Annotated in this window: 59 protein-coding genes and 2 tRNA genes (2 of these 61 only partly in view); 22 read left to right on the top strand and 39 right to left on the bottom strand. The window is 69.7% G+C overall.

The features are described from left to right. Positions 1-1,156, bottom strand: partial view of an ATP-dependent protease ATPase subunit HslU gene (hslU, locus tag COA17_RS02535; protein ID WP_066485116.1) — the 5' portion only. The gene continues 146 nt to the left of window position 1, outside the view; 1,156 of the gene's 1,302 nt are visible here — the first part of the coding sequence; its start codon is at positions 1,154-1,156; its stop codon lies beyond the left edge, outside the window. A 137-nt stretch (positions 1,157-1,293) separates the two neighbouring features. After that, the gene (hslV, locus tag COA17_RS02530) at positions 1,294-1,839 is read right to left on the bottom strand and encodes an ATP-dependent protease subunit HslV (protein WP_096609975.1); all 546 of its coding nucleotides are present in this window, start codon (positions 1,837-1,839) and stop codon (positions 1,294-1,296) included. Between the two features lie 154 nt (positions 1,840-1,993). Between hslV and COA17_RS02525 the strand changes: the two genes are divergently transcribed. Then, on the top strand, positions 1,994-2,188 hold the full coding sequence (locus tag COA17_RS02525; RefSeq protein ID WP_425442650.1) for a hypothetical protein: 195 nt from the start codon (positions 1,994-1,996) through the stop codon (positions 2,186-2,188). Between the two features lie 258 nt (positions 2,189-2,446). Here the strand turns inward: COA17_RS02525 and COA17_RS02520 are convergent, their stop codons facing one another. The 5 genes from COA17_RS02520 to folE form a co-directional block, all read right to left on the bottom strand. After that, the gene (locus tag COA17_RS02520) at positions 2,447-2,857 is read right to left on the bottom strand and encodes a holin family protein (protein ID WP_066491767.1); all 411 of its coding nucleotides are present in this window, start codon (positions 2,855-2,857) and stop codon (positions 2,447-2,449) included. Positions 2,858-2,879: 22 nt separating this feature from the next. Beyond that, positions 2,880-3,416: a glycoside hydrolase family 108 protein gene (locus tag COA17_RS02515; RefSeq protein WP_176484772.1), complete on the bottom strand. Its 537-nt coding sequence runs from the start codon at positions 3,414-3,416 to the stop codon at positions 2,880-2,882. Positions 3,417-3,617: 201 nt separating this feature from the next. Continuing rightward, the gene (locus COA17_RS02510; RefSeq protein ID WP_066491758.1) at positions 3,618-3,971 is read right to left on the bottom strand and encodes a dihydroneopterin aldolase; all 354 of its coding nucleotides are present in this window, start codon (positions 3,969-3,971) and stop codon (positions 3,618-3,620) included. Next, positions 3,964-4,713: an SDR family oxidoreductase gene (locus COA17_RS02505; protein WP_176484771.1), complete on the bottom strand. Its 750-nt coding sequence runs from the start codon at positions 4,711-4,713 to the stop codon at positions 3,964-3,966. Before COA17_RS02505 ends, COA17_RS02510 begins: the two co-directional genes overlap by 8 nt. Positions 4,714-4,715: 2 nt before the next feature. Then, positions 4,716-5,354 (bottom strand): GTP cyclohydrolase I FolE, encoded by a 639-nt coding sequence (gene folE / locus COA17_RS02500; protein ID WP_066491750.1) that lies wholly within the window; start codon positions 5,352-5,354, stop codon positions 4,716-4,718. A gap of 210 nt (positions 5,355-5,564) precedes the next feature. On the opposite strand from folE, the gene COA17_RS02495 reads away from it, so the two are divergent. From COA17_RS02495 to COA17_RS02485, 3 genes are all read left to right on the top strand, one after another. Beyond that, complete coding sequence (locus COA17_RS02495) at positions 5,565-8,513, top strand: TonB-dependent receptor (RefSeq protein ID WP_096610727.1); 2,949 nt, start codon at positions 5,565-5,567, stop codon at positions 8,511-8,513. An 89-nt stretch (positions 8,514-8,602) separates the two neighbouring features. After that, entirely contained in the window at positions 8,603-8,809 is a 207-nt protein-coding gene (locus tag COA17_RS02490; protein WP_096610725.1) for a hypervirulence associated TUDOR domain-containing protein, read from the top strand. A 47-nt stretch (positions 8,810-8,856) separates the two neighbouring features. Beyond that, positions 8,857-9,138: an SWIB/MDM2 domain-containing protein gene (locus COA17_RS02485; RefSeq protein WP_066491748.1), complete on the top strand. Its 282-nt coding sequence runs from the start codon at positions 8,857-8,859 to the stop codon at positions 9,136-9,138. Positions 9,139-9,318: 180 nt separating this feature from the next. Here the strand turns inward: COA17_RS02485 and COA17_RS02480 are convergent, their stop codons facing one another. The 3 genes from COA17_RS02480 to COA17_RS02470 all read right to left on the bottom strand — a co-directional run bounded on the left by COA17_RS02480 (position 9,319) and on the right by COA17_RS02470 (position 11,342). Beyond that, positions 9,319-11,130, bottom strand: a complete 1,812-nt coding sequence (locus COA17_RS02480; protein ID WP_141397010.1) for an ArnT family glycosyltransferase — start codon at positions 11,128-11,130, stop codon at positions 9,319-9,321. Further along, a tRNA-Arg gene (locus tag COA17_RS02475) sits at positions 11,103-11,179 on the bottom strand. The genes COA17_RS02480 and COA17_RS02475 overlap by 28 nt, the downstream gene beginning before the upstream one ends. A gap of 86 nt (positions 11,180-11,265) precedes the next feature. After that, positions 11,266-11,342 (bottom strand) — tRNA-Pro (locus COA17_RS02470). Between the two features lie 152 nt (positions 11,343-11,494). On the opposite strand from COA17_RS02470, the gene yajC reads away from it, so the two are divergent. From yajC to COA17_RS02450, 4 genes are all read left to right on the top strand, one after another. Further along, positions 11,495-11,833, top strand: coding sequence for a preprotein translocase subunit YajC (gene yajC, locus COA17_RS02465; RefSeq protein ID WP_096609969.1), 339 nt, complete (start codon positions 11,495-11,497; stop codon positions 11,831-11,833). A 1-nt stretch (position 11,834) separates the two neighbouring features. Then, positions 11,835-13,436, top strand: coding sequence for a protein translocase subunit SecD (gene secD / locus COA17_RS02460; RefSeq protein WP_066489346.1), 1,602 nt, complete (start codon positions 11,835-11,837; stop codon positions 13,434-13,436). 88 nt (positions 13,437-13,524) lie between these two features. Beyond that, the gene (gene secF / locus COA17_RS02455; protein ID WP_066489343.1) at positions 13,525-14,499 is read left to right on the top strand and encodes a protein translocase subunit SecF; all 975 of its coding nucleotides are present in this window, start codon (positions 13,525-13,527) and stop codon (positions 14,497-14,499) included. After that, the gene (locus COA17_RS02450; RefSeq protein WP_096609967.1) at positions 14,499-14,885 is read left to right on the top strand and encodes an Mth938-like domain-containing protein; all 387 of its coding nucleotides are present in this window, start codon (positions 14,499-14,501) and stop codon (positions 14,883-14,885) included. The genes secF and COA17_RS02450 overlap by 1 nt, the downstream gene beginning before the upstream one ends. 55 nt (positions 14,886-14,940) lie before the next feature. Here the strand turns inward: COA17_RS02450 and COA17_RS02445 are convergent, their stop codons facing one another. From COA17_RS02445 to COA17_RS02430, 4 genes are all read right to left on the bottom strand, one after another. Continuing rightward, positions 14,941-15,357: a DUF983 domain-containing protein gene (locus tag COA17_RS02445; RefSeq protein ID WP_096610723.1), complete on the bottom strand. Its 417-nt coding sequence runs from the start codon at positions 15,355-15,357 to the stop codon at positions 14,941-14,943. A gap of 31 nt (positions 15,358-15,388) precedes the next feature. Continuing rightward, positions 15,389-16,576, bottom strand: a complete 1,188-nt coding sequence (locus COA17_RS02440; protein ID WP_096609965.1) for a glycosyltransferase — start codon at positions 16,574-16,576, stop codon at positions 15,389-15,391. Between the two features lie 62 nt (positions 16,577-16,638). Then, entirely contained in the window at positions 16,639-17,319 is a 681-nt protein-coding gene (locus COA17_RS20020; protein ID WP_096609963.1) for a PAS domain-containing protein, read from the bottom strand. An 88-nt stretch (positions 17,320-17,407) separates the two neighbouring features. Further along, on the bottom strand, positions 17,408-18,235 hold the full coding sequence (locus tag COA17_RS02430; protein WP_096609961.1) for a class I mannose-6-phosphate isomerase: 828 nt from the start codon (positions 18,233-18,235) through the stop codon (positions 17,408-17,410). Positions 18,236-18,355: 120 nt separating this feature from the next. Here COA17_RS02430 and bamD point away from each other — a divergent pair, with 120 nt between their 5' ends. Together bamD and recN are read left to right on the top strand one after the other, a co-directional pair. Beyond that, entirely contained in the window at positions 18,356-19,333 is a 978-nt protein-coding gene (gene bamD, locus COA17_RS02425; protein WP_096609959.1) for an outer membrane protein assembly factor BamD, read from the top strand. Positions 19,334-19,397: 64 nt separating this feature from the next. After that, the gene (recN, locus tag COA17_RS02420) at positions 19,398-21,053 is read left to right on the top strand and encodes a DNA repair protein RecN (RefSeq protein WP_096609957.1); all 1,656 of its coding nucleotides are present in this window, start codon (positions 19,398-19,400) and stop codon (positions 21,051-21,053) included. 135 nt (positions 21,054-21,188) lie between these two features. Here the strand turns inward: recN and map are convergent, their stop codons facing one another. Next, positions 21,189-22,013, bottom strand: a complete 825-nt coding sequence (gene map, locus COA17_RS02415; RefSeq protein WP_066492113.1) for a type I methionyl aminopeptidase — start codon at positions 22,011-22,013, stop codon at positions 21,189-21,191. 51 nt (positions 22,014-22,064) lie between these two features. Here map and COA17_RS02410 point away from each other — a divergent pair, with 51 nt between their 5' ends. The 4 genes from COA17_RS02410 to glnA all read left to right on the top strand — a co-directional run bounded on the left by COA17_RS02410 (position 22,065) and on the right by glnA (position 25,348). After that, positions 22,065-22,823, top strand: coding sequence for a competence/damage-inducible protein A (locus COA17_RS02410; RefSeq protein WP_066492111.1), 759 nt, complete (start codon positions 22,065-22,067; stop codon positions 22,821-22,823). Positions 22,824-22,826: 3 nt separating this feature from the next. Next, on the top strand, positions 22,827-23,303 hold the full coding sequence (locus tag COA17_RS02405) for an OsmC family protein (protein ID WP_096609955.1): 477 nt from the start codon (positions 22,827-22,829) through the stop codon (positions 23,301-23,303). Between the two features lie 189 nt (positions 23,304-23,492). Then, entirely contained in the window at positions 23,493-23,831 is a 339-nt protein-coding gene (locus tag COA17_RS02400; protein ID WP_066492102.1) for a P-II family nitrogen regulator, read from the top strand. Positions 23,832-23,935: 104 nt separating this feature from the next. Next, positions 23,936-25,348, top strand: a complete 1,413-nt coding sequence (glnA, locus tag COA17_RS02395; protein WP_096609953.1) for a type I glutamate--ammonia ligase — start codon at positions 23,936-23,938, stop codon at positions 25,346-25,348. Between the two features lie 325 nt (positions 25,349-25,673). Here the strand turns inward: glnA and COA17_RS02390 are convergent, their stop codons facing one another. Then, entirely contained in the window at positions 25,674-26,414 is a 741-nt protein-coding gene (locus COA17_RS02390; RefSeq protein WP_096609951.1) for a GcrA family cell cycle regulator, read from the bottom strand. Positions 26,415-26,474: 60 nt separating this feature from the next. On the opposite strand from COA17_RS02390, the gene COA17_RS02385 reads away from it, so the two are divergent. From COA17_RS02385 to COA17_RS02375, 3 genes are all read left to right on the top strand, one after another. Further along, a complete protein-coding gene (locus COA17_RS02385; RefSeq protein ID WP_066492096.1) occupies positions 26,475-27,329 on the top strand; it encodes an ABC transporter permease in 855 nt (284 codons plus the stop codon). Positions 27,330-27,443: 114 nt separating this feature from the next. Continuing rightward, positions 27,444-27,647, top strand: a complete 204-nt coding sequence (locus COA17_RS02380; protein ID WP_066492094.1) for a hypothetical protein — start codon at positions 27,444-27,446, stop codon at positions 27,645-27,647. Positions 27,648-27,691: 44 nt separating this feature from the next. Further along, a complete protein-coding gene (locus tag COA17_RS02375) occupies positions 27,692-27,874 on the top strand; it encodes a hypothetical protein (protein WP_066492091.1) in 183 nt (60 codons plus the stop codon). A 29-nt stretch (positions 27,875-27,903) separates the two neighbouring features. Here the strand turns inward: COA17_RS02375 and COA17_RS02370 are convergent, their stop codons facing one another. Beyond that, on the bottom strand, positions 27,904-28,251 hold the full coding sequence (locus tag COA17_RS02370; protein WP_141397009.1) for a hypothetical protein: 348 nt from the start codon (positions 28,249-28,251) through the stop codon (positions 27,904-27,906). 24 nt (positions 28,252-28,275) lie between these two features. Beyond that, entirely contained in the window at positions 28,276-28,434 is a 159-nt protein-coding gene (locus COA17_RS18710; RefSeq protein WP_141397008.1) for a helix-turn-helix transcriptional regulator, read from the bottom strand. Between the two features lie 161 nt (positions 28,435-28,595). Between COA17_RS18710 and COA17_RS02365 the strand changes: the two genes are divergently transcribed. Continuing rightward, entirely contained in the window at positions 28,596-28,946 is a 351-nt protein-coding gene (locus COA17_RS02365; RefSeq protein WP_066492083.1) for a VOC family protein, read from the top strand. Positions 28,947-28,961: 15 nt separating this feature from the next. Here the strand turns inward: COA17_RS02365 and COA17_RS02360 are convergent, their stop codons facing one another. From COA17_RS02360 to COA17_RS02350, 3 genes are read right to left on the bottom strand one after another with little or no spacing between them, the layout of a single operon-like run. Then, positions 28,962-29,753, bottom strand: a complete 792-nt coding sequence (locus COA17_RS02360; protein WP_066492081.1) for a LysR family transcriptional regulator — start codon at positions 29,751-29,753, stop codon at positions 28,962-28,964. 11 nt (positions 29,754-29,764) lie between these two features. Further along, positions 29,765-30,163, bottom strand: a complete 399-nt coding sequence (gene apaG / locus COA17_RS02355) for a Co2+/Mg2+ efflux protein ApaG (protein WP_066492117.1) — start codon at positions 30,161-30,163, stop codon at positions 29,765-29,767. 14 nt (positions 30,164-30,177) lie between these two features. Then, positions 30,178-31,383, bottom strand: coding sequence for a trans-sulfuration enzyme family protein (locus tag COA17_RS02350; RefSeq protein WP_096609947.1), 1,206 nt, complete (start codon positions 31,381-31,383; stop codon positions 30,178-30,180). A gap of 71 nt (positions 31,384-31,454) precedes the next feature. Here COA17_RS02350 and COA17_RS02345 point away from each other — a divergent pair, with 71 nt between their 5' ends. Further along, positions 31,455-32,681: a glycosyltransferase family 39 protein gene (locus COA17_RS02345; protein WP_096609945.1), complete on the top strand. Its 1,227-nt coding sequence runs from the start codon at positions 31,455-31,457 to the stop codon at positions 32,679-32,681. On the opposite strand, the gene COA17_RS02340 is transcribed toward COA17_RS02345, so the two are convergent. The 17 genes from COA17_RS02340 to COA17_RS02260 all read right to left on the bottom strand — a co-directional run bounded on the left by COA17_RS02340 (position 32,647) and on the right by COA17_RS02260 (position 51,055). Then, positions 32,647-33,708, bottom strand: coding sequence for an acyltransferase family protein (locus COA17_RS02340; protein ID WP_096609943.1), 1,062 nt, complete (start codon positions 33,706-33,708; stop codon positions 32,647-32,649). The two genes, COA17_RS02345 and COA17_RS02340, sit on opposite strands and share 35 nt — an antisense overlap. 255 nt (positions 33,709-33,963) lie before the next feature. Beyond that, a complete protein-coding gene (locus tag COA17_RS02335) occupies positions 33,964-35,067 on the bottom strand; it encodes a glycosyltransferase (protein ID WP_096609941.1) in 1,104 nt (367 codons plus the stop codon). 11 nt (positions 35,068-35,078) lie between these two features. Continuing rightward, positions 35,079-36,131 carry a 3-isopropylmalate dehydrogenase gene (gene leuB, locus COA17_RS02330; RefSeq protein WP_096609939.1) on the bottom strand — a complete coding sequence of 351 codons (1,053 nt, stop codon included), beginning with the start codon at positions 36,129-36,131 and terminating at the stop codon, positions 35,079-35,081. Positions 36,132-36,159: 28 nt separating this feature from the next. Next, positions 36,160-36,894 (bottom strand): DNA repair protein RecO, encoded by a 735-nt coding sequence (recO, locus tag COA17_RS02325; RefSeq protein ID WP_070321787.1) that lies wholly within the window; start codon positions 36,892-36,894, stop codon positions 36,160-36,162. A 127-nt stretch (positions 36,895-37,021) separates the two neighbouring features. Further along, positions 37,022-37,927 (bottom strand): GNAT family N-acetyltransferase, encoded by a 906-nt coding sequence (locus COA17_RS02320; protein WP_245857361.1) that lies wholly within the window; start codon positions 37,925-37,927, stop codon positions 37,022-37,024. Next, positions 37,924-38,877: a polysaccharide deacetylase family protein gene (locus COA17_RS02315; protein ID WP_096609935.1), complete on the bottom strand. Its 954-nt coding sequence runs from the start codon at positions 38,875-38,877 to the stop codon at positions 37,924-37,926. Before COA17_RS02315 ends, COA17_RS02320 begins: the two co-directional genes overlap by 4 nt. 46 nt (positions 38,878-38,923) lie before the next feature. Beyond that, positions 38,924-41,707, bottom strand: coding sequence for a DUF3857 domain-containing protein (locus COA17_RS02310; RefSeq protein ID WP_245857452.1), 2,784 nt, complete (start codon positions 41,705-41,707; stop codon positions 38,924-38,926). 303 nt (positions 41,708-42,010) lie between these two features. Next, positions 42,011-43,930, bottom strand: coding sequence for an excinuclease ABC subunit UvrC (uvrC, locus tag COA17_RS02305; RefSeq protein ID WP_066491501.1), 1,920 nt, complete (start codon positions 43,928-43,930; stop codon positions 42,011-42,013). A 72-nt stretch (positions 43,931-44,002) separates the two neighbouring features. Then, positions 44,003-44,383 (bottom strand): hypothetical protein, encoded by a 381-nt coding sequence (locus tag COA17_RS02300; protein ID WP_141397007.1) that lies wholly within the window; start codon positions 44,381-44,383, stop codon positions 44,003-44,005. A 106-nt stretch (positions 44,384-44,489) separates the two neighbouring features. Continuing rightward, positions 44,490-45,104, bottom strand: a complete 615-nt coding sequence (locus COA17_RS02295) for a F0F1 ATP synthase subunit B family protein (RefSeq protein ID WP_096609931.1) — start codon at positions 45,102-45,104, stop codon at positions 44,490-44,492. Further along, entirely contained in the window at positions 45,097-45,591 is a 495-nt protein-coding gene (locus COA17_RS02290) for a F0F1 ATP synthase subunit B family protein (RefSeq protein WP_066491507.1), read from the bottom strand. The genes COA17_RS02295 and COA17_RS02290 overlap by 8 nt, the downstream gene beginning before the upstream one ends. 65 nt (positions 45,592-45,656) lie before the next feature. Further along, entirely contained in the window at positions 45,657-45,884 is a 228-nt protein-coding gene (locus COA17_RS02285; protein WP_066491509.1) for a F0F1 ATP synthase subunit C, read from the bottom strand. A 46-nt stretch (positions 45,885-45,930) separates the two neighbouring features. After that, positions 45,931-46,719: a F0F1 ATP synthase subunit A gene (locus COA17_RS02280; protein ID WP_066491514.1), complete on the bottom strand. Its 789-nt coding sequence runs from the start codon at positions 46,717-46,719 to the stop codon at positions 45,931-45,933. Between the two features lie 28 nt (positions 46,720-46,747). Then, complete coding sequence (locus COA17_RS02275) at positions 46,748-47,080, bottom strand: AtpZ/AtpI family protein (protein WP_096609929.1); 333 nt, start codon at positions 47,078-47,080, stop codon at positions 46,748-46,750. A gap of 246 nt (positions 47,081-47,326) precedes the next feature. Then, positions 47,327-47,707, bottom strand: a complete 381-nt coding sequence (locus COA17_RS02270; protein ID WP_096609927.1) for a YdbL family probable chaperone protein — start codon at positions 47,705-47,707, stop codon at positions 47,327-47,329. 4 nt (positions 47,708-47,711) lie between these two features. Further along, positions 47,712-47,930 (bottom strand): YnbE family lipoprotein, encoded by a 219-nt coding sequence (locus COA17_RS02265; protein ID WP_066491525.1) that lies wholly within the window; start codon positions 47,928-47,930, stop codon positions 47,712-47,714. Then, positions 47,927-51,055 (bottom strand): intermembrane phospholipid transport YdbH family protein, encoded by a 3,129-nt coding sequence (locus COA17_RS02260; protein ID WP_096609925.1) that lies wholly within the window; start codon positions 51,053-51,055, stop codon positions 47,927-47,929. Before COA17_RS02260 ends, COA17_RS02265 begins: the two co-directional genes overlap by 4 nt. A 98-nt stretch (positions 51,056-51,153) precedes the next feature. On the opposite strand from COA17_RS02260, the gene radC reads away from it, so the two are divergent. Further along, a complete protein-coding gene (radC, locus tag COA17_RS02255) occupies positions 51,154-51,843 on the top strand; it encodes a RadC family protein (protein WP_096609923.1) in 690 nt (229 codons plus the stop codon). Positions 51,844-51,852: 9 nt separating this feature from the next. Here radC and COA17_RS02250 read toward each other — a convergent pair whose 3' ends face one another. After that, complete coding sequence (locus COA17_RS02250) at positions 51,853-52,173, bottom strand: hypothetical protein (RefSeq protein ID WP_141397006.1); 321 nt, start codon at positions 52,171-52,173, stop codon at positions 51,853-51,855. A 112-nt stretch (positions 52,174-52,285) separates the two neighbouring features. Between COA17_RS02250 and purB the strand changes: the two genes are divergently transcribed. Next, positions 52,286-53,599: an adenylosuccinate lyase gene (gene purB, locus COA17_RS02245; RefSeq protein WP_096609919.1), complete on the top strand. Its 1,314-nt coding sequence runs from the start codon at positions 52,286-52,288 to the stop codon at positions 53,597-53,599. A 414-nt stretch (positions 53,600-54,013) separates the two neighbouring features. Continuing rightward, positions 54,014-54,420, top strand: partial view of a molybdenum cofactor guanylyltransferase gene (gene mobA, locus COA17_RS02240; RefSeq protein ID WP_096609917.1) — the 5' portion only. 133 nt of this gene lie beyond the right edge of the window; only the first 407 of its 540 coding nucleotides appear in the window; its start codon is at positions 54,014-54,016; the stop codon falls past the right edge of the window.

The raw sequence follows: 54,420 nt of genomic DNA, 5'->3' as shown, positions 1-54,420 counted from the left end.
GAAGGCGGCGGGCGCCGATATTCTCGATCTCGCCGTTAACCTCCGCCGCGATCCGCGCGATCGCGCGGATGCCGTCGTCGGTGAAGCTCACCTCGACGCCCTCGGTCGCGATCAGCGCCTTGTACTGCGCGGGCAGCGACGCCTTGGTATCGGACAGGATCGCGACGAAATCGTCCTCGGTCAGCCCCTTCAGCTCGACGCGGATCGGCAACCGGCCCTGAAGCTCGGGCAAGAGGTCGCTCGGCTTGGCGACGTGGAACGCGCCGCTGGCGATGAACAGGATATGGTCGGTCTTCATCGGGCCGTATTTGGTCGCAACGGTCGTCCCCTCGATCAGCGGCAGCAGGTCGCGCTGCACCCCCTCGCGGCTGACCGAGCCGCCGCGAACGTCGCTGACCGCGATCTTGTCGATCTCGTCGAGGAAGACGATGCCGTTTGCCTCGGCATCCTGCAACGCGACGCGGCTGACCTCGTCCTGGTCGAGGCGCTTGTCGGCTTCCTCCTCGACCAGCTTTTCCCACGCGGCGGGGACCAGCAGCTTGCGGCGCTGCTTCGGGCCGCCGCCGAACGCCTTGCCCATCATCTCCGACAGGTTGATCATGCCGACCGATCCGGCCCCGCCGGGCAGCTCGAACGGCATCTGCGGCGCCTGTTGCAGCTCCAGCTCGACTTCCTTGTCGGCCAGATGTCCCTCGGCGAACCGCTGGCGGAAGCTGTCGCGGGTCGCCTGGCTGGCGTCCTTGCCGACCAGCGCGTCGAGCAGCCGGTCCATCGCCGCGGCCTCCGCCTTGTCCTTCACCGCGGCGCGGCGGCGTTCCTTTTCCAGGCGGACCGCCTCCTCGACCAGATCGCGCGCGATCTGTTCCACGTCGCGGCCGACATAGCCGACCTCGGTGAACTTGGTCGCCTCCACCTTCACGAACGGCGCGTCGGCCAGCTTGGCGAGGCGGCGGCTGATCTCGGTCTTACCGCAGCCGGTCGGGCCGATCATCAGGATGTTCTTGGGCGTCACCTCATCGCGAAGGTCGGGGCTGAGCTTCTGCCGCCGCCAGCGGTTGCGCAACGCGACCGCGACCGCACGCTTGGCGTCCTTCTGCCCGATGATATGCGCGTCGAGCGCGGCGACGATCGCCTTGGGGGTCAAATTATCGTTCATGGTTTTTCAAAGCCTTGGTCGGCGAAGGTTGCTAATGGTGAGACGCTCGTCATCCCGGCGGAGGCCGGAGTCTCGCGCCGCAAGCGCGCGCGTCCCAACCGGGAGGCCCCAGCCTGCGCTGGGGCGACGGAAGGGTGTCAGGTGGCGCTCTCCAGCGTCTCGATCGTCAGCCGGTCGTTGGTGTAGACGCATACCTCCGCCGCGATCTTCATCGCCTTGCGGCACAAAACCTCGGCATCGTCCTCATATTCGACCAGCGCGCGTGCGGCGGCGAGCGCGTAATTGCCACCCGATCCGATCGCCGCGACACCCGCCTCCGGCTCCAGCACGTCGCCGTTGCCGGTCAGGATCAGCGTCACGTCCCTGTCCGCGACGATCATCATCGCCTCCAGGTTGCGCAGATACTTGTCGGTGCGCCAGTCCTTGGCCAGCTCGACCGCGGCGCGCATCAGGTGTCCGCCGTGGCGCTCCAGCTTGGATTCCAGCCGCTCGAACAGCGTGAAGGCGTCGGCGGTGGCGCCGGCGAACCCGCCGATCACCTGACCGTCCGCGCCCAGCCGGCGGACCTTCTTCGCATTGGGCTTCATCACGGTCTGCCCCATCGAGACCTGACCGTCGCCCGCCACGACGACCTTGCCGCCGCGCCGGACCGAAAGAATGGTGGTGCCGTGCCAGACCGGCATGGCGTGTGGATCGTTCCCGCTCATGGCGCGCGATATGGGGAGCGGCCGGCGGGTCCGGCAAGCCCCGCGCGGTTTTGCGCCGATATTGCGGCGCACATAACCGGAGCGATGGAACTTGTCGGGCGCTCAGGCCATAGGCAGGTCCGAGGATTGAGTGACGATGATTACCGACAAGGACCGCCTGTATTTCCAGATCCGCGCCGAGACCGAATTGCGGCTGGCGGCCGAGGCAGAAGACCCCGCGGTGTGCCGCGCGCATTACCAGATGGCGACCGAATATCTCGACGCCGCGCACGGCGCGCACATGCGGCTGCCACCCGATCCGCAACGGCTGGCGCGGCGGGGGTAGGACGGGGCGGCGTTTCCACGGTTCTTGGCAATCGTGCCGTCATCCCAGCGAAAGCTGGGACCTTTCCATTGGGTAGTCCCCCCTGGGAGACCCCAGCTTTCGCTGGGGTGACGTACCGGGCGGGGGGTCTAGCCGCCCCCCTCTCCCTTCCGTCGCCCCGGCGTAGGCCGGGGTCCAGCATTCCTCGAAACCAGCGGCTGGTGCGATTGCGGCAAGGTAGATGCCGGAACAGATACGGCGTTCCGGACTTGCGCCACGCTATTTCCCGCGCGCCTTCCCCCATTCGCGCGCGACCGTGTAGCCGAGATAGCCGGTGCCGAAGAGCGCGTAGAGCGGCTCCGGCAGGCCGTTGAGATAGGCGTTCATGCCCCGCCCGATCGCCAGCGCCATGTCCGGCTGGACCGCGGCGATGAGCCCCATCGGAATGCTCCACAGCAGCAGCGCGTACATCACGTAGAGGAAGCTGGGGCGCGCGCGGCTGGTCCATGGGTCGGGCGAGGCGGCTTCAGCGAGCACCGCCGCCATCTGCGTCTTGATGCGTTCCAACTCCTGCGTGCCCTCCATCCGCAGCAGTTCCAGCTTGGCCGCCTCGCGCGCTTTCGGATCGGGGATGATCTTGTCGATCAGCCCGGCGATGGGCGCGATGATGCCGTCGATCAGTGATGCCATGTCGTGTCCCTCCCCCTTCGCGTCAGCCGATGCGGTTGGCGAGCCAGCCGTACAGGAACGCCTCGTTTGCGGGGCGCTGTTCCGCGAGCGTCAGATAGCGTTCGCCCTGCAACGCCTCGATCGCCTTCACCAACACGGTCGGCGCGCGCACCCCGCGCGTCGCCAGGAAGCGGTCGAACGCGGCAAGCGTCTGCGCGCCGATGCGCCCGTCGAGCACGACGTCGGGATAATCGCTGCCGCCGCGATTGAGCGCGTTGAGCGCGCGCTGAAGGAAGGCGGTCGCCACTGCCGGCCCCATGTTGACCCCGGTATCGAACAATTCCGCCGCGACGCGCGGGGAGCGTTCGGCGATGCGATCAAACCCCGGGTTGAGCCAATAGGCGCGGCGGTAGATGCTTTGCGCCGCCGGGCGGGTGAAATGCCGCATGTCGCCGGCATAGCCGTTGGCGCGCGCCACCGCCTCGGTAATGCCGAAGCGTGTCGCGCCGCCACGGTCGGCCGGATGTCGGACGAACCCGCCCTCCCGGTCGATCACCGCATCGATCAACTCGTCGATCATGTTCCGCTCCTTTGATTGGGATGGTCGGAACATAATGGGAACATTGGGTGTAGGACAGGCCGTGCCCTGCCCGTCACCCCGGACCTGTTCCGGGGTCCACCGTTCCGCACGACCGACGCTTGGTGCGCATGCGGCACGGTGCATGCCGGAACACGTCCGGCATGACGGATTGGCAAAAGCGGCCGCGCGCGGGGCCGCCGCTCAGCCGCGGGTGCGGACGATCTCGCAGCCCACGGCGGCGTCGGGATAGACGTCGGGCTTGACCGATCGCACGCGCACCTCGCGCACGCGCGGGTCGGCGAGGCACAGCGCGGCGACCGCCTCCACCAGCGTTTCCTGCAACGCGAACCCCGGTCCCTGCGCCAGCGCGGCGATGCCGGTGCGCACGACATCGTAATCGAGCACCTGTTCGATCGCGTCGGCATCGGGCGGCGTGTCGTAGCGGACGGTCATCGACACCGACAGCAGCACGCGCTGCGGCACCTGTTCGTGCGCGTGGATGCCCAGCCGCATCGACACCGCGAGATCCGACAGGATGATCGTGTAATCAGCCATGTGCGCGCCCTTCGAACATCACGTCGCCGTCGCGCTTCACGAAGCGCTGGCCGGCATCGACGAACAACGTCTGCCCGGTGACGCTGCGCGCGCCCAGCAGATAGACGACCGCCGCCGCGACCGCATCGGCACCGACCGGGCGTTGCAGCAGGTTGGCGCTGGCGGTGCGGTCGAACTCCTCGGCGCTCTGCTCGCCGCTGGGCAGCGTCAAGCCGGGGGCGACCGCATTGACCCGCATGCGCGGCGCGAACGCCTGCGCCAGCAGCACCGTCGCGCTGTCCAGCGCGGCCTTGCTGAGCGTATAGGAGAAGAAATCCGGATTGGGGTTGGCCAGTTTCTGGTCGAGCAGGTTGACCACCGCGCGATCCTCGCCCCCCGGCTGCGCGGCGAGTGCGGCGGCGAGCCGGGCGGGGGCGATCGCGTTGACCGCATGCAGCCGCACCGCCAGCGCCGGGTCGATCGCCTCGGGCCGGTCGAATTCGAACAGCGAGGCGCTGTTGACCAGCCCGAACACCGGCCCATCGGCGGCGGCGCGGGGGATCAGCGCGGCGACGTCATCGGCATCGGCCAGGTCGGCCCGGATCGCCTGCCCGCCCAGCTCCGCCGCCAGCGCCTCCGCCACCGCGCGCGACGTCCCGTAATGGATCACCGGGCGGTAGCCGGCGGCCGCGACCGCGCGCGCGATCGCCGCGCCCAGCCGCTTCGCGCCGCCGGTGACGAGGACCAGCCCCCCTTGCGACACGCTCAGGCCATGCCCATCAGCGACAGCACTTCCTTGCGGCTGCGCTCGTCGTCGCGGAACACGCCCATCATCCGGCTGGTCACCATGCCGACGCCGGGGGTGCGCACTCCGCGCGCGGTCATGCAGGCGTGGCTCGCCTCGATCACCACCGCCACCCCCTGCGGCTTCAGGCCGTTCCAGATACAGTCGGCGACCTCGGCGGTCAGCCGTTCCTGCACCTGCAACCGCCGGGCATAGGCGTGGAGGACGCGGGCCAGCTTCGAAATGCCGACGACATGGTCGCGCGGCAGATAGGCGATGTGCGCCTTGCCGATGATCGGCGCCATGTGATGTTCGCAATGCGACTGGAACGGAATATCCTTCAGCAGGACGATCTCGTCATAGCCGCCGACTTCCTCGAACACGCGCGACAGGTGCTTCGACGGATCGTCGGCATAGCCGGCGCAATATTCCCGCCACGCGCGCGCGACGCGCTGGGGCGTGTCGAGCAGCCCTTCGCGCGTGGGATCGTCGCCGGCCCAGCGGATCAGCGTGCGCACCGCCGCCGCGACATCGTCGGGCACCGGCAGCTTGCCGTCGCCGCCGACCAGATCGCCGTCCGCCGGGTCGCCATGGGGTGTATGTGCGTGATCGTCCGCCATGTTTCTCACTTACCCTTCATCTTTCGCAACGCAGCATGACCGAATTTCGATTTGACCATTGATGCTTTATTGTCACTCGCCGCAATCGCCGCACGAATCCTACGCAAAAACGTTTGACGGCGGAAATTTTCGGTCGCTACCTTCCATACCGCATCATCAAACGCCGACATGACGACACAAGATCGCGTGCGGCTTACGGAGGGGATGTTCATGAGGAAGTTCGACCTGCTGTGCGCGTCCGCCATCAGCCTGCTGGCGGCCGCACCCGTTGCCGCCCAGACCGGCGCCACCACCACCGCCCAGAACGGCGCACCGACCAATGGCCCGGGGCAGGAAGCGCCCTCCTCCGTATCGACCGACACGTCCGCTGGCTATGCCCCCGATATCGTCGTGACCGCACAGCGCCAGTCGCAGCGGCTGCAGGACGTGCCGATCGCGGTGACCGCGTTCACCGCCGACAACCTGGACAAGCAGCAGATCGTCAACCCGGTGGCGTTGCAGCAGTCGCTGCCCAACATCACCTTCACGAAGACGAACTTCACCTCCTCCAGCTTCACGATCCGCGGCATCGGCGACCTGTGCGTCGGCGTCACCTGCGACCAGGCGACCGCGATCCACGTCAACGACATGCCGCTGCTGGCGACGCGCCTGTTCGAAAGCGAATTCTTTGATCTGGAACGCGTCGAGGTGCTGCGCGGGCCGCAGGGCACGCTGTTCGGGCGCAACGCGACGTCGGGTGTCGTCAACTTCATTTCGGCCAAGCCCGACCTGTCGGGGATCCGCGCCGCGGGCGAGTTCGAATACGGCAATTACGATTCGAAGCGCGTGAAGGCGATGTTCAACCTGCCGCTGGGCAACACGCTGGGGCTGCGCGTGGCGGGCACGTACCTGAACCGCGACGGCTATACGTTCAACGACTATACCGGCAACCGCATCGACGGGCGCGACCTGTATGCGGTGCGCGGCACGCTGTCGTGGGAGCCGAGCCCCGATACGCGCGTCGACCTGATCGGCTATTACTTCCGTGAGAAGGACAATCGCAGCCGCATCCAGAAGCAGCTGTGCAACCGCGATTCCACCGGCATCCTGGGCTGTTCGCCCGACGGCGCGGGGTTCGGCACCACCAACGCCAATTCCACGCTGGCGACGATCCTGACCAGCCGCGAATTCCTGACCATCTCCGGCGCGGGCGCGCTGGCGCCGTTCGCGCTGGGCAGCGTCTATCAGGCGGCGGACAGCTTCGCGGGCGTGACCAACCCGGCCGACGTGCGCCGGGTGCGGATCGATTACGAGCCGACCTATTTCGCCGAGGAACAGCAATATACCGTCAAGCTGTTCCATGATTTCGGCCCGGTCAGCCTGAACATCACCGGCGGCTATATGGAGAATACCGTCGATTCGACGTCCGACTACAATCTGGCGGTGGAGAATTCCTATGCCGGCAATGCGGGCCTCAACCTGCTGAACGCGATCGGCCGGCCGGGGCTGCCGGGCGCGGTGCTCAACAACGTGCGCCAGTATCTGATCCCCAACGGCCCGGGCACGCTGTGCCAGTCGCTGCCGGAACCGACCAACACCGGCGTCTATGGCGGCAACGCGGTCTGCGCGCCGACCAGCCTGGATTTCGACCGTTCGTACAACCATGCGCGGCAATATTCGGCCGAGGCGCATATTGACAGCTCGTTCGACGGGCCGTTCAACTTCCTGCTGGGCGGCATCTATTTCGACAGCAAGCAAGAGAACGACTATTACGTCAACGCCTTCGGTCTGGATTACGCCACCGGCCTGCTCGGGTCCGGTCCGACGGCGGGCGCGGCCTATCTGGCGTCGCCCTTCTATCGCAGCAGCTCGCCCGAATTCCGGCTGAAGTCGTGGGGCGCGTTCGGCGAAGCCTATTTCCAGGCGACCGAGAAGCTGAAGCTGACGATCGGCCTGCGCTACAACCACGACGACAAATCGGTGCGCGCGCGCACCACGCTGGCCAACGTCCCCGTGCCCTATGGCGCCACCACCGCGTTCCCGCAGCTGGACAGCGGCGCGGTGGACTTCGACCCGACGATCCCCGGCAACCAGGCGTTCGCCATCGGCAACGTCAGTTTCTCTCGCCTGACCGGGCGCGCGGTGATCGACTACAAGATCACCAACGACAATCTGATCTACGCCTCCTATTCGCGCGGGTATAAGTCGGGCGGCATCAACCCGCCGCTGTCGCCGCTGTTCGCGGTGCCGACCAACTTCGCGCCGGAAAGCGTCGATGCGTTCGAAATCGGATCGAAGAACACGTTCGGCGGCGGCGCGCTGCGCATCAACCTCACCGGCTTCTACTACAAGTACAAGGATCTGCAGCTGTCGCGGATCGTCGCGCGCACGTCGGTGAACGACAATATCAACGCCGACATCTACGGCGTCGAGGCCGAAGCGGTGCTCAGCCCGATCCCGCGCTTCGTCGTCAACGCCAACTTCAGCTACCTGAAGACCAAGGTGTCGGCGGATCGCTTCCTGGCCAATCCGCGCGATCCGTCGGGCGGCCGATCCGACGCGGTCATCATCAAGGACATCACCAACGCATCGAACTGCGCCGTCGTGCCGACCACCGCGGGCAACCGCGCGGGCGCCAACGCCTTCGTCACCGCGATCAACTCCTCGGTCGGGCTGGCCGCGCCGGTGGCGGTGCCCGGCACCACCGCGAACGGCGCGTTCAGCATCTGCTCGGCATTGACCGCGCAGGCGGCGGCGATCGGCGCGGCGTTCGGCGGCGTCCAGGTGCTCGGCTCGGGCGTCGAGGTGAACGTGCGCGGCAACCAGCTGCCCAACGCGCCCACCTACAAATGGTCGGTGGGTGCGCAATATACGGTCGACATGGGCGGCAGCGGATGGACGGTCGTGCCGCGTGCCGACATCAACTACACTGGCAATGCCTATGGCACGATCTTCAACAAGAACCCGATCGACCGGATGCCGGGATACGAAGTCGTCAACGCGCAGATCCAGGTCAACGCACCCGACGACCGCTTCTACGTCCGCGGCTTCGTGCAGAACCTGACCGGGAACGACTCGACCACCGGCATGTACGTGACCGATCAGTCGTCGGGCCTGTTCACCAACATCTTCACGATCGAGCCGCGCCGCTACGGCGTGGCCGCCGGGTTCAAGTTCTGATCCGGCGACGCTGACGCAACCATGCGCCGCTCCCGCGGATTAACCCGATCGGTCCATCACGACCGAATGGCAACATGGGGAGCGGCGACATGGCGAACGACCTGAAGAAGGGTGACGAGGTCACGTGGAAGTCGCACGGCGGCACCGCGCACGGCACGGTCGAGAAGAAGCTGACCAGCGACACCACGATCAAGGGCCACACGGTCCGCGCGTCGAAGGACGATCCGCAATATCTGGTAGAGAGTGACAACGGCGGAAAGGCGGCGCACAAGCGCACTGCGCTCAAGAAGGCGTGATTCCGCGAGGAGCCGGCCCGTTGGCCGGCGCAACAGGAAGGAATGTAATGGCTACCAAGACCAAGGCCGACGCAGCTGCCCCCAAGACCGGCGGCATCCATGCCCCCGTGCAGCCGTCGGCTGAACTGGGTGCGGTCGTCGGCAACGAGAAGCTGCCGCGCAGCCAGGTCATCAGCAAGGTGTGGGACTATATCAAGTCCAACAACCTGCAGAACCCGGAGAACAAGCGCGAGATCCTCGCCGACGAGAAGCTGAAGAAGGTCTTCGGCCGCGACAAGGTGACGATGTTCGAAATGAACAAGTACATCTCGCAGCACGTCAAGGCCTGACGGCATCGTGCCGCCCGCCGCGCCGCGCGACGACGCGCGCGGCGGGCGCACCCGGACCCGCGCCGCGCGCATTGCCGCGGGCGAGCGTCACAGGCGGTGGAGCGACAGGGCTCCCGCCAATTTCCCCATGTCGCCGCCGCTCGTCGCAGACGGCCGGTGCCGTCATCGCCCGACGCGGGATCAGCGACAGCGCGGATAGGCCTGTTGCGGGTCGGGCAGGTCGACCGGCGGCGGCGGCGGCGTCACCGCGATTGCCGGCGCAGCGGGGCCCGCGCCGCCGACCGGTCGCACCGCCCGGACCGCGGGCGACACCGGCGCGCCCGTCACCGGAGGTGTCACCGGGCGCGTCACCGGGCTCGTCATCACACGCAGGTTGTTCGACGCGATGGCGTCCTCCAGCACGTGGACATGCGGCAGCACCGCGCCGTCGCGCCGGGCGACGATCACCTCGCCCAGGCCGCGCGCGAAACGGTGGCGGGTCACGATATAGCCGCCCTGCGTGACCGCGCGCAGCAGGATCGCGCTGTGCGGGTAAGGATCCTGCAGCCGGTCGCGCACGATCACCACCCCCGACACGCCGATCCGGTTCAGGATCGTGCGCGCCGCGTCGGGCGTGCGCGCGATGACGTGATAGCCGCGCCCCATGAAGTCGCTGCCGGCCAGCCATTGCGACGCGCGCGCCACCCACATCGTCCGCATCCCGCAGTCGCGATGTGCGACCTCGGCGATGATCGCCCCTTCGCCCCCCGCGCGGCCGTCGACCATCCAGATCCACGAATCCTGCCGCATCGCCGCGACGATCGTGGGGGCGGCCATGTCACGCTTGGGCTCCAGCCGGACCAGCGCCACCACGGGCGATGCGAGCGCGGCGGCGGGCAGCGCGATCGCCGCGGCGCGCATCGCCGCGCCGCCGTGGCGCCACGCCCGCACCACTCCCAGCGCCGCCAGCGCGACGCACCACGGTACCGCGGGCAGCACGTAGCGAGCGTCGAGCGCAACCGGCACGATCGACTGGAACGCCAGCGTCGCCGCGATCGCGGCCAGCGCCAGCCGCACCACCGCCCCCGCGCGCGGATCGCGCCAGCCGCCCGCCGCTCCCCATAGAGACAGCATGACGCCCGCGGCGCCCACTTCCCCCAACAGCGCCGCCGCATTGCTGCGCAGCGCCAGCCAGGCATAGGCCGGGCCGGGCGCATAGTTGAACCCGCCCGCCGAAATGCGGAACGACACGTAGTACCACGGGGCGACGACCAGCGCGGTCAGCGCGCCCGTCGCCCACAATCGCCGGTCGCGCAGCAGCGCCCAGCGCCGCGACAGCGCGATCTCGATCGGCGGGATCAGCGCGACCAGCGCGCCATTGCCCTTCACCAGCGGCGCGAACGCGGCCAGCGCGCCGAACAGCAGGAACCGCCGCCAGCCGGGCCGCTCGGCCGCGCGCAGCCACGCGATCGCCGCCAGCCCGGCCACCAGCGCCACCGGCTGGTCGAGCAGGAACGCGCGCGCGCTTTCCACCACCAGCGGCAGGACAAGCATCGCCAGCGCGGCCGCGATCCCGGCGCGCCACGCCCCGGCGCGCGCCAGCGCCCAGGCGGGCAGGATCGCGGGCAGCCCGGCGACGAATGCGCTGACGACCGCCGCCGCCGCCGCCCCCGGCCACCAAAGCGCCGCGGCGGGGGCGAGCAGCGCATACCAGCCGGGCGGCCAGTGGCCGATCGACAGCTTGGGATAATGGACATAGAAATCGCGCGCGAACGCCATCGGCGCGGGCAATCCGGCGCGCAGCCAGTCGGCGATGAACAACGTGTTGACGTAATGCGCCGATTCGTCGGGGCCGAGGAAACTGCCGGTCAACCCGCCGGTCAGCCACGCCAGTGCGACGCTGGCCAGCCCCAGTCCGATCGCCAGCCCCGCCGCCGCCGCGACCGCGCGCCTCCGCGCCTGCATCATCGCGCCCTTCCCGGTTGTGGTGCCCCCGGCGAGATTCGAACTCACGACCTGCGGTTTAGGAAACCGTCGCTCTATCCTGCTGAGCTACGGGGGCACGCGCGGACGGGGTATCGCGCCGGCGCGCCGGAATCAACGCGCTTGCCGCGCGGCGGGCGATCCGACGATGTGGAAGGAAATCTCTGGTCGGGGCGACAGGATTCGAACCTGCGACCCCCACACCCCCAGTGTGATGCGCTACCAGGCTGCGCTACGCCCCGACCGAGGGGGCGCCTCTACGCCGCGGCCGCGCAGGATGCAAGCGGATGATGGCCGCCATTACGCCGACGTTGCGCGGCGCGCCGCGCGATGATAGCGGCAACGCCTTCCAGCGGCCGTACCCCGGCCGCTCCATGGCCATGCACGGAATCCGATGCTGATCTCTCCCGCCTATGCGCAATCCGCGACCGGCGCCGCCTCCTCGGGCGGCTTCGCCGGTTTCCTCAGCCTTGCGCCGCTGTTCCTCGTCTTCATCGTCTTCTACTTCCTGATGATCCGCCCGCAGCAAAGCCGCATGAAGGCGTTGCAGGCCGCCGTCGCCGGCGTGAAGAAGGGCGATTCGGTCGTCACCGCCGGCGGACTGGTCGGCAAGGTCACCCGCGTCGAGGACACGATCGTCGAGGTGGAGATCGCCCCCAACGTCAAGGTGCGCGTGGTCAAGGCGACGCTGGCGGAAGTGACCCCGCTGGGCGGCAAGCCGGCGAACGACTGACATGCTGGACTTTCCCCGCTGGAAGGTGGCCGGGATCTGGCTGATCCTGATCGCGCTCGTATCGCTGTCGATCCCGACGTTCGTGCCGGAGGAGGTCACCAAGTCGTGGGGCATCCATCTGCCGCGCGTCAACAAGGGGCTGGACCTGGCCGGCGGCAGCTACCTGCTGCTGGAGGCGGACACCAACGACGTCGCGGCGACGCGCGTCGAGGCGATGCGCGAACAGGTGCAGACCGAGATGCGCCGCCAGAACCCGCGCATCGAGATCGGCGACATTTCCAGCCGTAACGGCCAGCTGTCGTTCATGCTGCGCGACCCGTCGCAGGTCGACGCCGCGCGCGAACGGCTGCTGTCGATCACCGGCACCGGCGCGGGAATGACCGGCCAGCGGCAGTGGGACATCCAGGTGGTGGACACCAGCCGCTTCGTGCTGACCCCCACCGCCGCCGGGCTGGCGCAGGCGGTCGACACCGCGATGGGCGATGCGACCGAGGTCGTGCGGCGCCGCATCGACGAAATGGGCACGCGCGAGCCGACGATCGTGCGCCAGGGCACCAATCGCATCGTCGTGCAGGTGCCCGGCCTGCAGAACCCGCAGGCGCTGAAGGACCTGCTGGGCAAGACCGCCAAGCTCGAATTCAAGCTGGTCGACACCACCGCCGATCCGCAGGCGCTGGCGCGCGGCCAGGCGCCGGCGGGCGACCAGATCCTGCCCTATCCTAACAACCCGTCGGGCGTGCCGTTCATCGCGGTGCGGCGCAGCGCGATCCTGACCGGCGACATGCTGTCCGACGCGCGGCAGGAATTCGAGCCGCAGACCAACGCGCCGCAGGTGTCGATCACCTTCGACAGCCAGGGCGGCCGCCGCTTCGCGCGCACGACGCAGGAAAACGTCGGCAAGCCGTTCGCGATCATCCTCGACAATACGGTCATCTCGGCGCCGAACATCAACGAGCCGATCATGGGCGGCCGCGCGGCGATCAACGGCGGGTTCACCGTCGAAAGCGCCAACCAGCTGGCGATCGCGCTGCGATCGGGCAAGCTGCCGATCGCGCTGAAGGTGGTGGAGGAATCGACTGTCGGGCCGGACCTGGGCGCCGATTCGATCCGCGCCGGCATCCTGGCCTCCGCAGTCGCGGTGGCGCTGGTGGTGGCGTTCATGCTCATCACCTACGGCCGGTTCGGATTCTATGCGAACCTGGCGGTGGTCATCAACGTGTTCGTCATCCTGGGCGTGATGGCGCTGCTGAACGGCACGCTGACGCTGCCCGGTATCGCGGGCTTCGTGCTGACGATCGGCACCGCGGTGGACGCCAACGTGCTGATCAACGAGCGCATCCGCGAAGAGCGGCGGCGCGGGCGCAACATCGTCCAGTCGGTGGAGCTTGGCTACAAGGAAGCCAGCCGCACGATCTTCGAGGCGAACGTCACCCACGCCATTTCGGGCATCATCATGTTCGTGCTGGGTTCCGGCCCGGTGAAGGGCTTCGCGGTCGTGCTGCTGATCGGCATCGCCACCAGCGTGTTCACCGCGGTCACCTTCACCCGGATGCTCGTCGCCGGATGGCTGCGCCGCGCCAAGCCGAAGACGATCAACATATGATCGCCCGCCCCCGCGTCACCCCGGCGAAGGCCGGGGTCTCCCCGTTGGAGAAAGACCCCAGCCTTCGCTGGGGTGACGGTGAAATGCTATGAAACTGCTCAAGCTCGTCCCCGACGATACCAATTTCGATTTCGTCCGCCTGCGCGGGCTCGCGTTCGGCCTGACGCTGCTGCTCAGCGTGCTGGCGGTCGGGCTGACCGTGTACAAGGGGCTGAACTTCGGCGTCGATTTCGAAGGCGGCCTGATGATCGAGGAGCGCTTCGCGGCCAGCCCCGATCTGGACCGCGTGCGCGCCGTGGTGGATGCACAGGGCGTGGGCGAGGCCTCCCTCCAGCAGTTCGGCGACCCGCGCACCATCACCATCCGCCTGCCGGTGCAGCAGGGCGGCGACGAAGGCGCGACCAATGCCGCGGTGCGCAAGGTCGAGGCCGCGCTGTCGCAGCAATTCCCCGGCGCCGAATTCCGCCGCTATTCCACCGTGTCGGGCAAGGTATCGGGCGAGTTGATCCGCAACGGCGTGCTGGCGGTGGTGCTGGCGATCATCGGCATCGGCCTGTTCGCGATCTTCCGCTTCGAATGGCAGTTCGGCGTGTCGACGATCGTCGCGATCGTCCACGACCTGTTGATGACATTGGGTTTCTTCGCGCTGACGCAGTTCGAGTTCGACCTGAACATCGTCGCCGCGGTGCTGACCATCATCGGCTATTCGATCAACGACAAGATCGTCATCGACGACCGCATCCGCGAGAACATGCGCCGCTATCGCAAGATGGAGATGCGCGAGATCGTCAACCTGTCGGTCAACGAAACGCTGCCGCGCACCGTCATGACCTCGGTCACGATCCTGCTGGCGCTGCTCGCAATGCTGTTCCTGGGCGGGCACGTGCTGCGCGGGTTCACCGCCGCGATGGTGCTGGGCATCGTCGTCGGCACCTACTCGTCGATCTATGTCTCGTCCTCGCTGCTGATCTCGCTGGGGCTGCGCGCCGAGCCGGAGGCGGACGACAAGCCCAGGCGCGGCGGCGGCATCGGCGATGCCGAGCGCGTGGGCCCGCGCACCTGATGCGCGTCGACCGCGACCGGCCGGCCGCCGGGCCGCTGGTGCGCGGTTTCGGCGCGGGCGGGTTCAAGGTGGATGCGCCCGACGGGACGATGGGGGTGTACCCGGCGCTGCTGCTGACCGCGACGCGCGCCGACGGCTGGTCCCCGCCGGAACTGGCGGCGCTGGACGACGCGGCGCTGGCGCCGATCCTGGCGGGGCCGCTGGAATTCATCCTGATCGGCACCGGCGCCGAACTGCGCCGCGCGCCGCGCGCGCTGGTCGCAGCGCTGGAGGCACGCGGGATCGGGGTGGAGACGATGGACAGCCGCGCCGCCGCGCGCGCCTGGGGCATCCTGCGCGCCGAAGACCGGCAGATCGCGGCGGCGCTATACCCGCTGGAGGCGTAAGGGCGGCGGCATCGGCCGCCTCCGCGGTGACGCCGGAGCGACCGCCCCTACCGGCTCACTCGTCCACCAGCCGCCCTTCGCGCGCGCGGAAATAGAACTGGCTGGCGACCAGCCACCCCTTGATCGGGCGGAGCGGCAGGACGGTGCTGACGATCAGCACCGGCATGCTGACCAGCAGATGTACCCACCATGGCGGGCTGGCGAGGATCTGGAGCATCAGCGTGACGACCACGCCGGGAATGCACGCGAACAATTGCACGAACACCGCCGGCCCGTCCGCCGGGTCCGCATAGGAATAATCCAGCCCGCACACCTCGCACCCGTCGCGGAGCGTCAGGAAGCCGCGGAAGATATGTCCCTTCCCGCAGCGCGGGCAGCGCCCCGCCGGCCCGGTCCTGAGCGGGCTGAGCGGTGTCCAGCGGTGCCCCGCGGCGTCGACGAAGCGATCGCCGTCGGTGTCGTGCGTATCCATCGCCCCGCTGTGCGCGCCGGGCGGCGCGGCATCAACCACCCGCCGCCTGATGCAGGTGAACCAGCCCCGCGAGATGCGCGTGCAGTGCCGCGGCATTGGCATCCCAGGTGAAGCGCAGCGCGTGCGCACGCACCGCGTCGCGCGCTGGGGGATGCGTCAGCAGGTCGCCGATTGCGCGCGCGACCGCCGCCGGATCGCGCGCGACAATCCGCCCCGCGGCATCATCGCGCACCACGTCGCGCGCGCCGCCGACGTCGGTGATGACGATCGGCGTTCCGCAGGCGAGCGATTCGACCCAGGCATTGGCCAGCCCCTCCGACGAGGAGGCCAGCGCCATGACATCGGCGGCGGCGAACCAGCGCGGCAGATCGTCATGCGCGACCGGGCCGAGCAGGCGGACGCGATCGGCCACCCCCGCCGCCGCGGCGCGCGCGGCGAGCCGGACGTGCTCCGGCCCCTCCCCCGCGATCGCCAGCGTCGCGTCGGGCAGCCGGGCGAGCGCGGCGATCGCCACATCATGCCCCTTGCGCGGGATCAGCGCGCCGACCGACAGCACCAGCGGCCCGGCGATCCCCAGCGAAGCGCGCAGCGCGTCGCGGTCGCCGGCGGGTGCGAAACGGGTCAGGTCCACGCCGGTATGGTGCACCCGCACCCGCTCCGCCGGGATGCCGATCGCGGCCATGTCGTCGCGCATCGCCGCGCTGACCGCGAGCAGCCCGTCGGCGGCGCGGCCGGCGGCACGTACCTGCGCCGCAGTGGAGGGGGCGTGGCCCCAATGGTGGATGTCCGCCCCGCGCGCCTTGATCGACACGGGAACGCCATAACGGCGGCCCAGCGCGACCGCCGCCGGCCCGTCGGGAAAGAAGAAGGACGCATCGATCACGTCGAACGGGAAATCGGCGCGCAGCGAATCGAGCAGCGGCACCAGCGCGCGGGTCAGCGCGGCGACATGAAAGCGCCCGCCCGTACCCGGCATGATGCGGAAGCGCGGACGATCGACGGTGACGCCGTCGCCCACCTCGCGCCGCGGCACCGCATCCCAGCCGCGATAGCGTGGGTGCCGCGACAGCGGCCAAAGCGGCAGTCCCAGCGGCGCGACGACGCGCACCGCCACCCCGTCGCGCCGCGACAGCGCCGCTACCTGCCGCGCGACGAACACGCCGAAATTCGGCCGCGTCGCGTCCGGGAACAGGGTCGACAGCGTCAGGACGCGCAGCATGGCGGGGGTGTTAGCCGCACGACGGTAAGCGCGGCTTTAACGCGCCCGTCCCGCGCGCACGCTCACAGCCGCTCGGTCGCGGCCAGATAATCGGTCATCGTCCGCGTTCCCTCCGCGGTCAGCTGCACGATCACGCGCCGCCGGTCGATCGGATCGGGCAGCCGGCGGACCAGTCCGTGCTCCACCAGCATCGCGATCTGGCGCAGCGCGGTCGTCAGCGGCGCGCCCGACGCGACCGCCGCGCTGGTGGTATAGACCGCGCGCCCCTCCGCTTCCTGCACGAACAGTTCCAGCAGCAGGTCGAATGCCGGTTCGCCGACCATCGCCGCGCCCCAGTAACGCTCGCGCAATCGCCGCTTGCCGAGGATGCGCTCCGCCGCGCGCTTCAGGGCGCGGCGTTCATCGTCGATGGGGGCCGAATCCTCATAGGCGATGGTTATCGACACGCGGCGCCAGGCGCCGAGTTGCAGCATCGAGACGTGATGGGTCAGCCACACCCGTTGTGCGTCGTCGCCGGCGAGGCGCTGGGTCATCGAAAAGCCGCGCCCGTCGACGCGCAGCGCCCGCACCCGTTCCGCGAAGACCCCGCGATCATCGGGATGGATCAGGTCCAGCAGATGGCAACCGATCACGTCCTCACGCGGCCGCCCGATCGCCGCGGCATAGCCTTCGTCGACGTCGCAGATCGTCATGTCGTCATCGACCAGGCAGCTCATCAGGCTGCGCACGCCGGAACCCAACATATTCCCCCCCGGATTGATAGCGCTGTCAGCGACCGGGGAGTATTATGGCCGAAACCATGTGGATGGTCGGGCGGGCGGGGGTCAATCCCTACCTTAGTCGAACCGCGCCGGTGTAGGCGAACAGCAGGTCGGCATCGACCGAGGCGTGCAGCGCCTCCGGCCCGTCGACCAGCACACACTCGCCGGCCTTCCATTCGACGCCGGCGACGACGCCCGTACCCTTGATCGGGATCAGCCAGCCCTGCTTGCCCGCCGGCAGGTCGATCGCGCGGCTGCCACCGGTCCAGCGTTCCAGCACGAATTTCGGCCCCTCGACCAGGATCGTCCGCCCCGGCGCGACCTCGCCCGGCGCGGACGGCGCGACATAGGGTTCGAGATCGGCGACCGCGACGCCATCGTCCAGATGCAGCTCGCGCGGGCGGCCGTAGTCGAACAGGCGATAGGTGGTATCGGAATTCTGCTGCACCTCGATTACGGTCAGCCCCGCGCCGATCGCGTGGATCAGCCCGGAATGGGCGTAATAGAAGTCGCCCGCCTTCACCGGCTTCCAGAACAGCTTGTCCTCGAGGCTGCCGTCGAGCGCGGAGGTGCGCAGTTCGTCGCGCGTCATCGGCTCGAGCGGCCCCATCGCGATCGTCGAATCGGGCTCGGCGGCCAGCACCGTCCAGCATTCGTCCTTGCCGCGCGGCAGCCCGCGCTTGTGCGCCTCCTCATCGGACGGATGGTCCTGCACCGACAATTTTTCGCTGGTGAACAGGTATTTGATGAGCAGCTCCGGCTCTTCCGGGTGCGGCGACTGGAACCACACCTCGCCGATCGGTTCGGCATCGGGCGCGGGATCGGGGAAGCCGGGATAGAGGTGGTGGCGCCCCCACGGCTTCTCGACGCGCTTGGTGGCGAGCAGGGTGGCGGGCATGGAAACTCCTCGGTTCGGCAGGTGATGCGGACGGTCGCGGTAACGCGCAACGGCCGCTTGCGCTCCGCATGCGCAAAAGCCGTTGTTCGCCCCCGCCTCTCTACGCTAAGAGCCGGGTCAATGCGTACCCCCCTTTTCCGCCCGCTCACGCTGGGGCTTCTCGCCGCGCTCGCGCTTCCCATCGCCGGCTGCGCCACCAACCGCAATCGCGGTGACCTGCCCTATGTCGCGCGCGACGTCGGCACGCTGTATACGGCGGCCAAGAAGCGGCTGGACCAGGGCCGCTACAAGGAAGCGGCCGCGCTGTTCGACGAGGTGGAGCGCCAGCACCCCTATTCGGTATGGGCACGCCGCGCGCAGTTGATGGGCGCGTTCAGCTATTATCTGAACCGCGACTATACCCAGGCGATCCAGGGGGCGCAGCGCTTCCTGTCGGTCCATCCGGGCAACCGCGATGCGCCTTATGCCTATTACCTCGTCGCGCTCAGCTATTACGAGCAGATCAGCGACGTCAGCCGCGACCAGAAGATCACCTCGCAGGCACAGGACGCGCTGGGCGAACTGATGCGCCGTTACCCCACCACCCGCTATGCCGCCGATGCGCGGCTGAAGCTGGACCTGGTGCGCGACCATCTGGCGGGCAAGGAAATGGAGATCGGCCGCTTCTACGAACGGCGTCGCCAGTGGCTGTCCGCCACGCTGCGTTTCCGCCGCGTCGTCGACCAGTATCAGACCACCACCCACACGCCCGAGGCGCTGATGCGCCTGACCGAGACCTATCTGGCGCTGGGCGTGCGCGGCGAGGCGGAAAAGGCCGCGGCGGTGCTGGGCGCCAATTATCCGGGCAGCGACTGGTATGCCCGCGCGTACAAGCTGATGCAGGAATATCCGGCCAAGCCGATCGCGCCGCTGGCGCCGGGCGAACTGGTCGTGCCGCAGCCGGTGCGCGCCGCCACGCCGGGCGAGGCCGCCACCCCCACCCCGTCGGCCGACGCCCCCGCCCCCACCACCCCGGCGACCACCGGCGGCGACACTTCGCCGGGCAGCACCGCGCCGGGGGCGGGCACCGCGACGCCGCCATCGCCGTCGCAGCCCTGAGCGCGGATACCCGGAACAAACGGGGTAAACACGCGCTGCAAACCCGGCTAAGGGAGATGCGGCCATGCTGACCGCTCTATCCATCCGGGACGTCGTGCTGATCGAGGCGCTGGAGCTGGAATTCGGCGCCGGGCTGGGCGTGCTGACCGGGGAAACCGGCGCGGGCAAGTCGATCCTGCTCGACGCATTGGGGCTGGCGCTGGGGCGGCGCGGCGACAGCGCGCTGGTACGCAGCGGCGCAGCTCAGGCCGTGGTCACCGCGACGTTCGATGCACCGCCGGCAGTCACCGCGCTGCTGGCCGACAACGGGCTGGAGATCGACGCGGACGAGCCGCTGATCGTGAGGCGCATCGTCAAGGCCGATGGCGGCAGCCGCGGCTTCGTCAACGACCAGCCCGCCTCCGCATCGCTGCTGCGCGAGATCGGCGGCATGCTGGTGGAAATCCACGGCCAGCACGACGACCGCGGGCTGCTGGCCGCGGCGGGGCATCGCACGTTGCTGGACGCCTATGCGCGCGGCGGCACGCGCGAGGTGGCGGCGGCGCATGCCGCGTGGCGTGCGGCGGAAGAGGCGCTGGCGAGTGCGCGCGACGGGATCGCCGCGGCGCAGCGCGACCGCGACTGGCTGCAACATGCCGTCGCCGAGCTGAGTGCGCTGGCGCCCGAGACCGGCGAGGAGGAGACGCTGGCCGAGCGCCGCCGGACGATGCAGCGCGCCGAGAAGATCGCCAGCGATCTCGACGCGGTGACCGGGCATCTGGAAGGCAGCGCGGGCGCGATGACGCATTTGCGTCAGGCCGCGCGCGTGCTGGAACGGATCGCGGGCGACCACCCGGCGCTGGCCGAGGCGCTGGCGGCGGTGGACCGTGCGGTGATCGAGGGCGCGGTCGCCGAGGAAAAGCTGCGCGACGCGGCACTGGCGCTGATGCACGACCCCCGCCAGCTGGAGGAAGATGAGGCGCGGCTGTTCGAGCTGCGCGCGATGGCGCGCAAGCATCGCGTCCAGCCCGACGACCTGGCCGCGCTGGAACAGGAATTGCGCGAGCGGCTGGAGCGGCTGAACGCGGGCGAGGACGGGCTGGCGGACCTCGACGCGCGGGTCGCTGCGACCAGAGCCGCCTATCGCGCGGCGGCGCAGGCCCTGACGGAGATCCGCACCGCGGCAGCGACGCGGCTCGATGCCGCGGTGGCGGGGGAACTGGCGCCGCTGAAGCTCGATGCGGCGCGGTTCCGCACCGTGGTGGCGCCGCTGGACGAGCGCGACTGGTCGGCCGCGGGGCAGGACCGCGTGGAGTTCGAGATCGCGACCAACCCCGGCGCACCGTTCGGCCCGCTGGCGAAGATCGCCAGCGGCGGCGAATTGTCGCGCTTCATCCTGGCGCTGAAGGTCGCACTGGCGGAAACCGGCGGCGCGGCGACGATGATCTTCGACGAGATCGACCGCGGCGTCGGCGGCGCGGTGGCCAGCGCGATCGGCGAACGGCTGGCGCGGCTGGCGGAGGCGACGCAATTGCTGGTGGTGACGCACAGCCCGCAGGTCGCGGCACGCGGCGCCGCCCACCTGCTGATCGCGAAATCGAGCGACGGGACGGTCACCCGCACCGGCGTGCGCCCGCTGGACAGCGACGAGCGCCGCGAGGAAATCGCCCGGATGCTGTCGGGCGCGACCGTCACCGACGAGGCACGCGCGCAGGCGGTACGGCTGCTGGAGACGGCGTAGCGGCAGGTGGCAGGTGGCGGCATCCGCGCGCCGAAGCGTCGTCCCAGCGAAGGCTGGGACCTTCCCGTTGTCGACCACGCCGTGCGCCACACAGAGACCCCAGCCTTCGCTGGTGTGACGCGCGTCGGGACCGCCTCAGTACGGCGGCTGGTGCAGCCCCGCCGGGGAGGCGGTGAAGATCTCGCAGCCGTCCTCGGTGATGCCGATCGAATGTTCGAACTGCGCCGACAGCGAGCGGTCGCGGGTCACCGCGGTCCAGCCGTCGTCCAGCAGCTTCACGTCGGGGCGGCCGATGTTGATCATCGGTTCGATCGTGAAGATCATGCCCGGGCGCAGCTCCGGCCCGGTGCCGGGGCGGCCGACATGGACCACCTCCGGCGCGTCGTGGAACAGCCGGCCGACGCCATGGCCGCAGAAATCGCGCACCACGCCGTAGCGATGCGCCTCGGCATGGCGCTGGATCGCATGGGCGACGTCGCCCATGTGGTTGCCGGGCTTCGCCTGTTCGATCCCGATCATCAGACATTCGTAGGTGACGTCGACCAGCCGCCGCGCCTTCAGCGGCACGTCGCCGATCAGGTACATGCGGCTGGTGTCGCCGTGCCAGCCGTCGACGATCGGCGTCACGTCGACATTGACGATATCACCCGACTTCAGCGGCTTGTCCGCCGGAATGCCATGGCAGACGACATGGTTGATCGAAATGCAGCTGGAATGGGTATAGCCGCGATAGCCGAGCGTCGCGGGCACGCCCCCGCCCGCCAGCACGAAATCGTAGATCAGCCGGTCGATCTCCGCCGTGGTGACGCCCGGCACCATGTGCGGTACGAGCATGTCGAGCGTTTCGGCGGCCAGCCGCCCCGCCTTGTGCATGCCCGCAAAGGCTTCGCGGCCATGCAGCTTGATGGCGCCGTTGCGCCCGAGCGGCGCATCGCTGGTGACGGTCACATATTCGGTCATGCGCGCGGATATAGCGTGGCGCGCGCGCGATGGCGAGGTTATGCCCGCATCATGGCAAGCGAACGCATCTGGACCGCGGCATTGGTGGTGATCGGCGACGAGATCCTGTCCGGCCGCACGCAGGACAAGAACGTCGCGCAGATCGCGCAATGGCTGAACGTCCAGGGCATCCGCCTGGCCGAGGTGCGCGTCGTCGCCGACCGCGAGGAAGCGATCGTCGAGGCGGTGAACACCCTGCGCGCGCGCAACGACTACCTGTTCACCACCGGCGGGATCGGGCCGACGCATGACGACATCACCGTCGATGCGATCGCCGCCGCGCTGGGCGTGGGCGTGGTCCACCACCCGGAGGCGGTGGCGGTGCTGGAGCGTTACTATGCCACCCGCGGCGGCGCGACCGAGGCGCGGCTGCGCATGGCGCGCGTGCCGGAGGGCGCGGGGCTGATCGAGAACCGGATGAGCGGCGCGCCGGGCATCCGCATCGGCAACATCTTCATCATGGCCGGCGTGCCGCACATCACCGCCGGGATGCTCGACGCGCTGACCGGCACGCTGGAGGGTGGTCGCCCGGTCGTCAGCAAGACGATCGGCAGCTGGGTCGCCGAAAGCGAGGTCGCCGATTTGCTGCGCGAGGCCGAGCGCGCGCATGACGGCGTGGCGATCGGCAGCTATCCGTTCTTCCGCGAAGGCCGCACCGGCGCCAATTTCGTCGTCCGCAGCCCCGACGAGGCGGCGGTCGATGCCTGTCTGGCGGATGTCGCCGAGCGACTGGCCGCGGCGGGCCATACCGCGACGCCGGGCGGGATCTGAGCCATGGCTGGGCGCACCCATCATTATCGCGTGCGCGTCGACTGGACCGGCAACAGCGGCGTCGGCACCGCCGGCTATCGCGGGTACGAGCGTGCGCATGACATTACCAGCGCGGGCAAGGACCATGCGATCGTGGGATCGTCCGACCCGGCGTTTCGCGGCGACGCGGCGCGCTGGAACCCCGAGGAGTTGCTGGTCGCCTCGCTCAGCGCGTGCCACCAATTATGGTATCTGTCGCTGTGCGCCGAGGCGGGGGTGATCGTCATCGCCTATCACGACGAGGCCGCGGGCGAAATGATCGAGGAAGCCGATGGCGGCGGGCGATTCGTGTCGGTGACGCTCAACCCGCAGGTGACGATCGCGCCGGACAGCGACGCGGACGTGGCGCGCGCGCTGCACGAGCGCGCGCATCACCTGTGCTTCATCGCGCGATCGGTGGCGTTTCCGGTGCGCTGCGCGCCGGTCGTTACGCACGGCTGAACATCCCCCGCTGCCGCCAAAACCGGCACCATGCGGGGCGCTGCCCAATCGTTGAGCAACAGTTAACGCCCTCCGCGGGCGAGTCGCCGCCTTGCCCTTCGGCTTCGCGGCTGGCACGATCGGTGCAATGCACAAACCGGGGCTGCCGGTTGGGGCATGTCGAGTTCACCTGGGTGGGGCGTCAGGCGCGTGAAGAAGATCGAAGCGATCATCAAGCCGTTCAAGCTGGATGAAGTGAAGGAAGCGCTGCACGAGATCGGGGTCAGCGGCATCACCGTGACCGAGGCCAAGGGCTTCGGCCGGCAGAAGGGGCATACGGAGCTGTATCGCGGCGCCGAATATGTCGTCGACTTCCTGCCGAAGGTGAAGCTGGAGGTCGTGGTCGAGGACGGGCTGGCCGAGCGCGTGGTGGAGGCGATCGCCGCCGCCGCGCAGACCGGCCGTATCGGCGACGGCAAGATCTTCGTCATCCCGGTCGAAACCGCACTGCGCATCCGCACGGGCGAGCGCGGCGACGACGCCATCTGATCGGGGCGTCCCCGAAACGTTACGTCACCCCAGCGCAGGCTGGGGTCTCCCTGTTACCAAAAGACCCCAGCCTTCGCTGGGGTGACGATCGAGGAAGACTATCCATGGCGAATACGGCCGCAGACGTTCTGAAGAAGATCAAGGAAGAGGAGATCGAGTGGGTCGATCTGCGCTTCACCGATCCCAAGGGCAAGTGGCAGCACCTGACCATGGTCGCCTCGGTCATGGGCGAGGACGAGTGGACCGACGGCCTGATGTTCGACGGCAGCTCGATCGAGGGCTGGAAGGCGATCAACGAGTCGGACATGATCCTGAAGCCGGATCTGGACGCGGTGTACACGGACCCCTTCTCCGCCACGCCGATGCTGATCGTGTTCTGCGACATCGTCGAGCCGTCGACCGGTGAGGGCTATGCCCGCGACCCGCGCACCACCGCGAAGCGCGCCGAAGCGTATCTGGCGACCACCGGGATCGGCGACACCGTGTACGTCGGGCCGGAAGCCGAATTCTTCATGTTCGACGACGTGAAGTTCGAGACGTCGTACAATACCAGCTATTTCAAGATCGACGATATCGAGCTGCCGACCAACACCGGCCGTGAGTACGAGGGCGGCAACCTGGGCCACCGCCCGCGCGCCAAGGGCGGCTATTTCCCCGTCGCGCCGGTCGATTCGGCGGTCGACATCCGTGGCGAGATGGTCACCACGATGCTGGAAATGGGCCTGCCGTGCGACAAGCACCACCATGAGGTGGCCGCCGCGCAGCACGAACTGGGCCTGACGTTCGGCACGCTGACCACCACCGCCGACCGGATGCAGATCTACAAATATGTCGTGCACCAGGTCGCGCATGCCTATGGCAAGTCGGCGACCTTCATGCCCAAGCCGATCAAGGAAGATAACGGCTCGGGGATGCACACGCACTTCTCGATCTGGAACGGCAAGGAGCCGCTATTCGCCGGCAACGGCTATGCCGGGCTGTCGGAAACCTGCCTGTACTTCATCGGCGGCATCATCAAGCATGCCAAGGCGGTCAACGCCTTCACGAACCCGACCACCAACAGCTACAAGCGGCTGGTGCCGGGCTATGAGGCGCCGGTGCTGCTCGCCTATTCGGCGCGCAACCGTTCGGCATCGTGCCGCATCCCGTACGGCACCGGGCCGAAGAGCAAGCGCGTCGAAGTGCGCTTCCCCGACGCGATGGCCAACCCGTACCTGGCCTATGCCGCGCTGATGATGGCGGGTCTGGACGGCATCCAGAACAAGATCCATCCGGGCGAGGCGATGGACAAGAACCTGTACGACCTGCCGCCGGCCGAGCTGGCGGAAGTGCCGACCGTCTGCGCATCGCTGCGCGAGGCGCTCGAGTCGCTCCAGGCCGACCACGACTTCCTGCTGAAGGGCGACGTGTTCACCAAGGACCAGATCGAGGCCTATATCGAGCTGAAGTGGGCGGACGTCGCGCGCTGGGAAATGACCCCCAGCCCGGTCGAGTTCGACATGTACTACAGCGCCTGACCGTCGCGTCCGCGCGGTAACGGCAAAGGGGGCGTCCGGCGCGATCCGGGCGCCCCTTTTCGTTGTGGTGCGACAATGCCGAGGGGCATCTCGGCGGAGGCGCAAGCTACTGCAGCGCGCGCGACCATCGCCCCATCCCGCCGCTCCTGCGCAGGCAGGGGCCTAGTGCTTTGTCGTGCCGCACAGCCGTCGACCCAGGGACGACGCTGCCGTGCCGGGCGCGGGTCGTGATGTTGCAGAGAGAGGCCCCTGCCTGCGCAGGGGCGACATGTTTCGCCGGTGCGGCGGGGCGGGGCCGGTAACGCCCCCTGCCCCGCCCGCACGATCACCGCGCGCGCGGGCCGCCGAAGGGCAGCGGCGGGGCGCCGCGGCGGTCGCGGCGGGGCAACTGCGCCTGGTAGGCGTGGCCGCAATGCGCGACGCAATAGGGGAAGCCGGGGTTCACCTTCTCACCGCAGAAGTGGAAGTCCGGCTCGCCCGGATGGCCGAGCGGCCATTTGCAGATCTTGTCGTTGAGATCGAGCAGCGAGGTCTTGTCGGCATATTCCGGCGCGGTGCGCGCAGGGACCAGCCGGCGCGGCGGCGCGGGGGCGATCGGCGGCTGCTGTTCGCCGGGCGCCTGGCGAACGAAGCCGCCGGGGCCGACCGAGCGCAGGATCGGCTGCGGCGCGGGCGTCGGCGCCGCGGGTTCGTCGGCGGTATCGGGCTCCTCCGCAGCGGGGACCGGCGCGCGCGCCTCCGCCTCACGCGGGGCGGCGGGCGCGGTGGAGAAGGGCGGCGGCGCGGAGGGGGCCGGCGCCGGGCGCGCTGCGGCCGGCGGTGCCGCGACCGGTTCGGCCGGCGGGGCCGCAGCGGCGGTCGGCGTGGCGGCGGCCTTCTCCGCGGCGGCGCGCGCCTCCTCCTTGCTCACCACCGGCGAGGGACGCGACTGCAACCCGAGTCGATGCGCCTTGCCGATCACCGCATTGCGGCTGACCCCGCCCAGCGCCTCGGCGATCTGGCTGGCGGTCTGCCCGGCTTCCCACATCGTCTTGAGCGTATCGATCCGCTCGTCGGTCCACGACATTCTCGTTTCCTCATGCGTGCCGGTTGCGGGCAGCGGCGACAGCGTCTACCCGCAGACGCGATGAGCAGCCAGCCCTCCCCCGGTCGTCAACTTCCGTCAGGCGTCAGGCACGCCCCCGGCGAACCGGTGATCCGGAACGTCAACTGGGGCGGCTTGAAGACGCTCTATGTGAAGGAGGTGCGCCGTTTCTTCAAGGTGCAGCTCCAGACGATCTGGGCGCCGGCGATCACGACCTTGCTGTTCCTGGTGATCTTCACCGTCGCCAGCGGCGCACGCACCCCGGTGCGCGTCGGCGGCGCGGTGGTGCCCTTCGCCGATTTCGTGGCGCCGGGGCTGATCGTGATGGGGATGCTGCAGAATGCGTTCGCCAATGCCAGCTTCTCGCTGCTGGTCGGCAAGATCCAGGGCAATATCGTCGATTACCTGCAACCGCCGCTGTCCACCGCGGAACTGCTGGCGGCGCTGACCGGCGCGGCGGTGACGCGCGCGTTCCTGGTCGGATGCGCGGTGTTCCTGGCGATGTCGCTGTGGCCGGGCGTCGACGTCACCCCGCGGCATCCCGGCGCGGTGCTGTGGTTCGGGCTGCTGGGATCGGCGTTTCTGGCGCTGGTCGGCGTGCTGACGTCGATCTGGGCGGAGAAGTTCGATCATGCCGCTGCGGTCACCAATTTCGTCGTCGCGCCGCTGACGCTGCTGTCGGGCACCTTCTACTCGGTCGATCACCTTGCACCGGCGTTCCGCGCGTTCAGCCATGTGAACCCGTTTTTCTACGTCATCTCCGGCTTTCGCTACGGCTTCCTGGGCACCGCCGATTCGCCGGTGCTGACGGGCAGCGTGGTGATCCTGGCGCTGGACGTTGCGCTGGCGACGTTATGCTACGTGCTGCTGCGCCGCGGGTGGAAGCTGAAGAGCTGAGGGTGGCTTTTTCGCGCCCCCGTCGCTATATGGGAACCATCGCTGCCACACATGCCGTAGGCGGCAGCGACTGAGAGACCGAGTGCGCTCCCGCTTACAGATGGGAGAGCCGCCATGGACCTCAATTACCTCCTCCACCGCCAGCAGGTATCGCTGATGAAGGCCGCCGCAGCGGTCTGCCGCGAGGCACGCTACAGCCATGCGTTGATGGCACAGGGCTATGCCCGCCGCATCAACGCGAGGGTCGATGGCCTGCGCGACAGCGAGACCCCGCTGATGGACGAGGCGCTGCACCCCGCCGGGCTGGCCGCCGCCTGAGCGCCGCAACGCCCCCTATCATCCACCGCACAGGAGTGACGACGATGCGCGATTCGGAAATGTTCACCCAGCGGGCTGCCGACTGCCGCGAACAGGCGGATGCGGCGGACCTCGCCAATGTCCGCGACCGCTGCCTGCGCGCCGAGGCGGCGTGGACGCAGATGGCGACCCGATCGCTGCGGACCGAGGCGGCGCGCGACCAGCGTGAGGCGAAGACGGTCGGCTAACCAACCGCCGTTCCCGGCAACCGGCGGTCCTAGTCACCGCGCAGCCGCGCACAGGCGATCAGGCAGTCGGTCATCGCGTCGATTGTGGCGGGCGCATGGCCCGCCAGCCACGATCGGAGCATCGCCAATTGCGCGGCCGCGATTCCGGTCGCTAACAGCGGCGTGCCCGCGGCATCGTCTCGCTCGCCCCCGTGTCGCGCGATCGCCCTCGCCAGACGGCGCTGAAGGGTCGCCGCCGCGGCCGAATCGATCACCGGCCGCACGGCGGATCGCCGCTCCCACAGATGCGTCACGACCGTTCGGACATAGGGTCGCGCTGCCCGGCCCGACGCCGCGGTGGCGAGTGCCAGCACGATCGGCTGCATGGCTGCCAGCATGACGTCGTCCTTGCCGCGGAAATGCTAGTAGAAGGTGGACTTGCCGACCCCGGCGCGCGCTATCAGATCCGCCACGCGGATCGCGCCGTACCGGCGTTCCACGGCAAGCGCGGCGAAGGCGTCGATGATGGCCGTGGTGGTGGCGCAGGTGGGCCTTCGGCCCTTGGCGCGATGGTCCGACATGACGCGGCATCATCGCCGATCCGGGCGCCGCGGTCGAGGGGGTCGCGCGCCGGACATCTGCGGGCCAATGTCCGCCCGCGGCCTTCCACGGCCTTTTGTCCCTCGCCAACCGATCGCCGGGCGGGCACGTCGCCGACAGCAGCAATCACGGAGCGCTCAATATGGATCACCGGGCGGTGGCGATCGTACCCAGCAGCAATCTCGACGCGAGTGAGGCGTTCTACCGGCGCCTCAACTTCACCGTCGTCAGCGATTACGGCCATTACCGTATCCTGGAGGACGGGCGTGGCGGGCATCTGCACCTGACGCATCTCGCCGGCTGGCCGAGGAATATCGAGGACAATCCGTTCGGCCTGTACCTCTACGTCGACGATGTCGACGCGATGGCAGAGGCTGTCCGCGATCTGGTGATCGAGCCCGGCGCACCCCACGCCAAGCCATGGGGCACCTACGAGTTCTCGGTCAGCGACCCAAGCGGCCTGCTGGTCCGCATCGGCCGGGTCATCGAGTGACCTAGGGTCAGGACCCTAGCCGACCAGCGCCTCGACCAGCAGCTGCACCTTCTTCTGGCGCCATTGCGGGGTCGGCGCGACCAGCCAATAGCCGCTGCGCGACGGCTGCGGCGTGCCCAGCGTGACGACGCGCCCCGCCGCTATATCACGCGCGGCGAGCAGTTCAGGGACGGTCGCGCGGCCCAGCCCGGCCGCCGCGGCGTCGATCGCCAGCCCGGCGTCGCCGACGCGCACCAGCGCGCTGCCCTCCGCATCGGGCGATCCGGGCCAGGCGATCGCGGTGTCCGCGCCGCCGCCGGGGCGCGCGACCGTCACCAGCCCTTCGCTCTCGATCGCCTCGCCCTCATGATCGCCCGGCCCCTCGCCCCAGCGGATCGCCAGGTCGAGGTTCGCCTCGGTGAAATCGACATTCTCGTCCGCGGTCACCAGCGCGAAGCGCGTCTCGGCGTCGCCCGCGGCGATCTGCGCCAGTCGCGGCAACAGCCATTTCTCGGTCACGTCGCGCGGCGCGGCGATCGTCAGCGAGCGGGACGACTGTCCCGCCTGCATCGCGCGCACCGCTTCCTCGAATTCCAGGAAGGCGCGGCGCAACGCGGCCAGCCCGGCATCGCCCTCCGGCGTCAGTTCCAGCCCCTTGGTGGTGCGGCGGAACAGCACGACGCCGAGCGTGTCCTCGAGCGCGCGGATCTGCTGCCCGACCGCCGCCGGGGTCACCGCCAGTTCGTCGGCGGCGCGGGTGAACGACAGGTGACGCGCCGCGGCGTCGAGCACGCGCAGCCCGTTGAGCGGCAGATGCGTGCGCTTCATGGCTCCCGCCTCTATTCCGCGACCGCCGGGGCGGTGAGCGCGAAGCGCGGGATCGCGACGTCGAACAGCGAGCCGTCCTGCGCGATCATCCGGTAGCTGCCCTGCATCGTCCCGGTCGGCGTGGCCAGCGGGCAGCCCGACACGTAATCGTAGCTGGCGCCGGCCGCGATCAGCGGCTGTTCACCGACGACGCCCTCCCCCTCCACGGTATGGCGCGCGCCGCGCCCGTCGGTGATGATCCAGTGGCGGGTCAGCAGCTGCACCGCCCCCGCGCCGTCATTCTCGATGCGGATGTGATAGGCCCAGAACCAGCGCCCGCGCGCCGGCTCCGACTGTTCGGGCAGGTAGCTGGCGGAGACGCGCACGGTCACGTCGCCGGTGGTGGCGGCGTCGGGAAACAGCGCCCCGATCGCGCCGACCGCCATTACAGCCCCACCTGCCGCAACGCCTGGTCGAGGTCGTCGATCAGGTCGGCGGGATCCTCCAGCCCGACGTTGAGGCGCAGCAACCCCTCGGTCACGCCCATTTCCGCGCGCGCCTCGGCCGCAACGCCGTAATGGGTGGTGGATGCCGGATGCGTCATCAGCGAGCGCGAATCGCCGATGTTGTTCGAAATGTCGATCAGCTGGAGCGCGTCGAGAAGCGCATGCGCCTGCGCGCGCCCTTCCACCTCAAACGCGAAGATACCGCCCGCCGCGACCATCTGCCGCATCGCCAGATCATGCTGCGGGTGGCTGGCGAGGCCGGGGTGGAGGATGCGCGGCACCCGCCCTTCCAGGAAGCGGCCGACCGCCAGCGCATTGTCGGACTGGCGGCGGATGCGCAGGTCCAGCGTCTCCAGCCCCTTCAGCACCACCCAGGCGTTGAACGCCGACAGCGTCGGGCCGGTGTTGCGCGTGAACGGCAGCAGCGTGTTGGTGATGAAATCCTCGGTCCCGCACACCGCGCCGGCCAGCACGCGGCCCTGCCCGTCCATCATCTTGGTCGCGGAATAAGCGGTGACGTCGGCGCCGAAGTCCATCGGCCGCTGGAGCGCGGGGGTGGCGAAGGCATTGTCGACCACGCTGACGATGCCGCGTTCGCGCGCGATGCCGCACACCGCCGCCAGATCGACGACGTCCATCGTCGGATTGGCGGGCGTTTCGAAGAAGAACACCTTCGTTTCGGGCTTCACCGCGTCCTGGAACGCCTGCGGATCGCGGGCGTCGACGGTGGTGGTGGCGATGCCGAACTTGGGCAGCAGCGTATCGACCAGCCAGCGGCACGACCCGAACGCGGCGCGCCCGGCGACGACATGGTCGCCCTGCTGCAACTGGCACAAGAGCACCGCGGTCATCGCCGCCATGCCGGTGGCCATGGTGCGGCACGCCTCAGCCCCTTCCAGCAGCGCGATGCGCTGTTCCAGCATCTCCACCGTGGGGTTCTGGAGCCGGGAATAGGTCATCCCCTGCTGTTCCCCGGCGAAACGCGCCGCGGCGTCCTCCGCGCGGTCGTAGCAATAGCCGGAGGTGAGGAAGATCGCCTCCGACGTTTCGCCGAACTCGCTGCGCGCGGTGCCGCCGCGCACGGCCTGGGTGGCAGGGCGCCAGCCCTGGGTGATCGATCGGTCCTGTCCGGTGCGCCGCTTCATGGCGCCACGCTTTGCCTTTCGCGGCGGATCGAGACAAGGGGGATGGGCACGCGAAGGGGGAATCAGCGCCGATGCGCCGCAACGTCGACAATCCTTGGATCGCGGGACCGGCGGTCGCGCTGCTCGCCTGGGCGATCTTCCTGTTCCGCGTGACCGTGCCGGCGCAGCTGGTGTTCGACGAGGTGCATTACGTGCGCGCCGCGCGCGTGCTGCTGACGCTGTCCGGGCCGGAGAATATCGAGCATCCGCTGCTGGGCAAGGAGCTGATCGCCGCCGGAATGCTGATCTTCGGCGATACGCCGCTGGGCTGGCGGTTCTTTTCCACGGTGGCGGGTGCGGCGACGATCGGCGGGGTCTTCGCGCTGACCCGCTTACTGACGCAGCGCACGCCCCCCGCGCTGCTGGCCGCGACGCTCGCGCTGCTGGGGTTCACCGTCTACGTCCAGGCGCGGATCGCGATGCTCGACACGTTCATGCTCGCCTTCCTGATCGCCGGGATCGCCTTAATCGCGGCGAGCGCGCGCAGCGGCAGCATGGCGAGCTGGGCCATCGGCGCCGCGATGCTGGGCTGCGCGACCGCGTGCAAATGGAGCGCCGCACCCTATGTCGCCGCCGCCGCGGTGGCGTTCCTGGCGATGCGGCGCGGGCGAACGGACCGCTGGCCGGGGATGCGCGCGCTGCCGGCGATCGCCACGCTGGGGGCGGTATCGGTCGGGGTCTATTTCCTGACCTTCACCCCCGCCTTCCTCTACACCAACGACGCGCTGACCCCGGCGCGGCTGCTGGCGTTCCAGTGGGAGATGTACCAGCGCCAGACCCTGGTGCTGCCGCCGCACACCTATCAGGCGGCGTGGTACACGTGGCCGCTGATGCTGCGCCCGATCTGGTATCTGTATGAACCGGTCGACGGTGTGCAGCGCGGCATCCTGATGATCGGCAATCCGGCGGTGATGTGGGGCGGGCTGATCGCGGTGGCGGCGTGCCTGTACCGGTGGATCCGCACCGGATCGGCGCGGCTGCTGGCGCCGGCGATGCTGTGGGCGCTGGCGCTGGGGATGTTCGCGGTCATCCCCAAGTCGCTGGGCTTCTATTATTATTACTATCCCGCCGGGGTGTTCCTTTCGGTCGCGCTGGCGGTGGCGATCGATCACTGGCGCGCGGCGCTGGGCGAGTGGGTGGAGGTCTATCTGCTCGTCGCCTTCGCGCTGGCGCTATATTTCCTGCCGGTGCTGTCGGCCGAGCCGCTGGCGCACGCCGGCGCGTTCAGCCGCTGGACGTGGTTCGCGCGCTGGGTGTGACGTCCGGCATCGCGAACCGGCGCAATCGTCGCCGCAGCGGCGCGTCGTACACCCGCTCCAACAGCCACGCGGCGACCAGCAGCGCGGCGACCAGCGCCGCCAGCATCGCGACGCGCGGCACGCCGGGCAGGCGCTGCGCCGCCATTTCCGCGATCGGCAGCAACGGGCCGTGGATGGCGTAGATCGGGAAGCTGATCTCCCCCAGGAACGCGAACAGTCCGCGCTGCGCCTCCCCCACCGTGGCCGAGGCGCCGGCCGCGATCATCACCGGCACGACGAAGGTGACGATCGCCAGATCGAACGCGACGCCCCAGCCCGCCGGGCTGGCCCCGATCGCCACCACCAGCGCCAGCAGCAGCCACGGCGGCACCGCGCGCGTCCGCAGGTCGAGCCGGTTGATGAGCACCCCGACCGAAAAGGCGAAGATCGTCCGCGCGGTGCCGCCGGGCCATTGCGCGCCCGTGCCGCCCAGTTGCAGCGTCCCCGCGTCGATGGCGAAGACCCAGATCGCCAGCAGGCCGGTCAGCGCGATCGCGACCAGCGTGCGTACCGTGAGCCAGCGAAACACCACGGCATAGGCGACGTTGACCAGCAGTTCGTACAACAGCGACCAGCTGGGCGGGTTCATCGCGAACAGATAATTGTCGCGCTGCTTAAGCGGGAACGGCAGGAACAGCGCCGCCGCCGCCAGCGCGCCGAACAGCAGCGGCGCCGGCAAGGCGAAATGGTTATGCGTCGCCAGCAGCAGCATCTCGCGCGTTGCGCCGAGCGCCAGCCCCAGCGCGTAGAGCGGATAGAAACGCACCAGCCGCAGCCGGAAGAACGGCAGCGGCGTCCAGTCCGCCGCCAGCCGCCGATCGTAGGCGCGCGAGATCACGAAGCCGGACAGCGCGAAGAACATGTCGACGGCCAGATAGCCGTGCGGCATCGTCTGCACGCCGGCCAGCCGGGCGCCGTGGAACAGCACGACCGTGATCGCCGCCACGCCGCGCATCGCGTCCAGCGTCAGGAAATGCGGTCTCGACACGACGTCCCTCACCTAGCGCGGCGCGGCCAGCCCGCATGCCGGGCGTCTTGCCCGATCAGGGGCACGGACGCCAGATACCCGGAACGACGGGCGCGGCGGGCTATTTCGGCTTGCGCGACGCCGCCAGCAGCGCAACCGACGTCGTGACGACGCATAACAACACCGCGCCCAGCGCGATCCACACGGCGTTCATACGGCACCCCTCCCGTTTTCGCGCAGCGTAGCCGGTTCGCGACCGGGGGCAAGGCGGGCCGTTCAGCGATAGCGTCCCCAGGTGAAACGCGACGACAGCGCGTAATTCCACACCGCGCCCACCAGCACGCCGAGCAGCGCGGAAGCTGCCCAATAGCCCGCGCGCACGTCGTGCAGGAACGCCGCCACGCCGACATTGGCCACCGCCCCCACCGAACAGACCAGGCAGAAGGCGACCCAGCCGTCGAACAGCGCACGCGCGCCGGTCAGCCGCCGGTCGCGATAGGTCAGCGCGTTGTTGAGGAAGAAGTTGAACGTCATCGCCACCGCGGTCGCGGCGATCTCCCCGGCCAGGAACGACCAGCCGAGCAGCAGATAGGCAAGGCTGAGCACCGCCATATGCACCCCCGCGCCCAGCGCGCCGATCGCGGAGAACATCGCGAAGCGTACCGGCACGATCCGCCCCATCCGCCGGTCGTACAGCGCGATCAGATATTCCAGCGCGACGACATGGTCGAGCTTGCTTTCCCCCGCGGCGCGGGTGCGGAAGGTGTAGGGCAGCTCGACGAACGCCAGCGGGCGCGGGCTGGCACTCATGATATCCAGCAGGATCTTGAAGCCGATCCCGCCCAGCCGCGGCACCAGCGCGCGGACGGTGGCGGTGCGGATCATGAAGAAGCCGCTCATCGGATCGGCCAGGTCGGAGCGCAGCACCAGCGCCGCCAGCCGCGTCGCCAGCGCCGATTTCGCCACCCGGTCGCGGTCCCATTCCCCGGTGCCGCCGCCGGGCGCGAAGCGCGATCCGATCGCCAGGTCGAGCGCCGCGTCATCGCGCAGCGCGGCGACCATCAGAGGCAGCAGCGCCTCGTCATGCTGGAGATCGCCGTCCATCACCGCGACCAGCGGCGCGGCGGTGGCGCACATCCCCTCGATACAGGCGGTCGACAGGCCGCGCCGCCCGATGCGCTGGATCACCCGCACGCGCGGATCGGCCAGCGCCAGCGCGCGCGCGGCATCGGCGGTGCCGTCCGGGCTGTCGTCGTCGACGACGATTGCCTCCCACGCCAGCCCGGCGAGCGCGACGTCGAGCCGCGCGACCAAAGCGGCGACGTTCGCACGCTCGTTGAAGGTCGGGATGACGACCGCGACGTCGAGCGGGGGCGCCATCGCCGGTCGCTTCAGAGCGCGGCGAGCACCGCGTCGCCCATCGCCCGCGTACTCGCCGTGCCGCCCAGGTCAGGGGTACGCACGCCGGTGGCCAGCGCGGCGGCGACGGCCGCCTCGATCCGGTCGGCGGGGTCGGACATCGCCAGCGAATGGCGCAGCATCATCGCGGCCGACAGGATCGCGGCGCACGGGTTCGCCTTCCCCTGCCCGGCGATATCGGGGGCGGAACCGTGGATCGGTTCGTACAGCCCCTTGGCATCGGCATCGAGCGAGGCGGAGGGCAGCATCCCGATCGAGCCGACGCACATGCTCGCCTGATCCGACAGGATATCGCCGAACAGATTGCCGGTGACGATCGTGTCGAACGCGCCGGGGTTGCGCACCAGCTGCATCGCGGCGTTGTCGACGTACATGTGCGTCAGTTCGACCTGCGGATATTCCGCTGCCACCTCGATCACCACGTCGCGCCACAATTGCGAGGTTTCCAGCACATTGGCCTTGTCCACCGAACACAATTTGCCGCGCCGCTTCGCCGCGGTCTGGAACCCGATATGCGCGATGCGGCGCACCTCTGACTCATCATAGCGCATCAGGTCGTGGCCCTCGCGCAAGCCCGCGTCGGTGGTGCGGCGGCCCTTCTCGCCGAAATAGACGTCCCCGTTCAGTTCGCGCACGATCACCAGGTCGATCGCGCGCGCGACCTCCGGCTTGAGCGTCGAGGCATCCTCCAGCCCGGCGAAGATCCGCGCGGGACGCAGGTTGGCGAAAGTCGCCAGATGCTTGCGCAGCCCCAGGATCGCCTGTTCCGGGCGCAGCGAACGCTCCAGCCCGTCGAACGCCGGATCGCCGACCGCGCCGAACAGGATCGCGTCGGCGCGCTTCGCCAGCGCCAGCGTCTCGTCGGGCAGCGGATGGCCGCTGGCGCGATAGGCGGCGCCGCCGACCGGCGCTTCCTCGAACGACAACGGCAGCGCCATCGCCTCCAGCACGCGCCGCGCCTCCGCGGTGACTTCGGGGCCGATGCCGTCGCCCGGCAGAATCGCGATCAGTTTCGTGTCCGTCATGGCCGACCGCATGGCGCCGCGCGCGGCGCTACGCAACCGCCCTGTTGACCCGCGCGACCAGCCGCTCGCGCGCGGCCAGCACGTCGCGGCGGCGATCGGTCAGCAGGTCGCGCGCCAGGAAATGCCCGGTGATCGCCAGCGCCGCCAGCGCCTCCTCCCCGCCCGCCGCCGCGCCGCCGGCCGCCAGGAACGGTGGCAGCGCGAACAGCCGCGCCTCATAGCCCGCCGCAGCCGCGCGGGCGACCGCGCCGCCGCTCTTCGGGCTGACGAACGCCAGGTCGTCGGTCGCCCCGCTGACGACGCACGCCGACAGGTCCAGCCCGAAGCCGAGTTCGGCCAGCAGCAGCAGTTCGTAGCGTGCGATGCTGCCAGCCCAGCCACGCGCCGACGGCGCCGCCGCGATCGCATCGAGCACCGCGCCCAGCGCGTCGTACAGCTGCGGATAGGGCTGCCCCTCCGGCAGCGTCGCGGCGGTCAGCGCGGTCAGCCATTCCAGCGCGGCGGCGGGCAGCGGCTCGGCATGGAGCGGCGCGCGGCTGTGCAGCAGCTCGACGGTCAGCGCGGGCAATTGCTCGTCGGTGCGCGCACGCCATTCGCCGCGGATCGCATTGGCGGGTTGCAGCACCGGGCGCAGCCGCCGCGCATGGCCGCCGCGGACATAGCCGGGCTGAACCCCGTGGTCGCGCGTGAAGCCGCGCACGATCGCGCCATGCTCGCCATGTGCACGCACGGACAGGATCACGGCATCGGCGTGGATGTGCATGGGGGGGATATAGGGGGTGGCGCCCGTCCCGTCGCCCCTGCGCAGGCAGGCGCCTCCCGCGGCTCCTGCTGCGGCATACGCCTAAGATCCCGGCCTGCGCCGGGATGACGTTCGTTTCCTGCTCGCCCTACCGCCGCGCGCGCCGCGCCAGCGCCGCCACCCCAGGCACCTGCGTCCAGCGTTTCGCCGCCGTCACCGCGCGCTCGAACCCCGCGAGTCCCGCCAGCGCGGCGCGGTTGGCCAGCGTGCGGCGCAGCAGCAGGACGTCGCGGCACGCCACGCTGCCGGTCGCCAGCGTCCGTTTGTGCTGGCCCTCGCCCTCGGTGAAGTCGAACCGCGCGAAACGGTCCGCGAACAGATCGGTCAGCGCCGCCTCCATCAGGACGCTGCCCGGTGACAATTCCCCGAACGACGGGTCGTGCCCGACGTAATCGTAGCGCAGCGAATCACCCTCGCCCGCGCCCCACAGATAGGCGACCGGCGCATCGCCCAGGAACAGCAGCCACCCCCGCGCCGCGTCGACCGCCGCGCGCTCGCGCATTTCCTCGACGAACGCCGCATCGCCCGGCAGCGCCGATCCCAGCAGCCGTTCCTGATAGGTGGTCGCCGCAACGGCGCGCGCCAGCGGGTGGAACGCCGCCATCTCGGCCGGCGTGCGATAGCGGCGGATGTCGAGCGCGCCGCCATTGGCCGCCGCCAGCTTCTTCGCCTTGCGCTTCATCCCCGATCGCGCCTGCCCCGACAGCCCGGCACGCCACGCCACCTCGCCCGCGGCCAGATCGACGTAATAGCGGCGATAGCGTTGCCGCACATAGCCGATCCCCGGCGCGGCGATCGCCGCCGCATCGGGCAGCGAGGTGACGAACCAGCCGTCCTGACGCGCGTCCAATGCGGGCAGCACCGGGCCGTGGCCGGCCAGCGCCTCGTCCAGCGACAGGCCGATCCGCACCAGCTCGCGCGGGATCGCCGCCAGCGTGCGCGCGCCGATGCGGAACGACAGCGCGCCGCCCGCCGAACCGCCCGGCGCGGTCACGCGGCGCGTTCCTCGACCAGCGTCGACCATGCCTGTTCCACCTGGCGCCAGCGCAGCCGCAGCGCGCTGGGCGGCAGCGGCTGGTCGTCGCGGCCGGGGCGCAAGGCGGGGTGATCCGCGAAATGCGCGGTCGGCGCCACGGTGCGCCGCGCCGCGAGCATCGCGCACAGCGCCTCGAACCGGCGGACATGCACGCGGTTGGGCGCGGTCGCGGCCCGGTTGGCGAGTTCGAAACTGTGGCTGACGATGGTCAGCGCCTCATGCCCGCGGTCCACCGCATGGTCGATCGTCGCGCGCATCTCGGCCGCCGACAGCGCACACACCTGCACGTTGCGATAGCGGCCGGGACGATCCTCGATCAGCGTCACCGGCACCTCCATCACGCCGCGGCGGCACACCGGCGCGATCTGCGCCGCGGGCAGCCCGATCGCGCTGGGCCAGGGGGCGTGCGCGCCATTGTGGCTGCTGTCGTAGCGGATGCCCAGCATCGCCAGCGCCGACAGCGTATCGTCGTTGGCGGCATAGCTGCCGGCGCGGAACGCCACCGGCGCGGGCGCGCCCGCCGCGGTCAGCAGCGCGATCCCCTTCGCCAGCAGCGCGGCCTGCGCATCGCGCGAATGGTCGATCAGTTCGAAACGGCCGTGCGTCGCCCCGCCGTCGCCGGGATGCGCACCGACCCAATTGGGGTGCAGGTGCAGCTGCACCTCCTGCCCCGCGGCCAGGATCGGCGCGACGACGCGCGCGATCGCCGCCTCACCGTACACCAGCGCCGGCATCGGATCGACGAAGAAGGTCGCCTTCAGCCGGTGCCGCGCCAGCAGGTCGAGCTGCCACGCCAGCCCCACCCCCGCCGGTTCGATCGACCGTTCGCTGATCGTCGGCAACGCCAGCCCGGCGGCATGATCGCCCCAGCGAAACTCGGTATCGATGGTCAGGAAGACGTGCGGCATGGCGGGGGTGTAGCAGCCGAAGGTAAACGGAGGGCTGCGGCGGCGGCTATCCGGTCACGCCATAGCGGGCGTAGGTGGCGGCGATCTGCCTGTCGAACAGCGTCGCCGCGGTCATGTCGGCAGTCGCCTCCGCGGTGCGCCCAAGGTGGCGACGCGTCAGCGCGCGCAGGTACAGCACGTCCGCCGAGCGCGGCATCAGGTCCGCCGCCGCGTCCAGATCCGCCAGCGCCTCCTCGAACCGCTGCATCCGGTAATAGACGAACGCGCGGCTGTGCAGCGTCGCCGCCGGACTGTCGGACAGCTCGATCGACCGGGTGCAGTCCTTCAGCGCGGTGTCGAGCGCGACATTGCCGATCCCCTTCACCCAGCAGCGCCCGTTGAGCAGCCCGGAATCGCCCGGTCGCTCGGCGATCACCGCGTCGAGCAGCGCGACGCCCTTGTCCGCCTCGCCGCCCGCCTTCTCTGCCATCAGTTCGGCGCGGGTACGCACGGCGTCCACCCGCTCGCGGTCGCCGCGCGCGATTCGTTCGTCCAGCAGCGCATAGGCCGCGGGCCGGTCGCCGCCATGCGCGGTGGCCTGCGCCAGTGCCAGCAGGACGGCGTCATTGTCGGGTTCCAGGGCGCGCGCCTGCCGGTAATCGGCCAGCGCGTCGCGCGCGCGCTCCTCCTCGACGTAGAGGGCCGCGCGCTGCATCCGCAGCGCCACCGAATCCTCCAGTTCGATCGCACGCGACAGATCGGCGATCGCCCCGCTATTGTCGAACAGCCCGGCGCGGAACGATGCGCGGCTGGAATAGCCGGTCGCTTCCTTCGGATCGCGCGCGATCACCGCGGCGAACGCCTCCTCCAGCGGTTTGAACCGGCCGTCCTTGCGCCCCGCCAGCACCTGCTCGGCACGGTTGGGCAGTGCCGCCGGCGCCTTCAGCCGCAGCAGGTCGGCAAGCGCCTGCGCGTAGTGCGCGCGTTCCGCGGCCAGCGCGTCCGGGGCGACCTCCGCACCGATCGCATCGACGCGCTCCTCGATCGTGAAGGTGCCGCCGTCCAGCGCCACCTGCCGTCGCATCTGCCGTCCCGCCAGGGTCGCGGGCAACGTCCTGGATCCTTCCAGTTCCCATGCCCCGCCCGTGTCGGGCAATCGCCACGTCGCGCGGTACATCGTGCCGCCGGGCGCGCCGGTGGATACCGGCAGATCGCGCCACGCCTGGCGCGCGCGATCGGGGGTGAAATCCAGCAGGCTCACCACCCGGTCGACATTCATGCGATAGCGGCGGTTCTCCCGTTGCCACGGCGTGGTGACGACCCCGCGGCCCGTCACCGTCGCGGTCGCGGTGGCCGGATCGTAGCGCAGATCCTCCGCCACGAACTGCGCCTCCCCCGTCTCCGCCGAGATGATCTGCTGCAGCGTCGTCCGACGCTCCTCCGCATCCGCCTGGCTCGCGGCGCCAGCGAACATCTCCGCCATGCGGCCGCGGATGACGATGCTGGCGTCGAACAGCGTCGGGAATTCGACCCCGGCACGCTGGTCCCACTTCACCTCGACGATGCGGTCGGGACGGGCATCGGCGCGCAGCGGGAGCGCCTCCAGCCCCGCCCCCGCCGTGCGCAGCGGCAGGACATGGCGCAGCGGCGGCACGTCGCGGATATCCTCCAGCCGCGATCCCAGCCCGGTGCCGTCCAGCCACAGCGTCTCGCCGCCGATCGTCGCGCGCACCAGGATATGGTCGAACGCCGCCGCCGACGGCAGCCGCGTCGCGACGATCGCACCCATCTGCACGCTCGCCACCGCCGGCTCGGCCTCCACGCCCAGCCGGTGCAGCATCGCCAGCAGCAACAGCGTCTTCGCCTTGCAGTCGCCGTAGCGCAATTCCCACGTCCGCGCCGGCGGCTGCGGCGTCAGCGCGCCGCCGTTCATCCCCACCGCCAGATAGCGCACCTTGCCCTGCACCAGCTCCAGCGCGCGCTGGGCACGGCGGAGCGGATCGCTTTCCGCCGCGGCGATCGCCGCCACTTCCCGGTCGAGCGGGCTGCCCGGCGCGATCAGTCCGTCGGTGGCGTACAGCGGCGCCAACGTGCGCGACACGTCGGCCCAGTCGGCGAAGTTCGTTGCCTCGACGATCGGCAGGCGTCGCAGCCGGTCGGGCAAATCCTCCGGCATGTCCGGCGCCTTGGGCAGCGGCAGCGCGACCGTCACCTCGTGCAGGTCGCCGACGTCGCGCTCGGTGGTGGCAAGGCCGGCGGCATAGCCGCGCCATTTCGCCGCCTGTGCGCGCGGCCATACCAGCCGCGACCGTGCGAAGCCGGCGCGGAACGGCGCCGCCGGGGTCATCGCCACGATCATCGCGCGCGCGCCCAGCGCCTTGTCCGACTGGCTGATCGAAAAGCTGCTGCGCAGGACGTCGCCGACCTGCAACCCCTCGACCGACAGCGTCGCGGTCAGCGCGCCGGTCAACACATTCTGTTCCATCTGCTGTTCGCGGCGCAGTACGGTGAACTTCTGCCCGGCGGCGATCAGGTCGATCGTCTTCCCGTCGCGCACGATCTCCAGCCGGTGAATGGTCAGGTCACCGCGATCGGGCATCCACGGGATCGACAGATTGCCCATCTGCGCCAGCATCGCCGGCGTCGCCGCGCGGGTGGCGGTGTCGATGTAAGTGGTCGCCAGCGCGCCATCCAGCCGCGCCTGATTGTCGAACAGGACGATCGCGGGGGCATCGCCGCCGACCTGCCCCGCGGTGATCGCCGGCGCCGCCGCCACCCAGTCGGGCGCGGGCGCGTAACGTACCGTTTCGGATGCCTGAACCGATGTCGCGCTCGCCATGAGCACGACCACCAACGGCCGTCGCCGCATCACCCCTGTCCCCCCGGATATGTTCCCCGCGATGCAGCGTAGCGGGTTGCCGGAGATCGGGGAAGCGCCGGTTGACGGGCGTAGCGGCGACATTCCGCCACGGCTCGCCCTTACCCTATCGAGCCGGTCGTCATCCCGGCGAAGGCTGGGATCTCCCGGTGACAGCAGCAGAGAAGAACCGCTGGACGCCCCGCCCTGCGCCGGGGTGACGTGCGCGGCAAGGTGGATCGGGGTGACGATACAAGGGTCAAGGCCGATCCGCCCCGGCGGCCATCCGAACCCGAATCACCGTGCGTGGTAGAAATCGTACACCTGCTGCGCCACGCCCGCGCTGACGCCGGGCGCCTTGCGCAGATCCTCCAGGCTGGCGTTGCGCACCGCGCGGCCGGTGCCGAAATGCATCAGCAGCGCCTTCTTCCGCGCCGGGCCGATGCCGGGCACCTCGTCCAGCGGACTCGCGCCGATCGCCTTGGCGCGCTTCGCGCGGTGCGCGCCGATCGCGAAGCGGTGCACCTCGTCGCGCAGCCGCTGGAGGTAGAACAGCAGCGGCGCATTGACCGGCAGCGTCAGTTCGCGCCCGTCCATCAAATGGAACACCTCGCGCCCCTCGCGCCCGTGGTGCGGCCCCTTGGCCACGCCGACCAGGCACACGTCCTCGATCCCCAGGTCCTCCAGCACCGCCTTGGCTGCGTTCAGCTGTCCGCGCCCGCCGTCCAGCAGCACCAGGTCTGGCCAGGTCTCGCCGTCGCGATCGGGGTCTTCCTCCAGCGCGCGGGCGAAGCGGCGCGTCAGCACCTCGCGCATCATCGCATAATCGTCGTCGGTCGCCGCCTGCTTGATGTTGAACTTGCGATACTGGCCCTTGCGGAACCCCTCCGGCCCGGCGACGACCATCGCGCCCAGCGCGTTGGTGCCCTGGATATGGCTGTTGTCGTACACCTCGATCCGGTCGGGCGGCTCGGCCAGTTCGAACAGATCGGCCAGCTCGCGGTGCAGCCGCGCCTGCGTCGTGCTCTCCGCCAGCCGCCGCTCCAGCGCTTCGCGTGCGTTGCGGGTCGCCTGATCGAGCAGCCGGCGGCGCACGCCGCGCTGCGGCACGGTCAGCTCCACCTTGCGCCCGGCCTGTTCGGACAGCGCCTGCACCAGCACCTCGGCATCGGGCAGCACGCGGTCGATCAGGATCGTGCGCGCGGGCGGCACCTCCTCGTAGAATTGCGCCATGAACTGGGTCAGCACCTCGTCCTCCGGCACGTCGGCGGTGTGCGCGGGGAAGAAGCTGCGGTGCCCCCAATTCTGCCCGCCGCGGATGAAGAACGCCTCGATCCCGATCAGCCCTTCGTGGCTGGCCAGCGCGAAGATATCGGCATCGCCCACTCCCTCGGCGTTGATGAACTGCGTGCCCTGGATGAAGGTCAGCGCCTTCAGCCGGTCGCGCAGCACCGCGGCCAGCTCGAAATCCATGTTCTCGGCCGCCGCCTGCATCTGCGTGCCCAGCTTCGCCTGGACGTCGGTGGTCTTGCCCGCGAGGAACTTCTTGGCGTCCGCGACCAGCTCGGCATAGCCGGCTTCGTCGATCCGCCCGACGCACGGCGCGGAACAGCGCTTGATCTGGTACAGCAGGCACGGGCGGTCGCGCGTCTTGAAGAAGCCGTCGGTACAGCTGCGCAGCAGGAACAGTTTCTGGAGTGCGTTGAGCGTGTTGTTGACGCTCCCCGCGCTGGCGAACGGGCCGTAGTAATCGCCCTTCGCGCGCCGCGCGCCGCGATGCTTCTGAATGCGCGGAAAGTCGTGATCGGCGCGCAGCAGGATGAACGGGAAGCTTTTGTCGTCGCGCAGCAGGACGTTGTACGCGGGGCGGTATCGCTTGATCAGCTGCGCCTCCAGCAGCAGCGCCTCCGCCTCGTTGTTCGTCGTGACGATCGTCATCGACCGGGTCAGCGACACCATCCGCTGCAACCGCTTCGACAGGCGTTCGACCTGCACGTAATTGCCGACGCGATTCTTCAGCGCGCGCGCCTTGCCGACGTACAGCACGTCGCCCTTGGCATCGTGCATCCGATAGACGCCGGGCTTGAGCGGCAGGGTCTTCAGGACGTTGCGGATCGCCGCCACGCCGGTTTCCAGATCGGGCGTGTCGGCGCCGCGGACGGTATAGGTCGCCTGTTCCTCGTTGAAACGGTCGGGGGGTCCGTAGCTGCCGGTCATTCCCTGCGATCTAGGGATGCGCGGACTCGGCGGCAACGCCCCGGTAGCCGGAATCGGGCCGGACGCGGCGGGTCACGGCCGCGCCCATACCGCCGGCCAGCGATCGAAGTCCGCCCCGACCCAGATCGTGCCGTCCGGCTCGACCGCGAAGAAGGCAAATTCCGGCGGGTCGGGCCAGCCGTGCCATACGCGCTCGCGCACGATCCAGCGGCGCCCGTCGACCTCGGCCAGCGCGATGGTGTCGTCGCCGAAGCGCCCCAGCACCAGATCGGCGTCGATCGCCGCGTGCTCGTCGGCGGTCGGCGTGCGCCAGCGGATCACGCGGCGGCGGCACTGGCGGAAACGGTGGAGGAAGCGCAGGTCATCCGCCAGCGACTGGCCGAAGCCGTCCGGCGCGATATCGTCGTCGCCCCGGCCGAACCACGCGCGGATGCGATCGGTCCACCACCCCATGTGCGGCATCATCCCGCGGCGCAGCACGATCCGCAAGCGCGCCGAAACGCGAAAACCCCGCCGCGACGCGACGGGGTCTTCATGCGATCCGGCCGAATCGCCGCGATCAGTTGAGCCGGCCGACCCCGGCAATCGCCTTGTCGATCAGCGGGCGGTCGGCGTCCTGGCCGTGGCGCTCGGCGATCAGCGCGGCGGCGGCGGCGACAGCGGCCTGCGCGGTCTTCGCCCGGACCTCGGCGATCGCGGCACGCTCGGCGGCGGCGATCTTGTCCTCGGCCATCTTCGCGCGGCGGTCCATCAGCAGCGCAGTGTCCGCCTTCGCCTTGGCGATGATCGCGGTCGCCTCGTGCTGCGCATTCTCGCGCATCCGGGCGGCGTCGGCCTCCGCCGACTGCGCCTTGGCGGCATATTCGTCGCGCAGCGCCTCGGCCTCGCGGCGCAGCTGCGCGGCCTCGTCCAGCTGGCGGCGGATCTCGCCGATGCGCTTGTCGAGCATCCCCGCGATCGCGGCCGGCACCTTGGCGATGACCATGCCGATCAGCACGACCAGCGCGGCGATCCCCACCCAGCCGGTGTCGTTGAAGCCCAGCGCGGTCGGCGCGGCGTGTTCGACGGCGGCGCCGTGGACGGTGCCGGTCATCCCGCTGCCGTTGGCGACGTCATGCGTCTCCAGCGGCTGCGCCTCGATGTCCTGAGCGATCGTGGAGGGGGGATTAGCCATGGGTCATCTGCCTGCGCACCGCCTCATTGGCGGCTTCGGGGGAGATGGCGACGCCCGACAGGCGCTCGACCAGCTCCTGCGCGGCTTCCGCCGCGATCGTCTGCACGTTGACCATCGCCGCCGCCTTGGCATTGGCGATCGCCACGTCGTGATGCGCCACACGCTCGGCCAGGTCGGCGTCGGCGGCGCGCATCTGCGTTTCGGCAGCGGTCGCCGCCTGCGCCTTGGCCTTGGCGACCTCGGCCTGCGCGGCGGCACGCGCGGCGTCCATCCGCGCGGTCCATGCCGCCTCGGTCGTGTCGGCCTGGCCCCGCGCCGCTTCGGCATCGGCCAGATCCTGCGCGATCTTCGATTCGCGCAGGTCCATCACGCCCTGCACCCTGGGAACCATCATCTTGCCGATCCCGAAATACAGGATGCCGAAGGTGACGAGCAGCCAGAAGATCTGCGAGGCGTAGGTGGCGGCGATCTGACTGATTTGAGGCATGGGTGTCCGCTATCCTTGGTGCCCCGCCCGCACGATGCGGACGGGACGGGTCCGTCGGCGTGTCGTTACGCGACGAACACCAGGATGATCATCGTCACGAAGGCGAGCAGGCCCAGAAGCTCCGCACCGGCGAAGCCGATGAACAGGCGACCCTGCTGGCCGTCGGCGGCACCCGGGTTGCGCAGCGCACCTTCGAGGAAGGCGGCGAACACGTTGCCCACGCCCAGCGCGGCAATGCCCATGCCGATCGCGGCGAGACCAGCACCGAGCAGCTTGGCGGCGGTTGCGTCCATGTCAGTAAACTCCCGTGGAAAAATCAGTTGGTTGAACGAAGGAAACTCAGTGCAGGTTGACCGCGTCGTTGAGATAGACGCTGGTCAGCAGCGCAAAGACATAGGCCTGGATCGCCGCCACCAGCAGTTCCAGCAGCGTGATGCCGATCATCAGCGCGAAGCTGGGCAGGCTGACGATCGCGGCATAGCCGACGCCCATGTTCAGCCCGTTGATGACGAACGCCGCCAGCACCTTCAGCAGGATGTGCCCCGCGGTCATCGCGACGAACAGTCGCAGCCCCAGCGAGAACGGACGGACCAGGAAGCTCAGCAGTTCGACGACGAAGATCAGCGGGATCATCACCACCGGCGTGCCGTGCGGCACGAACAGGCTGAAGAAGTGGAAGCCGTGCTTGCCGAAGCCGACGATCAGCACGATCGAGAAGCTGATGATCGCCAGCACGCCGGTGACGGTCAGGTGGCTGGTGATCGTGAACGGATGCCAGCCCGGCACGATGCCGACCGGCATCAGGCCCAGGACGTTGGCGAACAGGATGAACATGAACAGCGAGAAGACGTAGGGGACGAAGCGCTTGCCCTCCGGCCCGACGTTCGACGTCAGCATGTTCTGGACGAAGCCGGTGAACCCCTCCACCGCGGCCTGCCAGCGGCCGGGGACCAGCTCGCGCTTCATCCCGCCCAGCATGAACAGCCACAGGCACACGAGGGTGATGACCATCCACAGTGCCGAATTGGTGAACGACAGATCATAGCCGCCCACCACCCATTTCTGACCGAGCACAGGCTCGATCAGGAACTGGTGCATCGGATCGATCTTGCCGCCTTCTGCCGCCACGCGCTGGTCCCCAACCGTCTTACATACGTCAAGCGCCCGGGTCGTCCGGGCGCCTGGTCGTCAACCGAATGATCTGCCTGAACGCGACGCCGATCCCCAGGAACAGCATCACGATCAGCGCCCAGGGCGTCGTGCCGAACCAGCGGTCGATAAGCCAGCCGATCAGCGCCGAGCCGACGAGACTTCCGATCAGGGCGGCGAGCACGCGGTTGCCCAGCTGATAGCCGGCTCCCCCATCGTCGCGCACGGCCCCCGTGCGGATCGCTTCATCCCTGCGCGCCCGCTCCAGCCGTTTGTCGATGGAGGCGAGCCGCGGGTCTTCCGCGCCGTGGAAATCCTGTCCGGGTCCATTCTCCGACACGCAGCATCCCCATCCCGTGATCGTGTACGAACCAGGAAGGGGAAGTCGCTCTGTCGGCGAGCAGCCCCGCCAAGGCACGGCCCGGTTAGCCGGGGGTCCGGGGGGTGTCAACCGTTGTGGATCAGCGACGGGCGGTGCGCAGGAACCGTGAAAGGCCCCTGCCGGCGCAGCGGCGACGCAGGATATCGGCCGCCGTCCCAGCGAAGGCTGGGACCTTCATGAGGCGCGGCACCCCGCCTTACCGGGTCACACGCAGCGCGAATCGCGCACCGGCGCGCCCGCACCGCGGGTTTCCCACGATCCGTCGGGGGTGCGATACTTCTCGCCCGGCTTGGTCTGCGCGATCAGGTTGCAGCCGCTGGTAAAGGCCAGCTGCTCCACGGTCGCGCCGCTGGCCTGCGCCTTTTGCGTATAGGCGGCCTTGCGCTGGATGTTGATGTTGCTGACCAGCGCGCGCAGCTGCGCGTTGCCGCCGCCCACCACGCCCAGATAACCGTCGGGCTGCTCGCCCACCTCGCCGGCCGCGCGTGCCGCGGCATAGGCCGGGTCGCGCTGCGCCCAGGCGGCGCCCGACACCGCCGCCAGCGCCACCGCGCCGGCGATCATCAGAATGGCTTTGTTGGTCATGGCGTCAGAAAATCCCCGGATTCTGCTTGATGAGCGACTTCGCTTCGTTGTCGAGGCGATAGACCACTTCCTGCGTGACGTTGATGTTCAGGTTGATCTGGATCGGCTTGTCGGGTGCCGAGATGTTTACGCACCCCCCCGCGATCAAGGGCATCCCGGTCATCACCGCCATCGCCATCAGCCTGGTCGTCACGCTCACCTTCCGCACTTCCGTTTCGGTCATGGCACATTCCCGCTTTCCGGGGGCTGAACGGCGCCCCCCTGTTCCCCTTGCGCATTCCGTTCGGCCTGCCGGTTCTGCTCCGCGATCAACGCCTGCAGGTTGCGCGCCACCAGCCGCTGCGGATCGTAGAAGCTCGCCGCCGAATCGATCAGCCCGCGGAACGGCGCACGGATCGTGATGTTGAACACGATCGGCAGCCGCGTCAGGCGACGCAGCAGGAAATTGCTCTTGGCGCCCGCGCCCTGGCGGATGCCGGTGAAGCGCACGCCCGTCACCATCTCGCCCGCCAGCGGCCCGTCCATCTCCAGCACCAGCTCGCGATAGGTGAGCGAGCGCAGCGACTGGAACGCCAGATTGCCCCAGAAGCCCAGATCCTTCTCGGTCAGCTCGCCCAGATAGGCGATGCCCCCGCCGCCGGCGCGCGCGATCAGCCGCCCGCCCTCGATCCGCCCGCCATTGGCGTCGAACACCATCGGCAACACCCCGTCGAACACGCCGGTGGCGTTGAGGTTCGAGAAATCGAACTGCTGCAGGAACTTGCCCGCGTCCATGCCGGTGACGTGGAAGGTCATGCGGCGCGTCTGCCCGCTTTCCGAAAAATCCAGCAGCGTGGGGTCGAGCGACAGCGTGCCGCCCGCGAACGGCCAGATGCCGCTGGTCACCTTCACCTTCGTATCGCGCAGCGTCTGAAACACGATCCGCCCGTCGGTGACGGGGACACCGGGGTTGATCGACGCCACCGTCGCCACCTGCCCCGGCGCGCTTTCCAGCGCCAGCAGGTCGGTGAAGCGGATCGTCCCGGCCAGCCCCTGCACCGGGCCGAACGCGGCGGCCAGATCGGTGCCCGGCGTGGTGAAGGTGCCGGTGCTGGTCACCCCCTTCGCGCCCCAGTCGATATCGCCCTGCCCGCTGACCGTCCCCTTCACGTCGGCGATCACGCCGAACGTCAGCCGCGTCAGCCGGTCGGGCTGCAATCCCTCGCCAAAGGTGATGCCGGGGACCGCCAGATGCGCCTGGCCCTCGCCGCTCGCCAACCGGTGCGCGATCGTCACATCGGCCACCTTCGTGCCGGTGACGGGTTCGTGGAGTGTGCCGCGCGCATCGATCCGCCCGTCCTTCAGCACCAGCGCGACGTCGCGCGCGGCCATCGGTTCGAACCGCGCGGGCGTCTGCGTGTCGGCGACCGACAGCGCGCCGTCCAGCGACAGCACGCCGCCCGCCAGCCGCCATTCGCCCTCCCCCGCGCTCATCGCCAGCGGCACGTTGGCGATCTGCCCCGCCAGCCCCGCGAAGGCGCCAGCGATCCCTGCGGACGTGACGCGCCCGTCGAGCCGAGCGGCGGCGATATGCGTGACGCGCCCCTCCGCGCCCAGCGCCGCACGCACGTCCGCCAGCGCGAAGCCGCGATCGCCCAGCCGCACGGTCCCGCCCGCGGTCTCGACGGCCAGCGGCGTGCCGCCGATCGTGCCGCGCAACGCCGCCGTGCCGATCCGCACTCCGCCCGCGACGCGCCCGCCCGCCACCTCGACCAGCGCAGCCCCGCTCGGGCACAAGGTCAGCCGCGCGGGGTCGAGCCGGAGCCCCGACAGTGCCAGCGACCGGATCGTCACCGGCGTGCATGCGGGGTTGAGCGCGAGGCGCGATCCGCGCCAGCGCGCATCGACCGGCACGACCAGCCCGTCGACGCGCCCACCGCCGAGCGGACCGCTGAGCGTCAGCTGCGTCGTCACCCGCCGCCCCGCGATCCGCACCGGGGTCAGTTCCAGCCGCGCACCGTTCGCGGCATAGGGCGCCATCCGCACCGTCCCCGCGATCGCGCCGCCCGTGCCTTGCGTCAGGTCGGCGGCGACCGTCGGCAGTCCGCCGCCCGCCATGCGCAACCGCCCGCCCACTGCGACCCCGCCGACGCGCAGCGCATCGCCGCGCACCGTCACCCGCGCGCCGCTGGCGGCGGTCAGCGTAAGGTCCGGCACCGCCGCCGCGCCATCGGCAAGGCCGACCCGCGCCGCCATGTCGAACGCGCGGCCCGCGCGCGCCGCCGCCATCGCGGCCTGCCGGACCAATGGCGCGACCGGCGATCCGGCGGCCGCGTCGGCCCGCGCCGTCACCTGCCGCAGCATCGCAGGCGCCAGCGCGGTGCCGCGGCTGGTCACCGATCCAGCGAACGCGGGCGCCGCGCCGCCCAGCGCGTAGCGGCCCGCGATCGTCGCGCCCTTCGCCCGCACGCCGGGGACGGTCAGCGGCCCCGACGCCAGCCGCACGTCGCCCTTCGTCGCGCGCGCATGTCCGTCGAACGCGATCGTCCCGGTCAGGCGCTCCACGCCATAGCCGGGCGCGCGCACCACCGCCGCGCCGGCGTGATGCAGCGTGCCCTGCCAGCGGTCAAACCCCGCGCCCAGCGTCACCTGCGCGCCCGCCGCGACCTGCTGCGCCGCGACCCCGCCGGCACAGGTGACGCGCGTGGCGCCGACCGGCCCGGTCAGCGTCGGCGCGCCGCGGCGGATCGCGATCGCCAGCACGGCATGGGCGTCCGCCACCGTGCAGCCACCCGCCGCGACGCGCGGCGCTACCGCCGCGATCGTGCCGGCGAAGCCATCGTCCAGCCGCCCGCGCCCGGTCAGCTTCACCCCCACCACGCCCGCCGGCGTCTCCACCCGCGCGCGCGCATCGGCCACGTCGATCGATAGCGACGGCAGTGCGAACGGCGCGGTGCCGGCGGTCGGTGCCGGCAGCAGCCGGTCGATCGCGCCCAGCGACAGCTTGCCGTCGATCCAGCGCGCCCGCGCGCGCACATGGCCGGCGCGCACCGCGACGACACGCGCGCCCGACAGGCCGACGTCGGTGGACGTCTCCACCCAGTCCGCCACCAGATCGGGATCGCGCGGATCGCCGATCACCACGTTCGTCAGCCGCTGCCGCCCCAGCCCCAGGTCGCTGATATGATAGCGCGCCGGCACGCCCCGCGTGGCCAGTTCGCGGTCGATGACCTGCGTCGCGATCGGCACGCGCGACAGCCACACGCCCGCGCCCGCGGCCAGCGCCAGCACCGACACGGCGACCAGCGCACGGCGACCGCGCCGGGCCGTGCGCCCGTCCGGCGGGGGCGGTTCCGCCGCCGTGCTCATCTACGCCACTCCACCCGCATCATCCGCACCATGCATAGCCCCGCCCGATCGTCTCACGCAATTGCGCGCCCGCCGGGGGCGGCATATCGTGCGCCGCGATGCTGGATGCCGATGCCCCCGTCACCGATGCCTCGGGGCATCGCGCCCGGCTGCGCGCGCGCCTGTTCGCCGATGCGGAGGGGCTGCACGACCACGAACTGATCGAATATCTACTCGCGGTGGCATTGCCGCGGCGCGATACCAAGGAACTTGCCAAGCGGCTGCTGGACGAATTCGGCGGGATCGGCGGGCTCCTGGCCGCCGATCCGCAGGCGCTCCTGCGCGTGAAGGGGATGGGCGACGTCACCGCCGCGGCGATCAAGATCGCGCACGCCACCTCGCTGCGGCTGATCCGCGCCCGCACGCGCGCGGCGCCGATCCTGTCCAACTGGCAGGCGCTGGCCGATTACCTGCACGCCGCGCTGGCGCACGACACGATCGAACAGTTCCGCGTCCTGCACCTCAACACCCGCAACATGCTGATCCGCGACGAACAGATGTCGCGCGGGACGATCGACGAGGCCGCGGTGCACGTGCGCGAGGTCATCAAGCGCGCGCTGGAGATCGGCTCCGCCGCGCTGATTCTGGTCCACAACCACCCGTCGGGCGATCCCTCCCCCAGTCGCGCCGACATCGACATCACCCGCGCGATCATCGCGGCGGGCAAGCCGCTGAACATCGTCGTGCACGACCATATCATCGTGGGGGCGGCCGGGCAGGTGAGCCTGCGCGCGAAGGGGTTGATCTAGGCGGCTGATCTACGGGAAGGGTTTGACCTCGACCGACCCGTTTTCCGGGATCGATCCGATGTGCTTCTTCACTGCCGCGTAATTCGGGTCATTGGGCGGATAGCGAACGACGGCGTCACCCGACGCTCCCGCTGCGCCCGTCGCGCGGAGTGACAGGACGATCGTTCCGTCCGGTTCCTGCGTCGCTGTGCCGATCGAGGCCGCGGGCTCCTGGGCAATCATCGTTTGATCGTTTTGGGTGCGCTGGGCGAACGCGGCCACGCAACGACTTTCCACCAAGAGGATGAGAAGCCCAGTAGGCATCTGGATGCGGCGTCGGTATCCCGCCATGATTACCTCCGTAAAACCGCGCGGCGCTCGTAGCATATATCCCCGCGTTTGCCCCTCCCCCGGCACACTGCTAACGGCGCGCGATCACCTATCCCCGTTCAGGAACCGCCCGATGATCCCCCGCTATTCCCGCCCCGACATGGCCGCGATCTGGACGCCGGAGGCGCGCTACGCGATCTGGTTCGAGATCGAGGCACATGCCACCGACGCACTCGCCGAGCTGGGCGTGGTGCCCAAGAGCGCGGCGCAGGCGCTGTGGGCGTGGTGGGCGACGAAGCCGGCGATCGACGTCGCCGCGATCGACGCGATCGAGGCGGTGACCAAGCATGACGTGATCGCGTTCCTGACCTGGGTCGCCGAGCAGGTGGGCGATGAAGCGCGCTTCATGCACCAGGGGATGACCTCCTCCGACGTGCTAGACACCACGCTGTCGGTGCAGCTGGCCCGTGCCGCCGACCTGCTGATCGCGGATATCGACGCGCTGCTGGCGGTGCTGGAACGCCGCGCGAAGGAGCACAAGCTGACCCCGACGATCGGGCGCAGCCACGGCATCCATGCCGAGCCGGTGACGTTCGGGCTGAAGCTGGCGCAGGCGCATGCCGAATTCTCGCGCCACCGCACGCGGTTGGTCGCGGCGCGCGAGGATATCGCCACCTGCGCGATTTCCGGCGCGGTCGGCACCTTCGCCAATGTCGATCCGCGCGTCGAGGAACATGTCGCGGGCAAGCTCGGCCTCGCGATCGAGCCGGTCTCTACCCAGGTGATCCCGCGCGATCGCCACGCGATGTTCTTCGCCACGCTGGGCGTCATCGCCAGCTCGGTCGAGCGCGTCGCGACCGAAGTGCGCCACCTGCAACGCACCGAGGTGCTGGAGGCGGAGGAATATTTCTCCCCCGGCCAGAAGGGGTCGTCGGCGATGCCGCACAAGCGCAACCCGGTGCTGACCGAGAATCTGACCGGGCTGGCCCGGATGGTGCGCGGCTATGTCACCCCCGCACTGGAGAATGTCGCGCTGTGGCACGAACGCGACATCAGCCATTCGTCGGTCGAACGCTATATCGGGCCGGACGCGACGATCACGCTCGACTTCGCGCTGGCGCGGCTGACCGGGGTGGTCGACAAGCTGCTGGTCTACCCCGAGCGGATGCAGAAGAACCTCGACCGGATGGGCGGCCTCGTCCATTCGCAGCGCGTGCTGCTGGCGCTGACGCAGGCGGGGGTCAGCCGCGAGGATTCGTACCGGCTGGTCCAGCGCAACGCGATGAAGGTGTGGGAATCGGACGGGCAGCTGTCGTTGCAGGAACTGCTGAAGGCTGACCCGGAAGTCACCGCCGCGCTGTCCCCGGCGCAAATCGACGAGAAATTCGACCTGGGCTATCATTTCAAGCACGTCGACACGATCTTCGACCGGGTGTTCGGCGGCTGAAGAGGCTCAACCCCGTCGTCGTGCCGGACGTGTTCCGGCATGACAAGGTAACGGGCAAGGACCGCGCTTCCACGAGACGCCCACCCGGTGTCGCAAGAATGCCACACTTCCGTCACGTGATTGCAACAAGTGCAAGCAAGATTGTTGCGCACGTTTGTTGCGCCGCAGCGTAACGATCCATAGATGGCGCCGTGTCGGACCTATCCGGCACAGGAGACCCATCATGCGCACGTTCGAAACCGCCGTCAGCACCGCGCTGGCGATCGCGGCTCAGGCGCTGGTGGTCGGCGTGGTCCTGACCACGATCTGATCCATCGGCCCACCACCGCCCCCCGACCCCCGCGCCGTTCAGCGCGGCGGTTAGCGGGCGGTAACGGGCTTTCCCTTTCGTGCGCCGGCTGCGACAGTGCCGGCATGATCCGCATCCTCGGCGCCGTCCTGGCGGGTGGCCGTTCCTCGCGCTTTGGCAGCGACAAGGCGATGGCGACGTGGCGCGACACCGCGTTGATCGACCATGCGCTCGCCAGCCTGTCGCCGCACGTCGCCGACCTGCTGGTCGTCGGCCGCGCCGACGCGCGCGTGCGCACCGCCCCCGACCTACCCTACCCCGAACTCGGCCCGCTCGGGGGCATCGCCGGGGCGCTGGAGGTGGCCGCCCGCGAGGGATTCGACGCGGTGCTGACCACCGCCTGCGACACACCCCGCCTGCCGCCTGCGCTGGTCGCCGCGCTGCTGGGCGAGGACGCCGCCCATGCCGCGGAGGCGCCCACCGTCGGGCTGTGGCCGGTCAGGCTGGCCGCGCCGCTGCTGGCGCGCCTGTC

Source organism: Sphingomonas ginsenosidimutans, from assembly GCF_002374835.1.
Taxonomy (GTDB): domain Bacteria; phylum Pseudomonadota; class Alphaproteobacteria; order Sphingomonadales; family Sphingomonadaceae; genus Sphingomonas; species Sphingomonas ginsenosidimutans.
The sequence above is the reverse complement of the archived record's forward strand: the minus strand, read 5'-3'. Positions and strand labels throughout refer to the sequence as shown.

Bases quoted from the DNA above. Each gene is read 5' to 3' on its own strand.
- COA17_RS02335 (WP_096609941.1), bottom strand. From the start codon at position 35,067: ATGGCGCCCCCGCTCGACGTCGCGGTCGTCATCCCGACCTTCAACGAG.
- glnA (WP_096609953.1), top strand. From the start codon at position 23,936: ATGGCGAATACGGCCGCAGACGTTCTGAAGAAGATCAAGGAAGAGGAG.
- COA17_RS02345 (WP_096609945.1), top strand. From the start codon at position 31,455: ATGCGCCGCAACGTCGACAATCCTTGGATCGCGGGACCGGCGGTCGCG.
- folE (WP_066491750.1), bottom strand. From the start codon at position 5,354: ATGGCGGACGATCACGCACATACACCCCATGGCGACCCGGCGGACGGC.
- COA17_RS02365 (WP_066492083.1), top strand. From the start codon at position 28,596: ATGGATCACCGGGCGGTGGCGATCGTACCCAGCAGCAATCTCGACGCG.
- COA17_RS02405 (WP_096609955.1), top strand. From the start codon at position 22,827: ATGGCTGGGCGCACCCATCATTATCGCGTGCGCGTCGACTGGACCGGC.
- COA17_RS20020 (WP_096609963.1), bottom strand. From the start codon at position 17,319: ATGTTGGGTTCCGGCGTGCGCAGCCTGATGAGCTGCCTGGTCGATGAC.
- secD (WP_066489346.1), top strand. From the start codon at position 11,835: ATGCTGGACTTTCCCCGCTGGAAGGTGGCCGGGATCTGGCTGATCCTG.
- COA17_RS02390 (WP_096609951.1), bottom strand. From the start codon at position 26,414: ATGTCGTGGACCGACGAGCGGATCGATACGCTCAAGACGATGTGGGAA.
- secF (WP_066489343.1), top strand. From the start codon at position 13,525: ATGAAACTGCTCAAGCTCGTCCCCGACGATACCAATTTCGATTTCGTC.
- purB (WP_096609919.1), top strand. From the start codon at position 52,286: ATGATCCCCCGCTATTCCCGCCCCGACATGGCCGCGATCTGGACGCCG.
- COA17_RS02285 (WP_066491509.1), bottom strand. From the start codon at position 45,884: ATGGACGCAACCGCCGCCAAGCTGCTCGGTGCTGGTCTCGCCGCGATC.
- COA17_RS02445 (WP_096610723.1), bottom strand. From the start codon at position 15,357: ATGGATACGCACGACACCGACGGCGATCGCTTCGTCGACGCCGCGGGG.
- bamD (WP_096609959.1), top strand. From the start codon at position 18,356: ATGCGTACCCCCCTTTTCCGCCCGCTCACGCTGGGGCTTCTCGCCGCG.
- COA17_RS02295 (WP_096609931.1), bottom strand. From the start codon at position 45,104: ATGGCTAATCCCCCCTCCACGATCGCTCAGGACATCGAGGCGCAGCCG.
- COA17_RS02510 (WP_066491758.1), bottom strand. From the start codon at position 3,971: ATGGCTGATTACACGATCATCCTGTCGGATCTCGCGGTGTCGATGCGG.
- COA17_RS02315 (WP_096609935.1), bottom strand. From the start codon at position 38,877: ATGCCGCACGTCTTCCTGACCATCGATACCGAGTTTCGCTGGGGCGAT.
- COA17_RS02250 (WP_141397006.1), bottom strand. From the start codon at position 52,173: ATGGCGGGATACCGACGCCGCATCCAGATGCCTACTGGGCTTCTCATC.
- map (WP_066492113.1), bottom strand. From the start codon at position 22,013: ATGACCGAATATGTGACCGTCACCAGCGATGCGCCGCTCGGGCGCAAC.
- COA17_RS02515 (WP_176484772.1), bottom strand. From the start codon at position 3,416: ATGATCGACGAGTTGATCGATGCGGTGATCGACCGGGAGGGCGGGTTC.
- COA17_RS02360 (WP_066492081.1), bottom strand. From the start codon at position 29,753: ATGAAGCGCACGCATCTGCCGCTCAACGGGCTGCGCGTGCTCGACGCC.
- COA17_RS18710 (WP_141397008.1), bottom strand. From the start codon at position 28,434: ATGTCGGACCATCGCGCCAAGGGCCGAAGGCCCACCTGCGCCACCACC.
- leuB (WP_096609939.1), bottom strand. From the start codon at position 36,131: ATGACGGACACGAAACTGATCGCGATTCTGCCGGGCGACGGCATCGGC.
- COA17_RS02520 (WP_066491767.1), bottom strand. From the start codon at position 2,857: ATGGCATCACTGATCGACGGCATCATCGCGCCCATCGCCGGGCTGATC.
- hslV (WP_096609975.1), bottom strand. From the start codon at position 1,839: ATGCCGGTCTGGCACGGCACCACCATTCTTTCGGTCCGGCGCGGCGGC.
- COA17_RS02490 (WP_096610725.1), top strand. From the start codon at position 8,603: ATGGCGAACGACCTGAAGAAGGGTGACGAGGTCACGTGGAAGTCGCAC.
- COA17_RS02290 (WP_066491507.1), bottom strand. From the start codon at position 45,591: ATGCCTCAAATCAGTCAGATCGCCGCCACCTACGCCTCGCAGATCTTC.
- uvrC (WP_066491501.1), bottom strand. From the start codon at position 43,930: ATGACCGGCAGCTACGGACCCCCCGACCGTTTCAACGAGGAACAGGCG.
- COA17_RS02430 (WP_096609961.1), bottom strand. From the start codon at position 18,235: ATGCCCGCCACCCTGCTCGCCACCAAGCGCGTCGAGAAGCCGTGGGGG.
- COA17_RS02260 (WP_096609925.1), bottom strand. From the start codon at position 51,055: ATGAGCACGGCGGCGGAACCGCCCCCGCCGGACGGGCGCACGGCCCGG.
- COA17_RS02370 (WP_141397009.1), bottom strand. From the start codon at position 28,251: ATGCTGGCAGCCATGCAGCCGATCGTGCTGGCACTCGCCACCGCGGCG.
- COA17_RS02270 (WP_096609927.1), bottom strand. From the start codon at position 47,707: ATGACCAACAAAGCCATTCTGATGATCGCCGGCGCGGTGGCGCTGGCG.
- COA17_RS02495 (WP_096610727.1), top strand. From the start codon at position 5,565: ATGAGGAAGTTCGACCTGCTGTGCGCGTCCGCCATCAGCCTGCTGGCG.
- COA17_RS02410 (WP_066492111.1), top strand. From the start codon at position 22,065: ATGGCAAGCGAACGCATCTGGACCGCGGCATTGGTGGTGATCGGCGAC.
- COA17_RS02450 (WP_096609967.1), top strand. From the start codon at position 14,499: ATGCGCGTCGACCGCGACCGGCCGGCCGCCGGGCCGCTGGTGCGCGGT.
- COA17_RS02485 (WP_066491748.1), top strand. From the start codon at position 8,857: ATGGCTACCAAGACCAAGGCCGACGCAGCTGCCCCCAAGACCGGCGGC.
- COA17_RS02375 (WP_066492091.1), top strand. From the start codon at position 27,692: ATGCGCGATTCGGAAATGTTCACCCAGCGGGCTGCCGACTGCCGCGAA.
- recN (WP_096609957.1), top strand. From the start codon at position 19,398: ATGCTGACCGCTCTATCCATCCGGGACGTCGTGCTGATCGAGGCGCTG.
- COA17_RS02380 (WP_066492094.1), top strand. From the start codon at position 27,444: ATGGACCTCAATTACCTCCTCCACCGCCAGCAGGTATCGCTGATGAAG.
- COA17_RS02265 (WP_066491525.1), bottom strand. From the start codon at position 47,930: ATGACCGAAACGGAAGTGCGGAAGGTGAGCGTGACGACCAGGCTGATG.
- COA17_RS02440 (WP_096609965.1), bottom strand. From the start codon at position 16,576: ATGCTGCGCGTCCTGACGCTGTCGACCCTGTTCCCGGACGCGACGCGG.
- COA17_RS02385 (WP_066492096.1), top strand. From the start codon at position 26,475: ATGAGCAGCCAGCCCTCCCCCGGTCGTCAACTTCCGTCAGGCGTCAGG.
- COA17_RS02350 (WP_096609947.1), bottom strand. From the start codon at position 31,383: ATGAAGCGGCGCACCGGACAGGACCGATCGATCACCCAGGGCTGGCGC.
- radC (WP_096609923.1), top strand. From the start codon at position 51,154: ATGCTGGATGCCGATGCCCCCGTCACCGATGCCTCGGGGCATCGCGCC.
- COA17_RS02300 (WP_141397007.1), bottom strand. From the start codon at position 44,383: ATGGGGTGGTGGACCGATCGCATCCGCGCGTGGTTCGGCCGGGGCGAC.
- recO (WP_070321787.1), bottom strand. From the start codon at position 36,894: ATGCACATCCACGCCGATGCCGTGATCCTGTCCGTGCGTGCACATGGC.
- yajC (WP_096609969.1), top strand. From the start codon at position 11,495: ATGCTGATCTCTCCCGCCTATGCGCAATCCGCGACCGGCGCCGCCTCC.